This is a genomic window from Methylobacterium sp. J-076, assembly GCF_022829405.1.
GTDB lineage: Bacteria > Pseudomonadota > Alphaproteobacteria > Rhizobiales > Beijerinckiaceae > Methylobacterium.
Genome location: NZ_JAKSXW010000146.1, coordinates 1 through 55,789, shown reverse-complemented (window position 1 = coordinate 55,789; position 55,789 = coordinate 1). Strand labels below are relative to the sequence as shown.

The 55,789-nt window shown below is 71.5% G+C and carries 55 protein-coding genes (1 of these 55 cut by a window edge); 31 read left to right on the top strand and 24 right to left on the bottom strand.

The features are described 5' to 3' along the window. From MKK53_RS21270 to MKK53_RS21245, 6 genes are all read right to left on the bottom strand, one after another. On the bottom strand, positions 1-720 hold the start of the coding sequence (locus MKK53_RS21270) for an ABC transporter permease subunit (RefSeq protein ID WP_243930763.1). Its footprint begins 1,335 nt before the window's first position; only the first 720 of its 2,055 coding nucleotides appear in the window; its start codon is at positions 718-720; the stop codon falls past the left edge of the window. Positions 721-725: 5 nt separating this feature from the next. Then, positions 726-1,598 carry a branched-chain amino acid ABC transporter permease gene (locus MKK53_RS21265; protein ID WP_243930762.1) on the bottom strand — a complete coding sequence of 291 codons (873 nt, stop codon included), beginning with the start codon at positions 1,596-1,598 and terminating at the stop codon, positions 726-728. Between the two features lie 234 nt (positions 1,599-1,832). After that, the gene (locus tag MKK53_RS21260; protein ID WP_243930761.1) at positions 1,833-3,065 is read right to left on the bottom strand and encodes an ABC transporter substrate-binding protein; all 1,233 of its coding nucleotides are present in this window, start codon (positions 3,063-3,065) and stop codon (positions 1,833-1,835) included. 467 nt (positions 3,066-3,532) lie between these two features. Then, entirely contained in the window at positions 3,533-3,811 is a 279-nt protein-coding gene (locus tag MKK53_RS21255) for a DUF2312 domain-containing protein (protein ID WP_243930855.1), read from the bottom strand. Between the two features lie 104 nt (positions 3,812-3,915). Continuing rightward, positions 3,916-4,221, bottom strand: coding sequence for a DUF1244 domain-containing protein (locus MKK53_RS21250; protein WP_243930760.1), 306 nt, complete (start codon positions 4,219-4,221; stop codon positions 3,916-3,918). A gap of 24 nt (positions 4,222-4,245) precedes the next feature. Further along, entirely contained in the window at positions 4,246-5,013 is a 768-nt protein-coding gene (locus tag MKK53_RS21245; RefSeq protein ID WP_243930759.1) for an N-formylglutamate amidohydrolase, read from the bottom strand. 248 nt (positions 5,014-5,261) lie between these two features. Here MKK53_RS21245 and MKK53_RS21240 point away from each other — a divergent pair, with 248 nt between their 5' ends. Together MKK53_RS21240 and MKK53_RS21235 are read left to right on the top strand one after the other, a co-directional pair. Next, complete coding sequence (locus MKK53_RS21240) at positions 5,262-6,575, top strand: glycerate kinase (protein ID WP_243930758.1); 1,314 nt, start codon at positions 5,262-5,264, stop codon at positions 6,573-6,575. A 157-nt stretch (positions 6,576-6,732) separates the two neighbouring features. Continuing rightward, complete coding sequence (locus MKK53_RS21235) at positions 6,733-7,170, top strand: DUF1036 domain-containing protein (RefSeq protein ID WP_243930757.1); 438 nt, start codon at positions 6,733-6,735, stop codon at positions 7,168-7,170. 221 nt (positions 7,171-7,391) lie between these two features. Here the strand turns inward: MKK53_RS21235 and MKK53_RS21230 are convergent, their stop codons facing one another. Continuing rightward, positions 7,392-8,024 carry a DUF1989 domain-containing protein gene (locus MKK53_RS21230; protein WP_243930756.1) on the bottom strand — a complete coding sequence of 211 codons (633 nt, stop codon included), beginning with the start codon at positions 8,022-8,024 and terminating at the stop codon, positions 7,392-7,394. Positions 8,025-8,112: 88 nt separating this feature from the next. After that, positions 8,113-8,868: a guanitoxin biosynthesis heme-dependent pre-guanitoxin N-hydroxylase GntA gene (gene gntA, locus MKK53_RS21225; protein WP_243930755.1), complete on the bottom strand. Its 756-nt coding sequence runs from the start codon at positions 8,866-8,868 to the stop codon at positions 8,113-8,115. 237 nt (positions 8,869-9,105) lie between these two features. Here gntA and pyk point away from each other — a divergent pair, with 237 nt between their 5' ends. Further along, the gene (gene pyk, locus MKK53_RS21220) at positions 9,106-10,542 is read left to right on the top strand and encodes a pyruvate kinase (RefSeq protein ID WP_243930754.1); all 1,437 of its coding nucleotides are present in this window, start codon (positions 9,106-9,108) and stop codon (positions 10,540-10,542) included. Between the two features lie 18 nt (positions 10,543-10,560). Here the strand turns inward: pyk and MKK53_RS21215 are convergent, their stop codons facing one another. The 5 genes from MKK53_RS21215 to ubiG all read right to left on the bottom strand — a co-directional run bounded on the left by MKK53_RS21215 (position 10,561) and on the right by ubiG (position 14,164). Continuing rightward, the gene (locus MKK53_RS21215; protein WP_243930753.1) at positions 10,561-11,571 is read right to left on the bottom strand and encodes an alpha/beta fold hydrolase; all 1,011 of its coding nucleotides are present in this window, start codon (positions 11,569-11,571) and stop codon (positions 10,561-10,563) included. A gap of 40 nt (positions 11,572-11,611) precedes the next feature. Beyond that, the gene (locus MKK53_RS21210; RefSeq protein WP_243930752.1) at positions 11,612-12,235 is read right to left on the bottom strand and encodes a tetratricopeptide repeat protein; all 624 of its coding nucleotides are present in this window, start codon (positions 12,233-12,235) and stop codon (positions 11,612-11,614) included. 190 nt (positions 12,236-12,425) lie between these two features. Continuing rightward, a complete protein-coding gene (ykgO, locus tag MKK53_RS21205) occupies positions 12,426-12,551 on the bottom strand; it encodes a type B 50S ribosomal protein L36 (protein WP_238207227.1) in 126 nt (41 codons plus the stop codon). A 250-nt stretch (positions 12,552-12,801) separates the two neighbouring features. Continuing rightward, positions 12,802-13,365 (bottom strand): YbhB/YbcL family Raf kinase inhibitor-like protein, encoded by a 564-nt coding sequence (locus tag MKK53_RS21200; RefSeq protein ID WP_243930751.1) that lies wholly within the window; start codon positions 13,363-13,365, stop codon positions 12,802-12,804. 46 nt (positions 13,366-13,411) lie between these two features. Further along, complete coding sequence (ubiG, locus tag MKK53_RS21195) at positions 13,412-14,164, bottom strand: bifunctional 2-polyprenyl-6-hydroxyphenol methylase/3-demethylubiquinol 3-O-methyltransferase UbiG (protein WP_243930750.1); 753 nt, start codon at positions 14,162-14,164, stop codon at positions 13,412-13,414. A 256-nt stretch (positions 14,165-14,420) separates the two neighbouring features. Between ubiG and MKK53_RS21190 the strand changes: the two genes are divergently transcribed. From MKK53_RS21190 to MKK53_RS21165, 6 genes are all read left to right on the top strand, one after another. Continuing rightward, positions 14,421-15,656: an aspartate kinase gene (locus tag MKK53_RS21190; protein ID WP_243930749.1), complete on the top strand. Its 1,236-nt coding sequence runs from the start codon at positions 14,421-14,423 to the stop codon at positions 15,654-15,656. Between the two features lie 142 nt (positions 15,657-15,798). Next, positions 15,799-18,060 carry a phosphoenolpyruvate--protein phosphotransferase gene (gene ptsP, locus MKK53_RS21185; RefSeq protein ID WP_243930748.1) on the top strand — a complete coding sequence of 754 codons (2,262 nt, stop codon included), beginning with the start codon at positions 15,799-15,801 and terminating at the stop codon, positions 18,058-18,060. 451 nt (positions 18,061-18,511) lie between these two features. Next, a complete protein-coding gene (gene prfA, locus MKK53_RS21180) occupies positions 18,512-19,597 on the top strand; it encodes a peptide chain release factor 1 (RefSeq protein WP_243930747.1) in 1,086 nt (361 codons plus the stop codon). Then, complete coding sequence (gene prmC / locus MKK53_RS21175) at positions 19,594-20,469, top strand: peptide chain release factor N(5)-glutamine methyltransferase (protein WP_409564389.1); 876 nt, start codon at positions 19,594-19,596, stop codon at positions 20,467-20,469. The genes prfA and prmC overlap by 4 nt, the downstream gene beginning before the upstream one ends. Positions 20,470-20,961: 492 nt before the next feature. Then, positions 20,962-22,083 carry a DUF4167 domain-containing protein gene (locus MKK53_RS21170; protein ID WP_243930746.1) on the top strand — a complete coding sequence of 374 codons (1,122 nt, stop codon included), beginning with the start codon at positions 20,962-20,964 and terminating at the stop codon, positions 22,081-22,083. Positions 22,084-22,197: 114 nt separating this feature from the next. Then, a complete protein-coding gene (locus MKK53_RS21165; protein WP_243930745.1) occupies positions 22,198-23,085 on the top strand; it encodes a cell envelope integrity EipB family protein in 888 nt (295 codons plus the stop codon). 226 nt (positions 23,086-23,311) lie between these two features. Here MKK53_RS21165 and MKK53_RS21160 read toward each other — a convergent pair whose 3' ends face one another. Beyond that, positions 23,312-23,614: a DUF3572 domain-containing protein gene (locus tag MKK53_RS21160; RefSeq protein ID WP_243930744.1), complete on the bottom strand. Its 303-nt coding sequence runs from the start codon at positions 23,612-23,614 to the stop codon at positions 23,312-23,314. 73 nt (positions 23,615-23,687) lie between these two features. On the opposite strand from MKK53_RS21160, the gene MKK53_RS21155 reads away from it, so the two are divergent. From MKK53_RS21155 to MKK53_RS21140, 4 genes are all read left to right on the top strand, one after another. Next, entirely contained in the window at positions 23,688-24,059 is a 372-nt protein-coding gene (locus tag MKK53_RS21155; RefSeq protein WP_243930743.1) for a response regulator, read from the top strand. A gap of 83 nt (positions 24,060-24,142) precedes the next feature. Then, positions 24,143-25,516, top strand: coding sequence for a PleD family two-component system response regulator (locus tag MKK53_RS21150; RefSeq protein WP_243930742.1), 1,374 nt, complete (start codon positions 24,143-24,145; stop codon positions 25,514-25,516). Between the two features lie 127 nt (positions 25,517-25,643). Then, the gene (locus tag MKK53_RS21145) at positions 25,644-26,606 is read left to right on the top strand and encodes an acetyl-CoA carboxylase carboxyltransferase subunit alpha (protein WP_243930741.1); all 963 of its coding nucleotides are present in this window, start codon (positions 25,644-25,646) and stop codon (positions 26,604-26,606) included. Then, entirely contained in the window at positions 26,603-27,349 is a 747-nt protein-coding gene (locus MKK53_RS21140; RefSeq protein ID WP_243930740.1) for a DUF1796 family putative cysteine peptidase, read from the top strand. The genes MKK53_RS21145 and MKK53_RS21140 overlap by 4 nt, the downstream gene beginning before the upstream one ends. Before the next feature lie 17 nt (positions 27,350-27,366). On the opposite strand, the gene MKK53_RS21135 is transcribed toward MKK53_RS21140, so the two are convergent. Further along, a complete protein-coding gene (locus MKK53_RS21135) occupies positions 27,367-27,531 on the bottom strand; it encodes a hypothetical protein (protein ID WP_409564388.1) in 165 nt (54 codons plus the stop codon). Between the two features lie 163 nt (positions 27,532-27,694). Between MKK53_RS21135 and MKK53_RS21130 the strand changes: the two genes are divergently transcribed. Beyond that, complete coding sequence (locus MKK53_RS21130) at positions 27,695-29,212, top strand: murein L,D-transpeptidase family protein (protein ID WP_243930739.1); 1,518 nt, start codon at positions 27,695-27,697, stop codon at positions 29,210-29,212. A 49-nt stretch (positions 29,213-29,261) separates the two neighbouring features. On the opposite strand, the gene MKK53_RS21125 is transcribed toward MKK53_RS21130, so the two are convergent. After that, on the bottom strand, positions 29,262-29,435 hold the full coding sequence (locus MKK53_RS21125; RefSeq protein ID WP_243930738.1) for a YqaE/Pmp3 family membrane protein: 174 nt from the start codon (positions 29,433-29,435) through the stop codon (positions 29,262-29,264). A 153-nt stretch (positions 29,436-29,588) separates the two neighbouring features. Here MKK53_RS21125 and MKK53_RS21120 point away from each other — a divergent pair, with 153 nt between their 5' ends. Together MKK53_RS21120 and MKK53_RS21115 are read left to right on the top strand one after the other, a co-directional pair. Continuing rightward, positions 29,589-29,879, top strand: coding sequence for a type II toxin-antitoxin system ParD family antitoxin (locus tag MKK53_RS21120; protein WP_243930737.1), 291 nt, complete (start codon positions 29,589-29,591; stop codon positions 29,877-29,879). After that, positions 29,869-30,240 carry a type II toxin-antitoxin system RelE/ParE family toxin gene (locus MKK53_RS21115; protein ID WP_243930736.1) on the top strand — a complete coding sequence of 124 codons (372 nt, stop codon included), beginning with the start codon at positions 29,869-29,871 and terminating at the stop codon, positions 30,238-30,240. The genes MKK53_RS21120 and MKK53_RS21115 overlap by 11 nt, the downstream gene beginning before the upstream one ends. Positions 30,241-30,294: 54 nt before the next feature. Here MKK53_RS21115 and MKK53_RS21110 read toward each other — a convergent pair whose 3' ends face one another. From MKK53_RS21110 to MKK53_RS21075, 8 genes are all read right to left on the bottom strand, one after another. Further along, positions 30,295-31,872, bottom strand: a complete 1,578-nt coding sequence (locus tag MKK53_RS21110; RefSeq protein WP_243930735.1) for a cytochrome c — start codon at positions 31,870-31,872, stop codon at positions 30,295-30,297. A gap of 89 nt (positions 31,873-31,961) precedes the next feature. Further along, positions 31,962-32,270: a hypothetical protein gene (locus tag MKK53_RS21105; RefSeq protein ID WP_243930734.1), complete on the bottom strand. Its 309-nt coding sequence runs from the start codon at positions 32,268-32,270 to the stop codon at positions 31,962-31,964. Continuing rightward, positions 32,270-32,761 (bottom strand): TspO/MBR family protein, encoded by a 492-nt coding sequence (locus tag MKK53_RS21100; protein WP_243930733.1) that lies wholly within the window; start codon positions 32,759-32,761, stop codon positions 32,270-32,272. The genes MKK53_RS21105 and MKK53_RS21100 overlap by 1 nt, the downstream gene beginning before the upstream one ends. Then, positions 32,758-33,981 (bottom strand): geranylgeranyl diphosphate reductase, encoded by a 1,224-nt coding sequence (locus MKK53_RS21095; protein ID WP_243930732.1) that lies wholly within the window; start codon positions 33,979-33,981, stop codon positions 32,758-32,760. Before MKK53_RS21095 ends, MKK53_RS21100 begins: the two co-directional genes overlap by 4 nt. A gap of 4 nt (positions 33,982-33,985) precedes the next feature. Continuing rightward, positions 33,986-35,299, bottom strand: coding sequence for a BCD family MFS transporter (locus MKK53_RS21090; RefSeq protein WP_243930731.1), 1,314 nt, complete (start codon positions 35,297-35,299; stop codon positions 33,986-33,988). Continuing rightward, entirely contained in the window at positions 35,299-36,183 is an 885-nt protein-coding gene (chlG, locus tag MKK53_RS21085; protein ID WP_243930730.1) for a chlorophyll synthase ChlG, read from the bottom strand. Before chlG ends, MKK53_RS21090 begins: the two co-directional genes overlap by 1 nt. 512 nt (positions 36,184-36,695) lie before the next feature. Continuing rightward, positions 36,696-38,135: a transcriptional regulator PpsR gene (gene ppsR / locus MKK53_RS21080; protein WP_243930729.1), complete on the bottom strand. Its 1,440-nt coding sequence runs from the start codon at positions 38,133-38,135 to the stop codon at positions 36,696-36,698. Positions 38,136-38,170: 35 nt separating this feature from the next. Further along, the gene (locus MKK53_RS21075) at positions 38,171-38,980 is read right to left on the bottom strand and encodes a B12-binding domain-containing protein (RefSeq protein WP_243930728.1); all 810 of its coding nucleotides are present in this window, start codon (positions 38,978-38,980) and stop codon (positions 38,171-38,173) included. 318 nt (positions 38,981-39,298) lie between these two features. Here MKK53_RS21075 and bchF point away from each other — a divergent pair, with 318 nt between their 5' ends. From bchF to MKK53_RS21000, 15 genes are all read left to right on the top strand, one after another. Beyond that, positions 39,299-39,817, top strand: coding sequence for a 2-vinyl bacteriochlorophyllide hydratase (bchF, locus tag MKK53_RS21070; RefSeq protein ID WP_243930727.1), 519 nt, complete (start codon positions 39,299-39,301; stop codon positions 39,815-39,817). Then, positions 39,814-41,088 (top strand): ferredoxin:protochlorophyllide reductase (ATP-dependent) subunit N, encoded by a 1,275-nt coding sequence (locus tag MKK53_RS21065; RefSeq protein ID WP_243930726.1) that lies wholly within the window; start codon positions 39,814-39,816, stop codon positions 41,086-41,088. Before bchF ends, MKK53_RS21065 begins: the two co-directional genes overlap by 4 nt. 2 nt (positions 41,089-41,090) lie before the next feature. Continuing rightward, on the top strand, positions 41,091-42,662 hold the full coding sequence (gene bchB / locus MKK53_RS21060) for a ferredoxin:protochlorophyllide reductase (ATP-dependent) subunit B (protein ID WP_243930725.1): 1,572 nt from the start codon (positions 41,091-41,093) through the stop codon (positions 42,660-42,662). Further along, positions 42,637-46,443: a magnesium chelatase subunit H gene (locus MKK53_RS21055; protein WP_243930724.1), complete on the top strand. Its 3,807-nt coding sequence runs from the start codon at positions 42,637-42,639 to the stop codon at positions 46,441-46,443. The genes bchB and MKK53_RS21055 overlap by 26 nt, the downstream gene beginning before the upstream one ends. Then, positions 46,440-47,333 carry a ferredoxin:protochlorophyllide reductase (ATP-dependent) iron-sulfur ATP-binding protein gene (gene bchL, locus MKK53_RS21050; RefSeq protein WP_243930723.1) on the top strand — a complete coding sequence of 298 codons (894 nt, stop codon included), beginning with the start codon at positions 46,440-46,442 and terminating at the stop codon, positions 47,331-47,333. The genes MKK53_RS21055 and bchL overlap by 4 nt, the downstream gene beginning before the upstream one ends. Before the next feature lie 16 nt (positions 47,334-47,349). Continuing rightward, the gene (gene bchM, locus MKK53_RS21045; RefSeq protein WP_243930722.1) at positions 47,350-48,231 is read left to right on the top strand and encodes a magnesium protoporphyrin IX methyltransferase; all 882 of its coding nucleotides are present in this window, start codon (positions 47,350-47,352) and stop codon (positions 48,229-48,231) included. Next, positions 48,228-49,631 (top strand): BCD family MFS transporter, encoded by a 1,404-nt coding sequence (locus tag MKK53_RS21040; protein ID WP_243930721.1) that lies wholly within the window; start codon positions 48,228-48,230, stop codon positions 49,629-49,631. Before bchM ends, MKK53_RS21040 begins: the two co-directional genes overlap by 4 nt. Positions 49,632-49,649: 18 nt before the next feature. Further along, positions 49,650-50,429 carry a photosynthetic reaction center subunit H gene (gene puhA, locus MKK53_RS21035; protein WP_243930720.1) on the top strand — a complete coding sequence of 260 codons (780 nt, stop codon included), beginning with the start codon at positions 49,650-49,652 and terminating at the stop codon, positions 50,427-50,429. Further along, a complete protein-coding gene (gene puhB, locus MKK53_RS21030; RefSeq protein ID WP_243930719.1) occupies positions 50,426-51,076 on the top strand; it encodes a photosynthetic complex putative assembly protein PuhB in 651 nt (216 codons plus the stop codon). Before puhA ends, puhB begins: the two co-directional genes overlap by 4 nt. Before the next feature lie 12 nt (positions 51,077-51,088). After that, the gene (gene puhC / locus MKK53_RS21025; protein WP_243930718.1) at positions 51,089-51,568 is read left to right on the top strand and encodes a photosynthetic complex assembly protein PuhC; all 480 of its coding nucleotides are present in this window, start codon (positions 51,089-51,091) and stop codon (positions 51,566-51,568) included. Further along, a complete protein-coding gene (locus MKK53_RS21020; protein WP_243930717.1) occupies positions 51,568-51,864 on the top strand; it encodes a hypothetical protein in 297 nt (98 codons plus the stop codon). The genes puhC and MKK53_RS21020 overlap by 1 nt, the downstream gene beginning before the upstream one ends. Next, positions 51,861-52,949, top strand: a complete 1,089-nt coding sequence (acsF, locus tag MKK53_RS21015) for a magnesium-protoporphyrin IX monomethyl ester (oxidative) cyclase (RefSeq protein ID WP_243930716.1) — start codon at positions 51,861-51,863, stop codon at positions 52,947-52,949. Before MKK53_RS21020 ends, acsF begins: the two co-directional genes overlap by 4 nt. A 1-nt stretch (position 52,950) precedes the next feature. Further along, a complete protein-coding gene (gene puhE / locus MKK53_RS21010; RefSeq protein WP_243930715.1) occupies positions 52,951-53,739 on the top strand; it encodes a putative photosynthetic complex assembly protein PuhE in 789 nt (262 codons plus the stop codon). A 135-nt stretch (positions 53,740-53,874) separates the two neighbouring features. Then, on the top strand, positions 53,875-55,092 hold the full coding sequence (gene hemA / locus MKK53_RS21005) for a 5-aminolevulinate synthase (RefSeq protein WP_243930714.1): 1,218 nt from the start codon (positions 53,875-53,877) through the stop codon (positions 55,090-55,092). Between the two features lie 304 nt (positions 55,093-55,396). Then, a partial coding sequence (locus MKK53_RS21000; protein ID WP_243930713.1) for an ATP-binding protein occupies positions 55,397-55,789 on the top strand: 393 nt, incomplete at its 3' end.

The window sequence follows — 55,789 nt, the reverse complement described above, 5'->3', positions numbered from 1 at the left end:
CGAGACCACGAAGGCATAGACCTTGTAGCGGTAGACCGAGACGCCCATGCAATCGCAGGCGATGGGCGAGTCGCGCAGGGCCTCGAAGGCGCGGCCGAAGGGCGAGCGCACCACCCGGTTCACCAGGACGATGGTGGCGAGCAGGCAGGCGCAGACGAGGTAGTAGAACTCGAGCTTGCGCCCGGCCGCCCCCCAGGGGGCCTGCATCCCGAGGAGGGAAAAGTCGAGCACCCGCACCGGGGGCAGGGTGATGCCCAGCGGGCCGTTGGTGATCGGTGTCAGCTCGTTGATGAAGATCTGGATGATGGTGCCGAAGGCCAGCGTCACCATGGCGAGGTAGGGCCCGCTCACCCGCAGCGCCGGCACGGCCAGGATCGCGCCGAAGGCCGCGGTGAGCCCGATCCCGGCCACGAGGCCGAGCCAGATGCCGATCTTGAAGTGGAAGAACAGCGCCGCCGCCGCGTAGGCGCCGATGCCGAACAGCCCGGCATGGCCCAGCGAGACCTGCCCGGTATAGCCGACCACGATGTCGAGCCCGAGGATCAGTATGGCGTAGATCGCGATCACGATCATCAGGTGCACGTAGTACGTGCTCGTGATGACGTGCGGGAACGCGGCGAGGAACGCGACGAGGAGCAGCCCGCCGACCCACCCCAGACCGCGGCTCACGGAGGCGGGGGCGGACGGGGTGGTGGCCGGCGCGAGGGCGGTGTTCGCCATGTCGGTCAGACCTTCTTGATGACGGCCTTGCCGAACAGGCCGACCGGGCGGATCGAGAGCACGACGAGGAGGAGGATCAGGCCCGGCACGTCTTTGTAGCCGGTGGAGATGTAGAAGCCGGTCAGCGTCTCCGCGACGCCGAGGATCAGGCCGCCGACGATGACGCCGAGGCCGGATTCCAGGCCGCCGATGATCGCCACCGCGAAGGCCTTGAGGGCCAGCACCGAGCCCATCGTCGCCCCGGTGAGCGTCACCGGCGCCACCAGCACGCCCGCGAAGGCCGCCGTCATGGCGCTGATCGAGTAGGAAAGGGTGATGACGCGCTTGGTGTTGATGCCCATCAGCCCGGCGGCGTCGATGTCGTTCGAGGTGGCGATGACCGCCTTCCCCCAGATCGACTTGCGGTTGAACACCTCGACGGCGAGCATCATCAGCAGCGCGCCGGCCACGATCAGCACCTCCATCGGCAGGATGCGGACGCCACCGAGTTCGATCGCCGCCTCCGGCAGGGGCGAGGGGAACTTCAGGTCGTCCCGCCCCCAGATGTTCTCGGCCACGTTCTTGAAGATGATGCCGAGGGCGATGGTGGCCATGATCCACCCGTACTCGGACTTGATCTTGATCGCCGGCCGCACGGCCAGCCGCTCGACCACGGCGCCGAGGCCGAAGCCGAAGACCAGGACGAGGGGGATCATCAGCCAGTAGCCGGTGAACGGCACCACGGTGAGGCCGAACAGGGCGCCGAGCGCCAGCGCCTCGCCCTGGCCGAAATTCAGGGTCTTCGAGGTGGCGAAGGTGAGCTGGTAGCCGAAGGCGATGGCGGCATAGATCATGCCGACGGCGACGCCCGAGGCCACGAGTTGCAGGAAGATGGTCATGGCCGGCCTGGGGTCCAGTCTTTCGCGGAGGTCGGTCGTGGGAGCAGTTCGGGGTCACGCCCCGGTTCGGCGTCCCCACCGTCATCGCGAGCGCAGCGAAGCAATCCAGAGTAACGGGCCGCTTCCAGAGGGAGCGTGTCCCTGGGTCGCTTCGCTGCGCCCGCGATGACGGAGCGGGTTCACTGCGGGCTTCGGCGCCCCGGGCTCGCACCCGGGGCGCCGCATGCCCGACGGTCAGTTCGAGGACTTTTCCTTCATGCGGACGGTGCCGGCGTTCTTGGCATCGTCGGGGTTGGCGTAGACGATCTTGCCGTCCTGCACCTTGCCGAACACGACCATGTTCCGCGACACCGCGTTGTGATCCTTGCCGGTGAACGGGTGGTCGTAGGTCGTCACCACGCCCTCGACCTTGGTGTTCAGGTTCTCCAGGGCTTCGCGGATCTTCGGCCCGTCGGTGGAGCCGGCCTGCTTGATCGCCGCGGCGATCAGGTAGATCGAGTCGTAGCCCTGGGCGCCCGCCACCGGGGTCGGGATCTTCGTCACGCCGTAGGTCTTGTAGTAATCGTCGAGGAAGGCGGCGCGCTTCTGCACGGTCTTATCCTCGATGAAGGTCTGCGGCATGATCACGCCGTTGCCGTTGGTGCCGGCGATATCGATGAAGCTCTGCATCGAGGCCGGCCACGAGGCGACCATCGGCACCTTCCAGCCGAGCTTGGCCATGCCGTTGGTGATCTGCGCCAGCTCCGGGCCGATGCCGTAGGCGAGGATCACCTCGGCGCCGGCTTCCTTGGCCTTGAGAAGCTGGGCCGTCATGTCGACGTCCTTGATGTTGAACTTCTCGACGGCCACCGCCTTCATCTTCTTGGCGGCGAGCTGCTTCTCGATATCCTCGCGGCCGAGCTGGCCGTAATTGGTCGAGTCCGCCAGCACCGCGATCTTCTTGTGGCCCTGGCGCAGGGCCTCGTCCACCATCATGCCGGCCTGGAGCGTATCGTAGGCCGAGTTCCGGAAGACGTAGTTGTTGTCGTAATCGGGCGCCTTGAACTGCTCGGTGATCACCGTGCCGGTGGCGACGTTGTTGAACACCGGAATCTCGGCTTCCTGGTAGAAGCGCTGGGCGGCGAGCGCCACGCCGGTATTGATGAAGCCGACGGTGGCGACGACCTTTTCCTTGTTGATGAGCTCCTGCGCGACCTGCGCGCCGACCTCGTTCTTGGCCTCGTCGTCGCGCTCGACAAGCTGGATCTGCTTGCCCAGCACGCCGCCGGCCTTGTTGATCTCCGCGGCGGCGAGCTTTGCGCCGTCGCGCATGGAGACGCCCATGGAGGACGAGCCGCCCGTGTAGGGTCCGGTCAGGCCGATCTTGATCGCGTCGGCGGCGAAGGCGGGGGTGATGCGGAACGGTGCGACGCCGAGGGCGGTCGCACAGAGCAGCGCGCCGACGAAGGCGCGTTTGGTCACGATCATCGTTTCCTCTCCCATGCCGGGACGGCGCCCGCGCTATCCCGACGTTACGGCTCGATCATTCTGGAGTCGCACAACCGGCCGGGGCGGGGCCTTGCGGGCCTCTCACCCCAGTTCGCTGCCCGCGCGGTATGCCCTTCGCCGTGGCAACTGTCGTGCGGTAACGCACCTTTGAAGGCAACGTCGCCGTAACGTCAAGGTCTCATTAAAGGCAGCGCACACTCTGTTCGCGAAAACGCGAGAAGTACCCAGCAGCGCGAAACTTGAGCTCTACGAAGAATTGGGAACAGGACGATATCCGCCGTGGATGAAATCGACGCGGCGGACGTGGGGTTCAGCAATCGTTCGGTCTATCGCGACGCGGTCGGCGACACCGCACAAACGGAGCCTTCGTCGCGCGGCGGGGCGATCCGCGGGGTACGGCCCGGGATCGCCCCGCAGGGCTGGGATGCCTGCGGTGGCCGGGGGCCTTAAGCCATCCCGAGGGCCTGGAGATACAACTCCAGGATCGCCTCCTGCTCCTGGCGCTCGCTGTGGTCCTGTTTGCGGATGCGCAGGATCGTGCGGACGGCCTTGGCGTCGAACCCACGGCCCTTCAGCTCGGCGAACACCTCCTTGATGTCGCCCATGATGCCGGCCTTCTCCTCCTCGAGGCGTTCGAGCCGCTCGATGAACTGCTTCAGCTCGTCGGCGGCGACGCCCTCCGCGGAGGAAACGTCGCCGGCGGTCGGCGTGCCCGTCCGGGGCATCGAATGCGCGTTCATGGGGATCTCCGGTTGCGCGCCGCATCGGGCGCCCTGGCCGTGTTGGTTAAGCGGTCAAGCTTACCGGAAACTTATCCGCCGAGTCCCGCTCAATGGCCGCCCGGGCCGTGGCCGAAGGCCGCCTGCTGCGTCGGGGTCGCCTCGGTCTGGTGGCGTTCCTTCCACGTCTCGTAGGGCATGCCGTAGACCGCCTCGCGGCTCTCGTCCTTCGACAGGCTGAGGCCCTTGGCCTCGGCCGCGTCCTTGAGCCAGTTGGAGAGGCAGTTCCGGCAGAAGCCGGCGAGGTTCATCAGGTCGATGTTCTGGACGTCGGTGCGGGTGCGCAGGTGCTCCACCAGCCGCCGGAACACCGCCGCCTCCAGTTCGGTTTGCGTCGCCGTGTCGATCTCGGCCATGGCTGTCGTCCTTCGTGTCGGGGGTCAGGCGGCGAGGAGGGGGGCGAGGATCCGGGCGAACCGGGCCGCCCAGTCGCGCTGGCCCTCCTCGGCGGCGATGAGGTCCTGCCGGATCTCCACCAGGGCGTTGGGCAGGCCGCGGACGCTGGCGTGCCGGTCGATCGTATCGCCGGGCAGGCCGCCGCCATAGGGGTCGTTGTCGCCGACGACGAGCCCGGCCGGGTCGGCCCCCAGCGCGGCGATGAGGGGGCGGGCGAGGCGATCGTCGTGGTCGTAGAGGATGCCCACGTGCCAGGGCCGGGGCACCCCGCGCCAGTAGGGCGTGAAGCTGTGGATCGTCACGAGGGCGGGCACCCGCCCGGCGCCCTCCGCGGCCGCCAGGGCCGCCGCGATCCCGGCATCGAAGGGCTCGTAGAACCGGGCGATCCGCGCCGCCTTGCCGGCCTCGTCGATCCGGGCGTTGCCCGGCACCACGGCGCCGTCCGACAGGCGCATCACCAGGGTCGGGTCCGCCCGGCCGCGGTTCGGGTCGATGATCAGGCGGGAGAAGTTGGTGAGGACGGCCGGAGCGTTGAGGGCCCGGGCGAGGGCCCGCGTCACCCCGGCCGCGCCGATGTCGTAGGCGATGTGCCGGGAGAACTCCTCCGGCGCCACGCCCAGGGCGATGTCCGGGGGCACGAAGTTCGAGGCGTGGTCGCAGGCGAGGACGAGCCCGCAGGCGGGATCGCCGGGGATGATCTCGCAGGGGTGCGGACCGGGATCGGGGGACGCGTCGGGCTCCGGGCGGATCACTCGAAAAAACTCGCTGGCCGGAATCGGGAAGGGGCGGATAGGGACGGTCACGCGCTTGCCGTCGCGCGGCGGCTCGGGCACAGCACCTATCAAGGATCGTGCGCTCACGGCAAGGAACGGGCCCGCCGCCCCGGCAGGGGCGGGGATCGCACGGCCGGTTCGGGCGCCTCCCGCCGGGAGGGCCCAGGCAAACAAGAACTGCGCGCCGCCCCGCCGGGAGACGGCGCCGAGGGAGCCCGTCGAACGCCATGTCCCAGACCGCCAGCCCCAGCCCCGACGTCGCGGCGCAGCGCGCCCATCTCGACGCCTTCCTCACCGCCGCGATCCGCGCCGCCCACCCGGACCTGTGCCTGCCGGCCCACCTGCCGCCGCCGAGCCCCGGCCGCCTGATCATCCTCGCCGCGGGGAAGGCCGCGGGCAGCATGAGCGCGGTGGCGAGCCGGTTCTACCGGCAGGAGCACGGGCTCGGCGACGACCGGATCGTCGGGCTGGCGGTGGCCCGCCACGGCTACGGGCAGGACGCGCCGGGCATCCGCATGGTGGAGGCCGGGCATCCGGTGCCGGACCAGGCGGGCATCGACGCCACGGAGGAGGTGCTGCGCCTCGCCGCGGCGGCGGGGCCGGAGGACGAGGTGCTGGTGCTCCTCTCCGGCGGCGGCTCGGCCAACTGGATCGCCCCGGCGGGGGACCTGACGCTCCCTGAGAAGCAGGGCATCACCCGGGCCATCCTGCGCTCCGGCGCGCCGATCGGCGAGTTCAACACGGTGCGCAAGCACATCTCGCGGATCAAGGGCGGGCGCCTCGCCCAGGCCGCCCGCAACGCCCGCTCGGTGCTGACGCTCGCCATCTCGGACGTGCCCTTCGACGATCCGGCGGTGATCGCCTCCGGCCCCACCGTCCCCGACCCCTCGACCCTGGCCGACGCCCGGGAGATCTGCCAGCGGCGGAACATCCCCCTGCCGGAGGCGGCCGTGCGGCTCCTGAACGATCCGGCCAACGAATCGCCCAAGCCCGGCGACCCGATCTTCGCCAACGCCTCCTACCGCATCATCGCCCGGCCCCAGGACGCCCTCGACGCGGCGGCGGCGGCGGCGCAGGCGGCGGGCTACGAGACGTTGATGCTGGGCTCCGACCTTGAGGGCGAGGCCCGGGTGGTCGCCGCCGAGCATGCGGTGGAGGCCAAGCGCTACCGGGATGCCGGCCGGCGCGTCGCCCTGATCTCCGGGGGCGAGCTGACGGTGACGATCCGCGGCGAGGGCCATGGCGGCCCGAACCAGGAATACGCCCTGGCCCTCGCCCTCGCCCTCGACGGCACGCCCGGCATCAGCGGCATCAGCGCCGACACGGACGGCACCGATGGCGGGCGCGGCCTCGCCACCGATCCGGCGGGGGGCCTGATCGACCCGACGACGCTGGCCCGCGCCCGCGCCGCCGGCCTCGATCCGGCCGCGATGCTCGACCAGAACGATTCCACCGCGTTCTTCGCCGCCCTCGGCGATCTGGTAAATCCCGGCCCCACCTGCACGAATGTCAACGACTGCCGCATCATCCTCGTCGGCTGACGCCCGGCGGGACCGGCCGCCATCCGCGCAGGCCGGTCCTCCCATCCCCACCCTCATCCCGAGGTGCCGCGAAGCGGCCTCGCAGGAGGGCTCAGGGGATCGTCACGCGTTCCGGACCCCTCCTTCGAGGCCGTCGCCCGCGCGACGGAGCCTCAGGATGAGGGGGTGGCTGGGGCGAGCCGTGCCGCTGGCGGCCCTCGTCCTCCTCGCGGGGCCGGCCCGGGCCGACCTCCGGCTGTGCAATCAGACGGAGAGCAAGGTCGGGGTGTCACTGGGCTACCGCGACACCCAGGGCTGGGTCACCGAGGGCTGGTGGGAGCTGAAGCCGAAGGGCTGCGAGACGCTCCTCTCCGGCTCGCTGGTGGCGCGGTTCTATTACGTCTTCGCCGTCGACTACACCCGGGGCGGCGAATGGGGCGGGCGGGCGCTGATGTGCACCCGCGACGCGGAGTTCACCATCCGCGGGATCGAGGACTGCCTCGCCCGCGGATTCGACCGCAACGGCTTCTTCGAGATCGACACCGGCGAGCAGAAGAACTGGACGATCCAGCTCACCGAGCCCGAGCGCTCACCGGCCACCGCCGCCAAGCCCTGACCCGGTAACGGCGAGGGCCTCCGAACCGCCGCCGTCCTTGCGAGCGCAGCGAAGCAATCCAGCGGGCCGCCACCTCCGGAAAACGCCCGCCGCCCTGGGTCGCGTCGCTGCGCTCGCGATGACGGGGAGGGCTCCAGAACCACCGCCGTCTTTGCGAGCGCAGCGAAGCAATCCAGGGAGCCGCCACCTCCGGAAAAGCCCCGCTGCCCTCGGCCGCCGCGCTAGCCGCGCGAGGGCGGGGTGGCACGGTCGACCCGGTAGTGGATCGGCTTGAAGCTGCCGTTGTTGGACTGCAGCGCCGAGCAGGCGGTGAGGCCGATGACGAGATCCGCCTCCGCCTCGAAGACGATGCGGTCGCCGGCCTTGCTCAGGGGGGGCGCCACGGTGATCGCCCCGGTCGTCCCGTCGATGGGCACGTTCATGAAACAGTTGAACGCCACCGGGATCCGGTCCGGCGCGATCCCGTAGGGTTCCAGCGCCGCCGCAAGGTTGCCGAAACAGCCCCGGTGGGGCTGCGTATCGCCGTAGATGATCCGGAACGTGTCCGCCGAGCACGGCGTCAGCAGGAAGTCGTGCCGCCCGACCGTGTCCTCCACGATGCGCAAGAGCACGTTGGAGCGGTTCGAGTAGAGCGGATCGCCCGTCGTCAGGTAGATCCGGCTCGCGTAGTCGAGCGTCCGCCCCGAGGAGATCACCTCGTCGAGGTCGTGCCGGTTGTAGGCGACGAGATCGGCCACCTGCTCCCCGCGCGGGTCGATCACCGTCAGCCGGTCGCCCCGGTCGAGGGTGAAGGCCACCCCTGAGCGCGGCGCGATCTCGCAGGCGCCGTCGGCGGCCTCGGCCAGCCCTTCCATGGAACACATCCTCTTCCGCTCCTCCGGCCCGGGACGGCGGCCCGGCCTGCGGGAACGCCGACCGGGCCGATCCATTCGCGGCGTGGGTTCAGGCCGCGCCGTCGAAGAGCGGGAGATCGAACGGGTGGACCGGCTCGCGGGTGGGGGCGTCGCCGTCGGGGCCGGCCTCGGCCCGCGGGACGAAGGGGCAGCGCCAGTCGGGATCGACCTGCCGCCCGCTGTACTGCCGTGCCTCCGACGCCTCACCGTGCCGCGCCAGCATCGGGTTGGCGCTGCCGGCGAAGGCCTCGTCCCGCTGGAGGATCGAGGCACGCAACTTCTCGTAGCGTCCCTCCGCCCGAAGCCGGGCGAACTGCGCGTGGAGGTTGAACACCATGACCGGGTGCGGGAACCGCCGGGCCGGGCGGCTCGCCCCGGGGTGCAGGCCGACCACGAAGAACGCCTCGCCGCCGAAGCTCAGCGAGAAATGCGGGTTGTCCGGATCGGTCGCCACCGACCCGTCATAGGGCTGGCCCAGCCACGAATCCTTGTCCGACAGGGATTGCGCCCTGGCCCACAGGCTCTCCTCGAACCGCTCCTCGGTGATCGATCCGGGCCCTTCGAACACCACCGCAAAGCTCTGGAACAGGTCGGGCGACTCCCTGTACCCGACGATGAACGCCAGAAGAGCGGGGTAAATCCGCATGTCGTCCCAGCCCGACGTGATGTCTCGGGCCACCACGATCTTCAAGCGCCCCCGTGAAAGGGCCGATTTCGCGCCGACGCAGGGAAACGGAGGATCTTGGATGAACTCTCGAAAGGCACGGGCACACGGGTGCTCGCGGTCGTCGCGCGGTAGTTCCATTTTATCTCTGCTTTTCCACAACTAGGAAATGCCTAAGCCTTAGGCAGCACGCGCCTGGCAATTGGCCAACCTCACGGGGCCTTGAGCGTTCCTGGCTGCGACAGCGTGTTTTCTCGGGATGCGCCGGCCGGGCCGGTCCCCGCCCGCTTGACGGCGCGGCGCCCCGGGTGCTCAGACCCCCGGGACGGACCGCCCGCTACCGAGGGTAGCGCACACAAGGTCCCGGAGGGCCGCCGCTTGAAACGTTCCCGCCGCACAAAGATCGTCGCGACGCTCGGCCCCGCTTCGGATACGCCGGAGATGATCGAACGGCTGTTCAAGGCCGGCGTGGACGTCTTCCGCCTCAACATGAGCCACCTGTCCCGGGAGAAGCTGCCCGAGAAGGTCGAGATCATCCGCGCCATCGAGCGCGAGGCGAAGCGGCCCATCGGCATCCTCGTGGACCTCCAGGGGCCCAAGCTCCGCCTGGGCGTGTTCGCGGACGGGGCGGCGATGCTGGTGCAGGGGGCGGAGTTCGTCCTCGACGGCGACCCGACCCCCGGCGACGTCACCCGCTGCCATCTCCCCCACCCGGAGATCCTGGAGGCCCTGGAGCCCGGCCACGCGATCCTGCTGGACGACGGCAAGCTGCGCCTGGCGGTGACCGAGACCACGGGCACCCGCGCGGTGACCCGCGTCGAGGTCGGCGGGCGGATCTCGAACAAGAAGGGCGTGTCGCTGCCGCACACGGTCCTGCCCGTGCCGGCGATGACGGAGAAGGACCGCTCCGACCTGGAGGCCGGCCTCAACGCGGGGGCGGACTGGATCGCCGTGTCCTTCGTCCAGCGGCCGGAGGACGTGGCCGAGGTGAAGAAGGTCTGCGCCGGCCGCGCCCTGGTGATGGCCAAGATCGAGAAGCCGCAGGCCCTGACCCGGCTCGATGAGATCATCGAGGTGTCCGACGGCCTGATGGTCGCCCGCGGCGACCTCGGGGTCGAGATGCCCCTGGAGCAGGTGCCCGGCGTCCAGAAGCGCCTCACCCGCGGGGCGCGCCGGGCCGGCAAGCCGGTGGTCGTGGCGACGCAGATGCTCGAATCGATGATCACCGCCCCGGTGCCGACCCGCGCCGAGGTCTCGGACGTGGCGACCGCCGTCTACGAGGGCGCCGACGCGGTGATGCTCTCGGCCGAGAGCGCGGCCGGGTCCTACCCGATCGAGGCCGTGACGACGATGAGCCGGATCGCCGAGCAGGTGGAGCGCGACGCGCTGTACTGGTCGATCATCGGGGCCCAGAACGCCACCCCCGACCACACCGCCGCCGACGCCATCGCCGCGGCGGCCCACCAGATGGTCAACGCCCTCGACCTCGAGGCGATCATGGCCTGGACCAATTCGGGCTCGACGGTGCTGCGCCTCACCCGCGAGCGCCCGAACGCCTCGGTGATCGCCCTCACGCCCCGCCGGGAGACGGCCCGGCGGCTGGCCATCGCCTGGGGCGTCCACCCCATCGTGACGAAGGATGCGAGCGACGTGGACGACATGTCCTTCCGCGCCGCCAAGTTCGCCGTGCGCGAGAAGTTCGCCGCGGTGGGGGACCGGATCATCGTCGTCGCCGGCCTGCCCTTCGGGACGCCCGGCGCCACGAACCTCGTGCGCCTCACCTTCATCACCCGGGAGCACGCCGAGAAGGCGTGACCGGTCAGGGGGGGTCGATCAGGGCGCCGAGACCGGCGACGTTTTCCGTCGCAGGGTGGCTTCGAGATCTGAGACGGCCCCCGCGAGGGCGTCCGGCGCCGTGTAGTGGAGCATGTGCCCCACCCCCGGCAGCAGCACGAGGTGGGCGTCCGGGATCGCCCGCGAGAGCGGCACGGCCTGGGCGTCCGCCCGCACGATCGGGTCGGCGGCGCCGGCGACGACGGTCGTCGGGAGGCGGAGGGATCCGTAGCGCGGGCTCATCGCGGCCAGGGCGGAGGGGAGGCCGACGAGGTCCTGCACGTTGGCGAGCAGCGTCCCCGGCCTCAGGACCAGGGCGGAGCGCGAGGTTTCGAGGTAGCCCGGCACGGGCTCCTCGGGCTTGAACACCCGCCGCCCGACCTCGCCGAGATAGGCGAGGGCGACGGGGGGCCCCACCGTGCGGCTGAGCACCCACAGGACCGGCGGCTTGAGGGCGAGGCGCCAGTACCAGGGCAGGGTCATCGGCCCCGGCATCGGCATCGCCACCGGGGCGGCGAGGACGAGGCCGGAGACCCGATCCGGGTAATCGAGGGCCAGGGCCAGGGCGAGGGCCCCGGCCCAGGAATGGCCGAGGACGATGGCCGGGCCGATCCTGAGGGCGGCGAGGGCCTGCGCGATCAGCCGGGCCTGCGCGGCGGGGTCGGCATCGCCGCCGCCGCCGGGACGATCGCTCCAGCCGAAGCCCGGTCGGTCGAAGGCCACCACGCGGAAGCCCCGCGCGGCCAGCAGATGCCCGACGCCCCCCATCGGGTCCGCGGAGTTGGCCGAGGCCCCGTGCAACAGCACCACCGGCGGCCCGTCCGCCGGCCCCGCCTGCATCGTCGCGAGCCGGCCCCCGGGCACGTCCACGAACGGCCCGGCGGGGGGATAGAGCGCGCCGACCCGCAGGGAGATGATCAGGCTCGCCATCGCCCCGAGGAGCAGGACGAGCCCCACCGCCGCGAAGGGAAAGGCGAGGATGACGAGGAGGAGGGCGGCGGCGCGCCCCATCACCGGAGGACCGCCGGAGCCGGCACGACGCGCGGATGTCTCACAGGTCGCGGCCATCCACGTCGGGGGCGAGGCGGTCCACCGCCTCGCGGATCTTGTCCATCGTCGGGTAGAGGGCGAGGGCCCGGCGGAAGGCCGCGAGCGCCTGCCGCTTCTCGTCCATCGATTCGTAGATCTTGCCCAGCGCCGACCACGCCTCGAAGTGGCGGGGTTCCAGCACCAGGGCCCGCTGCAGGTCGGACACCGCCTCGCCCTTGTCGGAGAGCAGCCAGAACACCGTCGCCCGGCGGTTCCAGCCTTCGGCCCAGTTCGGGTCGAGGGCGGTGGCCCGGTCCATCAGTTCGGCGGCGAGGGCGAAGTCGCGGCCGGTCATCGCCTGCCGCGCCCGGTCGGTGAGGAGGTCGACGGTGGCGCTCCCCGACCGGTCGAGCCGCTGTTCGATGAGCCGGGCGATGCCCCGGGCCTCGGCCGGGTCGTCGCTGGCCTTCAGGCGCTCGAACAGGGCGTCGAGGGTGGGCGCCATGGGGGCGGGCTTTTGAGGCCCCTTCGCCGGGGCGGGGCGCCCCATCCCCGCATTGCCCTCGGAGGGCGCGGCGGACGCCCCCGCCGCAAGGGGCAGGGCGGACAGGAGGAGCAGGAGGGCGGTCGGGCAAGCGCGCGGCATGACCGCAAGCTGCGGCGGACCGGCCTCCGCGTCAACGCGCCGTCGTGCCGCGTCGCCCCACGCAGGAAAGCCGCGCCCGGGGGGACGCGGCTTTTCGATCCGATGCGCGGACGGCCGGCTCACGAGACGACCGCTTCACCTCCCCCGTCACCGCAGGCCCGAGGGCGATGCGATGAGGATGGTGCGAGGCTCAGCCCTGGCGGGCCTTGAAGCGCTTCTGGGTCTTGTTGATGATGTAGACACGGCCCTTCCGGCGCACGAGCTGGTTGTCGCGGTGGCGGCCGAGCAGGGACTTGAGGGAGTTGCGGATCTTCATCTGTCTCTCGGCCCGCGAGGGGCCGTCCAGGAACGGGGTCTGTCGAAAACGTCCGGCCGGTCTCGGGACACGCAGGGCGTGCCCGGCGACGACGGCTCAGGCATCGCGGGATCGGCGCCGCCATATCAGGATTCGTCCCCCGGAGGCAAGCCTTGGGCTCCGCCCCCGCGGTCGAGGAGGGGCGGGCCGGGGTGGCGGTGCGCCCCCGAAGACACTCGGGATGGCCGCGCCCGCTCGGAGGCGCGAGGACTCACGCCCTCGCGTAGGTCCCCGTCAGGCTGCCCTTGGCGAGCACGTGGCCCTGCATGGCCTCGACCAGCGCCTCGCGGCCGGACCCGGCATCGAGGTCGAGCCGCCGGGAGAGGGCGTAGACCTGGAAGAGGTACTGATGGTCGCCGTGGCCGGTGGGCGGGTCCGGCGGCAGCCACCCGGCCTTCATGAAGCTGTTCTTGCCGAGGGTCGGGCCGGCGGCGGCCTCGCCCGCGGCGGCGCCCTCGGCGAGGCGGCCTGCGGGGTCGATGTTCCAGGCCAGGAGGTGGACGAGGGGCCGGGGCGTCGGGCTGCCGGCGTCTTCCACGATGACGGCGAGGGCGGCCGTGCCCGGCGGCAGGCCGTCCCAGGCGAGGGGCGGGGAGGTGCCCTCGCCGTCGGCGGTGAAGCGCGGCGGAATGGCGGCCCGGTCGGCGAAGGCGTCGCTCGACACCCGCACCTCCGGGGGCGCGTCGGGGAAGGCGGCGTGGAAGGTGGTCCCGTCGAGACCGGCCTTCACGCCCGACAGGGCCTCGCCCAACACACGGGGCATCTTCTCAAGCATCGGGCACTCCTTCTGACGCCGGTCAACGGCGCAGGGGGGCGCCTGTTCACGCCGGCCGCGCGGCGCTCAGCATGTAGTTGACCGCCGTGTCGCGCCCGATGCGCCAGCCGTCGTCGAGGGGGTTGTAGACGACGCCGGCCGTGTCGGAGACGCGGAGCCCCCCGGCCCGGATCGCGGCGGACAACTCGTCGGGCTTCACGAACTTCCCCCAATCGTGGGTGCCCTTCGGCAGCCAGCCGAGGACGTATTCCGCGCCGACGATGGCGAGGGCGAAGGAGCGCATCGTTCGGTTGAGGGTGGCCGCGAACAGCAGCCCCCCGGGCTTCACCGCGGCGCAGGCGCTGCGCACGAAGGCCGGCATGTCGGAGACGTGCTCCACCACCTCCATGATCAGCACGGCGTCGAACGTGGCCCCGGAGGCGACCACCTCCTCGATGGTCTGCGCCCGGTAATCCACCGGCACGCCCGCGGCCTCCGCATGGGCGCGGGCGACGGCGAGGTTGCGCTCGGCCGGGTCGAGCCCCGTCACCGTGGCGCCGAGCCGGGCCAGGGGCTCCGACAGGACGCCACCGCCGCAGCCGACGTCGCAGACGGTCAGGCCGTCGAGGGCGAAGGGCGCCTGCGGGTCGCGGCCGTGGTGGCGGCAGAGGGCGTCGCGGATATAGCCGAGGCGCACCGGGTTGAACCGGTGCAGCACCCGCATCGGCCCGGCCTCGTCCCACCACGTGGCGGCCAGGGCATCGAACCGCGCGACCTCCTCCCGGTCGACGAACCCGCCCGCATTCTCCCGCGCCAACATGAGGCCGCCCCTTTTCGATCCGCCGCGACCTCCACCCCATCTGGGGGGCGAGCGCAAGCGGCGCGGCTGTCGCGCCGGGGGGACGCCATGGGCTCGGGCACGGCCCCGAGGGCGGCGGCGGACACCCTCGCGGCTTGGCCGGACGTTGACAGTGCGGACCGGCGCGAGTACCCGCGACACCCGTCCGGGGCCGGGCCCCGGCCGGTCTTCGGCGGGACGCCCGCTCCGGCTGCACGGGCTTGGAAACGTTCGAAGAATGCCCCGTCTGGTGATGAAATTCGGCGGCACGTCCGTCGCGAACCTCGACCGCATCCGCAACGTCGCGCGCCACGTGGCCCGTGAGGTCGCGGCCGGCTACGAGGTCGCCGTCATCGTCTCGGCGATGTCGGGCAAGACCAACGAAATGGTCGAGTGGGTGAAGGACGCCAACGCCCTCTACGACACGGCCGAGTACGACGCCGTGGTCGCCTCGGGCGAACTCGTGACGGCGGGCCTGCTGGCCATCGCCCTCCAGAAGGAGGGGCTGAAGGCGCGCTCCTGGCAGGGCTGGCAGATCCCGGTCCTCACCTCCGAGGCTCACGGCTCGGCGCGCATCGCCGACATCCCCTCCGCCAACCTCGATGCCGGGTTCGCCCGGGGCGAGGTGGCGGTGATCGCCGGCTTCCAGGGCATCCACGCCGAGAGCGGCCGGGTGACGACCCTCGGCCGCGGCGGCTCGGACACCTCGGCGGTGGCCGTGGCGGCGGCGATCGGCGCCGAGCGCTGCGACATCTACACGGACGTGGACGGCGTCTACACCACCGATCCGCGGATCGTGCCGAAGGCCCGGCGCATGGAGCGCGTGACCTTCGAGGAAATGCTGGAGATGGCCTCGCTGGGCGCCAAGGTGCTGCAGGTGCGCTCCGTCGAGCTCGCGATGGTGCACCGGGTGCCGACCACCGTCCGTTCCTCCTTCGACCCGCCGGACGCCGCGCGCCCGGGCACCCTCATCTGCGACGAGGACGACATCGTGGAACAGCAGATCATCACCGGGATCGCGTTTTCCCGGGACGAGGCGCAGATCACCCTGCGCCGGGTCAAGGACAGCCCCGGCGTCGCCGCCGCGATCTTCGGCCCCCTGGCCGACGCGAACATCAACGTCGACATGATCATCCAGACGGTCTCGGGCGACCAGTCGACCACCGACATGACGTTCACGGTCCCCTCGGCGGAGTACCAGCGCGCCCGGGCCATCCTCGACGAGGCGAGCGGGCAGATCGGCTACGCCCAGATCGAGGGCGCCACGGACGTGGTGAAGGTCTCGGCCATCGGCGTCGGGATGCGCAGCCATGCCGGCGTCGCCGCCAAGGCGTTCCGGGCGCTCGCCGAGAAGGGCATCAACATCCGCGCGATCACCACCTCCGAGATCAAATTCTCGGTATTGATCGACGCCGCCTACACCGAGCTGGCCGTGCGCACGCTCCATTCCCTCTACGGGCTGGACCAGGCCTGAGGCCCGGCCGGGCGCCGCCTGTCGAAAGGCGTGCCCAGATGAACTAAACGCCCCGGGACGGATTGCCGTCCCGGGGCGTTTGGCGCCAAGGTTGCAGGGGGCCGACGCCACGGCCGCCCACCGACGCTGGAACGACGATACGATGCCCGCTGCGCTCGGAGGCCCGCGCCTTCTGCTGCGCCGCCTCCGCGAAGCCATGGCGGAGCCGGTGAGCCCGCAGGCGCGTCTCGACCGGATCGTCGTCCTGATCGCGGCGAACGTGGTGGCCGAGGTCTGCTCGGTCTACGTCCTGCGGGACGACAACATCCTCGAACTCTTCGCCACCGAGGGCCTGAACCGCGAGGCGGTGCATCTCACCCGGTTGCGCGCCGACGAGGGCCTCGTCGGCCTGATCGCCTCGACGGCCGAGCCCCTGGCCCTGTCCGACGCGCAGAAGCACCCGGCCTTCTCCTACCGGCCGGAGACCGGGGAGGAGGTCTACCACGCCTTCCTCGGCGTGCCCCTGCTGCGGGCCGGGCACACGCTCGGCGTGCTGACCGTCCAGAACAAGACCTACCGGGTCTATTCCGAGGAGGAGATCGAGGCGCTCCAGACCACCGCGATGGTGCTCTCGGAGATGATCGCCTCGGGCGAGCTCGACGGGCTCGGCTCGCAGGCGAGCGCCGCCTCGAGGCGCCCGGTGATGGCGCGGGGCGTCGCCCTGTCGGACGGGATCGGGCTCGGCCACGTGGTGCTGCACGAGCCGCGCCTCGTGGTGAAGACCCTGATCGCCGAGAACGTCGACCGCGAGGTGCAGCGGCTCGACTCCGCCATCGGCAGCGTGCGCTCGGCCATCGACGCCCTGGTGGAGCGGGGGGACCGCATCGGCACCGCCGAGTCCCGCGAGGTGCTCGAGACCGTGCGGATGTTCGCCCACGACCAGGGGTGGCTGCGGCGGATGCGCGAGGCCGTCGCCTCGGGCCTCACCGCCGAGGCCGCGGTGGAGCGGGTGCAGTCGGACAACCGGGCGCGGATGCTGCGCCAGTCCGACCCGTACCTGCGCGAGCGCCTGCACGACCTCGACGACCTCGCCAACCGCCTGCTGCGCGCCCTGATCGGCCCGGGGGCGGCGGGGCATGCGGCCCTGCCCGAGAACGCCATCCTGGTGGCGCGGACCATGGGCCCGGCGGCGCTCCTCGACTACGATTCGGGCACGTTGCGCGGGATCGTGCTGGAAGAGGGCGGGCCCACGAGCCACGTCGCCATCGTGGCGCGGGCGCTGGGCATCCCCGCCGTGGGCGAGGTGGAGAACGCCACGGCGCTGTGCGAATCCGGCGACGCGATCATCGTGGACGGCGTGGCGGGGGAGATCCACGTCCGCCCCGGCCCGGAGATCGAGTCGTCCTACGCCGAGATGGTGCGCCTGCGCGCCCGGCGGCAGGAGCAGTACCGCGCCCTGCGCGACGTGGCGGCCGTCACCCGCGACGGGATGAAGGTCGGGCTCCACCTCAATGCCGGGCTGCTGATCGACTTCAGCCATCTGGAGGAGACCGGGGCGGAGGGCGTCGGCCTGTTCCGCACCGAGCTGCAGTTCATGGTGGCGCAGCGGATGCCCTCGGCCGCCGAGCAGCAGGCGCTGTACCGGCAGGCCTTCGCCGCCTCGGGCGGGCGGCCCGTGACCGTGCGCACCCTGGACATCGGCGGCGACAAGATCCTCCCCTACATGGCCAAGCTGGAGGAGGAGAACCCGGCGCTCGGCTGGCGGGCGATCCGCATCGGCCTGGACCGGCCCGCCCTGCTGCGGATGCAGCTGCGCGCGCTCCTCAAGGCGGCCGAGGGGCGGCCCCTGAAGATCATGTTCCCGATGGTGGCCACCGTCCACGAATTCACCCAGGCGCGGGAGATCGTGGAGCGGGAGAAGGCCCACCTCGCCCGGCACGGCTATCCGCTGCCCCACCCCTGCGAGCTCGGGGCGATGGTCGAGGTGCCCTCGCTCCTGTTCCAGATCGACGAGATCGCCCGGGAGGCGGATTTCCTCTCGGTGGGCTCCAACGACCTGATGCAGTTCCTGTTCGCGGTGGACCGGGAGAACCGGCGCGTGGCCGACCGGTTCGATCCGCTCTCGGTGGCGGCCCTGCGGGCCTTCCGCCTCATCGCGGAGAGGGCGAACGCGGCCGACTGCCCGGTGACGGTCTGCGGCGAGATCGGCGGACGCCCCCTCGACGCCATGGCGCTGATCGGGCTCGGCTTCCGCAACCTCTCCATGTCCCCCGCCGCCATCGGCCCCGTGAAGGCGATGGTGCTGGGCCTCGACGCGGGTGAGGTCGCCCGGCTGATCGAGGCCGAGATGGCCTCCATGCACGACGGCCAGACCCTGCGCCCGCTGCTCACCGCCTACGCCCACGACAACGGCGTGCCGATCTAGCGCAAGTGTCTGAGGGTGAGTCGGTCCCACCCCTCGACCTCATCCTGAGGTGCGGCGAAGCCGCTTCCAAGGAGGGCTCCAGGGATCGCGCGGCCGGCTGCGGCCCTCCTTCGAGGCCGACGCTGCGCGCCGGCACCTCAGGATGAGGGGGGGAGGGTGGGACCGGCGGTCTGCATCCCCGAACGTCCCCGCCCGCCACCCCCGTCGTTGCGGGGCGGGGCCGAAGCGCTCCAGAGCGCGGCTCATCCGGACGAGGCGGCGCCGTCTGGAATGCTTCGCGTTGCGCGCAATGGCGGCGTTGGCGGCAGGGCGCGCCCGCCTCCGGCCACGTTCCCGATGGCGGGGCAGGCCCATGTTGCGCCCCCTGCCACCTTGCGAAACCTTCCGCCGGGGTTGTACCCCCTCGCGGAACCAGGGCGACACACCGACGTCCCCACAGAACAACCGGGCGATGATACCTTTTCCCCCCGACCGACTCGACGCCATCCTCGTCCGGCACGACCTCGTCACCGCGCAGCTCGCCTCCGGCGAGGGCGAGTCCGAGACCGTCGTGCAGCTCTCGCGCGAATTGTCCGACCTCGACCCCGTGGTGGCGGCGATCCGCGCCTACCGGGCGGCCCTCGACAACCTGACGGGCATCGAGGCGATGATCGACGAGGCAGGGACCGACCCGGAGATGCGGGCGCTCGCCGCCGAGGAGAAGCCGGAGGCCGAGGAGGGGCTGGAGGCCGCCCACCGCGCCCTGCAGCTGATGCTCCTTCCGAAGGATGCGGCCGACGAGAAGAGTGCCATCCTCGAAATCCGCGCCGGCACCGGCGGGGACGAGGCGGCCCTGTTCGCGGGCGACCTGTTCCGCATGTACGCCAAGTACGCGGAGACGAAGGGCTGGCGCGTCGAGGTGGTCTCGGAGAGCGAGGGCACGGTGGGGGGCTTCCGCGAGGTCATCGCCGAAGTGAAGGGCCGGGGCGTCTTCGCCCGGATGAAGTTCGAGAGCGGCGCCCACCGGGTGCAGCGGGTGCCGGACACCGAGACGCAGGGGCGCATCCACACCTCGGCGGCCACCGTCGCCGTACTGCCGGAGGCGGAGGAGGTCGATATCGTCGTCAACGACGCCGACCTGAAGATCGACACGATGCGCGCCCAGGGCGCGGGCGGCCAGCACGTCAACAAGACGGAGTCGGCGATCCGCATCACCCACATGCCGACGGGGATCGTGGTCTTCGTCCAGGAGGAGCGCTCGCAGCACAAGAACCGGGCGCGGGCGATGTCGCTGCTGCGGGCGAAGCTCTACGACGCCGAGCGCACCGCCAAGGATTCCGTCCGGGCCGCCGACCGCAAGGCGCAGGTCGGCTCCGGGGACCGCTCGGAGCGCATCCGCACCTACAATTTCCCGCAGGGGCGGGTGACCGACCACCGGATCAACCTGACCCTCTACAAGCTCGAAGAGGTGATGGCCGGCACCGCCCTCGACGAGGTGGTGGACGCGCTGATCGCCGAGCATCAGGCGGAGCTGCTCGCCGCCGAGGGGATGGCGTGAGCGGGGAGGGCGGCCTCGACGCCTCCGCGAGCCGCCGCGCCGCCCTGCGCCACGCCGCCGCCCGCCTCGCCGCCTCGGGCATCGCGGATGGCGCGCGGGACGCCCGCTTCCTCCTCATGGGGCTCCTTGGCCTCACCCCCCGCGACCTCGCCCTCGACGGGGACCGCCCCCTCGGCGAGGCGGCGCCGCGCCTCGCCGCGGCGCTGGCCCGGCGGGCGGCCGGCGAGCCGGTGGCGCGGATCCTCGGGGCCTGGGAGTTCTGGGGCCTGCCCTTCGCCCTCGTCCCCGACACCCTGGTGCCGCGCCCCGACACCGAGACGGTGGTGGAGGCGGCCCTGGCCGCCTTGCCCGACCGGCGCGCGCCCCTGCGGATCCTCGATCTCGGCACCGGCTCGGGCTGCATCCTCGTCGCCCTGCTGACGGAGCTGCCGGGCGCCACCGGCCTGGGGCTGGACCGCGCGGAGGCGGCGCTCCGGGCCGCCCGCGCCAACGCCGCGGTCAACGGCGTCGGCGACCGGGCCCATTTCGTCCGCGGGGACTGGTGCGAGGCCCTGCGCGGGCCCTTCGACCTCGTGGTCTCAAACCCGCCCTACATCGCCGCAGGGACGATCCCCGGCCTCGCCCGGGAGGTGGCCGCGCACGATCCCCGCGCCGCCCTCGACGGGGGCGCGGACGGGCTCGACGCCTACCGGCGGATCCTGGGCGGCCTCGCCGCGGGCCGGGTGCCGAGGTCGGGCGCGCCCGTCGTGCTGGAGATCGGCTACGATCAGGCGCAGGCGGTGCGGGATATCGGCATCGCCGACGGCCTGATCTTCGAGACACTATCGCGTGATCTGGCCGGGCACGACCGCGCCCTGACATTCAGGTATTGACGTCCCGCACAGGGCCGCCGGGAGCCCCGTTCCCCATGCACTCCCGGCGCTCCGCCGTGCTTCCGGATGGGACGACGGGCCGGGAAGCTCGAAAAAAGCTTGTTGGTGCGCATTGGAGACGATAGAGTCCGCTTGAAGATCGCGAACGTTTCGTTAAGACGAGCCGCGATAGGGTCGGTGGAGACCACGGCCGCCACGTAGTTTGCCGACCCCCTCAAGATCCGGAACAGGGTGTACGCGAGGCTCGCGCGCCGGTCCGGTACCGCTCGAACCTGACAACCTGCTTGTGTGCCGCGCCGCTCCCTCGGCCTGCGACGCGAGGGGCGGATCAGGCGGCCGGTGAGGTTCGTGCGAGGTTTTGCACGGCTGCTCTCGGGCAGAACGCGTCGGGACGGCGCATCGAAGCCGCGTGCGAACCCGAACGTCCCTGTAATTTGTCTGGCGTGAACTGAGGGTCACTGAAGACCGATGAGACCGAACCAGAATCGACGGATGCGCGGGCGCAACCGCCCCAAGGGTCCCAATCCGCTGACGCGCTCGTACGAATCGAACGGCCCCGACGTCAAGATCCGCGGTACCGCTCAGCACATCGCCGACAAGTACGCCCAGCTCGCCCGAGACGCGCTGGCGGCCGGCGATCCCGTGGCGGCCGAGAACTACTTCCAGCACGGCGAGCATTACTTCCGGATCATCTCCGGCGCCGCCCAGGAGCAGAGCCGTCCGATCGCGGGCGGCTATGCCTCGCGCGCCTTCGACGAGGACGGCGAAGAGGGTGACGAGGAGGTCCAGGGCCAGGGCGGCCAGTCCAATGGCCAGGGCTATAACGGCCAGGGCTACGGGCAGGACGAGTACGGCGATCCGGGCCAGCAATCCCAGCCCTACGAGGCGCGCCAGGATTCCTACCAGGACGGCGGGCGCCAGAACCGCGACCGCTTCCAGAACCGCGACCAGCGCCGCTTCGACGGCCAGCCGCGCCAGGACAACGCCGGCCGGCAGGATTACGGCCGCGACCGCCAGCGGCAGGACAACGGCCGCCAGGACGGAAACCGGCAGGACTACAACCGCCAGGAATATCCGCGGCAGGAATACCGCGGGCAGGAGAATGGCCGCCAGGATCAGCCGCGACAGGACCAACCGCGTCAGGACCAGCCGCGCCAGGACCAGCCGCGACAGGACTACCAGCGGGCCGAGGGCTCCCGGGGCGAGCGGCAGGACTACCGCGAAAACCGCCAGGAGCGTCAGGACCGCCCCGAGCGCCAGGACCGGTCCGAGCGCCAGGAGCAGCGCCGCGACTTCCGCGCCGAGGCGCCCCGCAGCGAGTTCCAGCGCCCCGCCGAGACCGCCACCCCCCGCCGGGAGCGTCGGCGCGAGGAGCCGGCCGCCGTGGCGGAGGAGACGGCTGCGGCCCTGCCCGCGTTCCTGATGGCTCCGGCCCGCCCGGCCGCGGCCGCCGCCACACCCGAGCCCGAGCAGCCCCCGGCCGCCGTCGAGACCGCGGCGGAAGAGGCCCCCGCGCCCAAGCCCCGTCGCCGTCGCCGGCCGCGCTTCGAAGGCGCAGCCACCGAGGCCGGCGAGGGCGGCACGCCGCCCGCCGGCGAGACCCCGACCGAGTGAGACGACCCCGCCGCCCCGGCCTTCGCCCCCTGGTGAAGCCGTCCGGGGCGGCGCGGGGATTGTCCTGAACCGCCGGGCTGTCTATCCCGCGTCGGCCGCAAACCCTGGACCCCGATGGCCCATCTGCCTCGACGCCTCCTCGCCGGACTGCTGGTGCTCTCGGGCCCCGCGCTCGCGGCGCCGGCCCCGCCCGATGCGGCCGCGGCCCCCGCATCGCCCCCCGTCATCCTCGCCAACCACCGGGCGGTCTACGACCTGTCGCTGGGCGGCAGCACGGGCAGCCGCCCCGTCGAGGCGGCCCGCGGGCGCATCGTCATCGATTTCCGGGGCGATGCCTGCCGGGGCTACACGATGCAGACCCGGCAGGTCACGGAGCTGACCTCCGGCGAGACCGGAAGCCGCGTCTCGGACCTGCGCAGCACCACCTTCGAGAGCGGGCAGGGGCGAGACTTCCGCTTCAAGACCACCACCGTCTCGGACGGCAGCACCTCCGCCCCCGTCGATGGCACGGCGACGGAGGGGGACGACGGGCTGAGCGTGAAGCTCAAGGGCAAGGGCAAGCCCTTCACCAGCGAGGGGCCGGTCCTCTTCCCCAGCGCCCACATGCGCCGGCTGGTCGAAGCGGGGCGGGCCGGGCAGGCCACCCTGTCGGTGAAGGTCTACGACGGCTCCGACGACGGCCGGAAGGTCTACGACACCTTCGCGGTGATCGGGCCCGCCTCCACGGGCGCGGCCACCGGTCCGGAGGGGGAGGGCGACAAGCCGCTCCAGTCCGGCCCCATCGCCGCCATGCGCCACTGGCCCGTGAAGCTGACCTACTACACCGAGGGCGTCGGCGAGCGCACGCCGATCTACACGCTGAGCTTCGACCTCTACGAGAACGGCGTCAGCGGCCGGATCAAGCTCGACTACGGCGACTTTGCCCTGAACGGCACCATGACCGCCCTCGACCTGGAGGCCGACAAGCCGGCCAAGGAGTCCGACAAGGGCTGTACGCCCTGACGGGCGGCTTCGGTCACCACCGCCGTCCTTGCCCTCCACACCCGTCACCGCCCCCCGCCGCCGTCATTAGCGAGCGCAGCAAAGCAACCCAGGATAGCGGGCCGTGTCCGGACGTGGCGGATCCCTGGATCGCGTCGCAGCGCTCGCAATGACGGGTGTGGGTGGGACTGACGGCGGTGGAATCGGTGGCGGCAGTCCCCGGCGTCCCCCGGCCCGAAAGAAAGCCCTACATCCACTCGTCGTCAGGGGCGGGGGAGAGGCGGTGCCAGGCGGTGACGATGCGCTCCGGCTTCACGGCGAGGGCGTTCGCGCAGGCGATCAGCACCGGCTCGTGCCCGGCCACGTAGTCCAGCACGCCCGCCAGGAAGGCCGGGTCGCCGGCACCCGCCCGGACGGCTTCGACATCGAGCCCCGTCGTGGCGAGGAAGGGGAAAAGACGGTCCTCGTCCCCCACGATCCACAGCAGAACATCGACGGCGAGGCTTTCCGCCGGGTCATCCGCTTGATGCGGTTTGCCTTTCGTCAACATGTAACCCTTAAAACCGACGCAATGGGGCTGATGGGTCCTTCATCATAATCGGCTCTGACCGAGGCAAGGAACCATGTCGAAGACGGTGCTGATCGTCGAGGACAACGAACTGAACATGAAGCTGTTCAACGACCTCCTCGAGGCGAACGGCTACGCGACCCTGAAGACCGCCAACGGCATCGAGGCGATCGAGCTCGCCCGCGCCCATCATCCGGACCTGATCCTGATGGACATCCAGCTGCCGGAGGTGTCCGGCCTGGAAGTCACCAAGTGGCTGAAGGAGGACGACGATCTGAAGTCGATTCCGATCATCGCCATCACGGCCTTCGCCATGAAGGGCGACGAAGAGCGGATCCGGGAGGGCGGCTGCGAGGCTTATCTCTCCAAGCCCATCTCGGTCGCGAAGTTTTTGGCAACTGTTCGCGCTTATCTTGAGCCGAAATGACGCGTCGGGGGAGCAATCCTCCGTCGCGGGGCCGTTAGCCCCGCCCGGAGGGCGAGACGAGCGGCCGCCCGAAGCGAGGTAGCATGTCGGCCCGCGTCCTGATCGTCGATGACCTGTTTCCGAACGTCAAGCTGCTCGAAACCAAGCTCGGGCTCGAATATTTCGACACGCTCGCGGCGATGAACGGGCCGGATGCCATCGCGATCTGCGAGAAGGGCCTCTGCGACCTCGTGCTGCTCGACGTGATGATGCCGGGCATGGACGGCTTCGAGGTGTGCCGCCGCCTGAAGAGCAACCCCGTCACCGCCCACATCCCGGTGGTGATGGTTACCGCCCTCGACCAGCCCTCCGACCGCCTGAAGGGCCTCGATGCGGGCGCCGACGACTTCCTCACCAAGCCGGTGGACGACACCGCCCTGTTCACCCGCGTGCGCAGCCTCGTGCGCCTCAAGGCGGTGACCGACGAGCTGCGCCAGCGCGCGCTCGCCTCCCGCGCCTACGGGATGGGCGACCCCCTCGTCACCGCCACCGCCGAGACCGGCCTCGACGCGGGCATCCTCCTCGTGGAGGACCGCCCCGGCGCCGCCGACCGGATGGCGCTCGCCCTGCGGCAGCACCACCGCGTCACGGTGGAGGCGGACCCGCACGCGGCGATCCAGGTGGCGGCGGAGGGGGAGTTCGACCTCGCCCTGGTGAGCCTCGACCTGGAGGGCCATGACGGCCTGCGCCTGTGCAGCCAGCTCCGGTCCCTCGACCGGACGCGGGGCATGCCCCTCATCATGGTGGCCGAGGCCCACGAGCGCGCCCGCATCACCCGCGGGCTGGATTTCGGCGTCCACGACTACCTGATGCGCCCCGTCGATCGGAACGAGCTGCTGGCCCGCGTCCGCACGCAGGTCCGGCGCAGGCGCTTCTCGGACGTGCTGCGCGGGGCGATGCAGGCCTCCCTGCAGATGGCGGTGACCGACGTCCTGACCGGACTGCACAACCGCCGCTACCTCGACAACCATCTCGGCGTGCTGTTCGCCGACGACACCCTGCGCCACCGGCCCCTGGCGGCGCTGATCCTCGACATCGACCGCTTCAAGGCGATCAACGACACCTACGGCCACGAGGCGGGCGACGAGGTGCTGCGCGCCTTCGCCGAGCGCGTGCGCCAGCACACGCGGCCCATCGACATCGTCTCCCGCTACGGCGGCGAGGAGATCGTGGTGATCCTGCCCGATGCCGGCCTCGCCGAGGCCCACACCATCGCCGAGCGCATCCGCGAGCGGGTCGAGGCCGCGCCCTTCGCCGTGCAGCGGGAGACGCGCACCCTGAACGTCACGGTCTCCATCGGCGTGGCGATCCGCTGCCCGGGCGATGCCTCCCCGGGGGACATGCTGCGCCGGGCGGACGAGGGCCTCTACGAGGCGAAGGCCGCGGGCCGCAACCGGGTGGTCGCCCAGGCCGCCTGACGGGTCCCGCCTGTGGGCGGACGCCGGAAAGGTTGACAGCGTCGGGCTTTGCGCCAACACCCTGCGCCCGCCGCAGCCGGGGTCCGAACCGGGCGTGCGACCGTCCACGACTCGAATACGGAACCCCATGGCGGCGACGCGCTCCTATCTCGATTTCGAGAAGCCGGTGGCCGAGCTCGAAGCGAAGCTCGAAGAACTGCGCGCCGTGGGCAGCCAGGACGGCGCGGTGGCGATCAGCGAGGAAGTCGGCCGGCTGGAGGCGAAGGCCCGGCAGGCCCTGGCCGAGATCTACGCGGCCCTGACGCCCTGGCAGAAGACGCAGGTCGCCCGGCACCCGCAGCGCCCGCACTTCATCGATTACTGCGCCGGCCTGATCAGCGAGTTCACCCCGCTGGCGGGGGACCGCACCTTCGGCGAGGACGAGGCCATCGTCGGCGGCTTCGGCCGGTTCCGCGGGCGGCCGGTCTGCGTGCTCGGGCAGGAGAAGGGCGCGACGACGGAGGCGCGCCTGCGCCACAATTTCGGGATGGCCCGGCCCGAGGGCTACCGCAAGGCGGTGCGCCTGATGGAGACCGCCGACCGGTTCGGCCTGCCGGTGATCGCCTTCGTGGACACGGCCGGCGCCTATCCCGGCATCGAGGCGGAGGAGCGCGGGCAGGCCGAGGCCATCGCCCGCTCGACGGAGGCCTGCCTCGGCCTGTCGGTGCCGAACGTGGCCGTGGTGATCGGGGAGGGGGGCTCCGGCGGGGCCATCGCCCTCGCCACCGCCAACCGGGTGCTGATGCTGGAACACGCGATCTACGGGGTGATCTCGCCGGAGGGCGCGGCCTCGATCCTGTGGCGCGACGGGGGCCGCGCCCACGAGGCCGCCACCGCCATGAAGATCACCGCCCAGGACCTCCTGCGGCTCGGCGTCATCGACGGGATCATCCCCGAGGCCATCGGCGGGGCGCACCGGGACCGGGACGGCGCCATCCAGGCCACGGGCCAAGCCATCGCCGACTCCCTCGCCCTGTTCGAGGGGGCCGAGCCCGCCGCCATCCGCGACCGGCGGGCGGAGAAGTTCCTCGAGATCGGCAGGCGCCTGTGAGCGCAGCGGCCCGGCGGCTGCGCGGGACGCTCCAGCGCCTCGGCCGCCGCCTCGGCCGCCCGCTGGGCCGCCGCGACACGCGCGAGCCGGGGGCGTTCAACACCGTCTCCCTCGGCTGCAACTGCCAGATGGCCCATGTCCTGAAGACCCTCGACCTGCGTGCGTGGTCCGGGCCGTTCGACTGGCTGTTCTCCATGCCGGGGATGGTCCGCGATTGCCTCGCCGACGATTTCGCCACGCTCACCGACCGGGCCCAGCTCGAGAGCATCCCCGAGGCGGAGCGGCGCGGGCCGGACATCTGGAAGGGCCGCCACCGGCTCTACCGGGAGCGCCACGGCCTCGAATGCGTCTTCAACCACCACGATCCGGCCCGCGACCCGGCGGATTACGCCTTCCTGACCGAGGGCGTGCGCCGGCTGCGGACGGCCCTCGACACCCCTGGCACCCGCAACCGCCTGTGGATGATGACACACCTCTACACCCCCCGCCCGGTGGTGGAGGAGATCGACGCGCTGCTCGGCCGGCGGGCGAGCACCAATCATCTCACCTTCCTCCAGCTCGAGACCGGCGGGGAACGGGTGGAGGTGACCGAACGCTCCGATCCAAGCCCGAGCCTGCGCTGGCTGACGGTCGGCACCCCCACCGCGCCGATCGGCCTGCGCCTTGCCGACCCGGCGGACGACGCCGCGCTGGTGGCCCTGATCCGCGCGGAGGCCGACTGGCAGCCGGCCCGGCTCCACTGACCCAAGGCCGCGGCGCCTCACCCCGCGCGACCGTTCAACCGCTCGCTCAGGAAGTCGACCACCGCCCGGACCCGCGCGGGCATGGCGGGACCGCCGACGAGGACCGCGTGGATCGCCCCCCGATCCTGCGGATCGAACGGTTCGAGGCGCGGCACGAGCCGCCCCGCCGCCGCCCTCGCCACGGGAAAACGGTGGATCGCCGGGCCGGGTGCGCGGGCGGTGTTGCCACCGCGCCCTTGCGGTAACGAAGCCGCAAGCTTAACGACGGTAGAGGGTTGGGGAGTGGCGCCCGAGATCGGCCGATGCCAACGGCCTCCGGGCGAGAGTTCGAGGACGAGGTTCCCCATGACGGCGCGTCCCGCGACTGCGAGGATGCTGGCGGCCGCTGCCTTGACCGCCCTGTTGCTCGGCGCCTGCCAGGATGGCAGCGGGATCAACGGTCCCACGGCCCGTAGCATCGCTCCCATCGCCTCGCAGACCCTTGCTCTGATGCAGACCAAGGGGATGCAGCAATCCGACCCGATCCTAATCCGCGCCTACAAGAAGGAAGCGGAGATGGAGGTGTGGAAGAAGGGCGGCGACGGCCGCTACGCCCTGCTCAAGACCTACCCGATCTGCCGCTGGTCGGGCCAGCTCGGCCCGAAGACCCGCGAGGGGGATCGCCAGACGCCGGAGGGCTTCTACACGATCACGCCGGGCCTGATGAACCCGAACTCGTCGTACTACCTCTCCTTCGACACCGGCTTCCCCAACGCCGTCGACCGGGCGAACGGCCGCTCCGGCCGCTTCCTGATGGTGCATGGCACCTGCTCGTCGGCGGGCTGCTTCGCCATGACCGACGCCTCGATCGCCGAGATCTACGCCATCGCCCGCGAGGCGTTCTCGGGCGGCCAGCGCAGCTTCCAGTTCCAGTCCTACCCGTTCCGGATGACGGCCCGGAACATGGCCAAGTTCCGGAACGACCCGAACGCGCCGTTCTGGCGCAACCTGAAGGAAGGGTCCGATTATTTCGAGGCCCTGCGGGACGAGCCGAAGGTCGGCGCCTGCGGCACCCGCTACGTCTTCGGCGGGGGGGATGTGGCGGCGGGTTCGTGCAAGCCGAAGCTCGACCCACAGGTGGTCGAGAAGCGCGAGCAGGACGAGCGCGAGATCGCGGAACTCGTGGCGAAGGGCACGCCGTCGGTGCGGATGGCCTATCAGGACGGCGGCCAGAACCCGGTCTTCCGCCCCCAGAACGACCCGACCACGTTCGCGAGCCTCGGCGGCACCGAGACGGTGCTGCCCTACGATGCCAAGGAGTTCGGGCGCCACAACCTCGGCGACGTGAGCCGGCCGGAGACCCTCGCCTTCGCGCCGGAAGAGGTCGAGATCGACGCCAAGGGCCGTCCGGTGATGCTCGCCGCCGCCCAGTCGCCCACCACCACGTCCTCCACCACGCCGAAGGCCGGGACCAAGGTTGGCGAGAAGGCGAAGGGCCCGGTGCGGCCCTCGCCGACCACCCTCATGGCGACCCGGCAGGAGGAGCCGGCGGCGGAGGCCAAGCCCGCGGGGGCGGAGAAGCCCTCCCGCCTCACGGTCGCCGACGCGGACGGCGAATCCGACGGCTACCAGAAGTTGCTCGGCACGCTGTTCACCAAGGAGAAGGCGGCCCCCGTCACCCCGGCGACGGATGCCGCGACGGCCGCGCCGGTGAAACTGGCGGCCCATATCGAGGCGTCGGCCCCGGTTCCGGCGGTGAAGACCGCCCACGGGGCGAAGCCCGCCGCCCACTCTGGCAAGGAGCAGGCCCACGACGCCGGCAAGCCCGCGCCCGCCAAGCCCGCCGCCAAGCAGACGGTGGCCAAGGTCGACGTGAAGCCCTGAGGCGCTCCGGGGCGGGGACCTCCAGACGGTCCCCGCCGTGCCGTGCCGCTCAGAGCAGCGGGCGGTCCCGGTTCATCAGCCACAGGGCGTGGACCGTCCCGGGCAACCAGCCCAGCACCCACAGCACGATGTTCAGCAGGAACTGCAGGCCGAACCCGGTCGTCATGAGCACAGCGATCGGCGGGAAGAAGATCGCGAGCAGGATACGGATGAGGCTGGACACGGGAACTCCGGCGCGGGTGGGGGTCGTTTCGGCGCGCTAACGAAGCGGGGCCGTTTGCGTTCCACCGGGCATGCGGCGTGTGTCGTCCCCCGATGCCGTATCGTGCTGCGTTGCTGAGCCTCCCTGCGGCCGCCTAGAATGGGGACCTGCCGCGTGCTCGATGAGGTGACGCCCATGGCGACCATGAACGTGAGCCTGTCGCCGGAGATGCTGGCCTTCGTGACCCACCTGACGCAGTCGGGGCGCTACGCCTCGGCGAGCGACGTGGTGCGCGATGGCCTTCGCCTCCTCGAACAGGAAAAAGCCGCCGAAGCCGAGAAACTCGATGCCCTCCGCCGGGAGATCGAGGTCGGCCTGTCCGACCTGGGCTCCGATCGCCTCACACGCCGTACCGCAGCCGATATCGCCAGGGACGTGATCCGGAACGCCGGCCGTGCGCCATAGGCTGACGCTTCGGGCCGAGCGGGATATCGAGGATATTCTTCGGGAGACGCTTCGAACGTTCGGGAACCGACAAGTCCAGGCCTACGCGGAAATCATCGATCGGGCCGTCGCCATGATCGTCGATGACCCGGAGCGCCCTTCCACGAGGAGCCGGACAGAGTTGGCGCCTGGGATCCGCTCCTTCCACATGGCGCATGCGAGCCCCCGGAGACGAGGGGCGTCGCATATCCTCTATTTCTCCGTCATCGCCGAGCGCCGGGAAGTGGTCGTGCTGAGGGTCCTGCACGAAAAGATGGAGCCTCGCCTGCGCGTGGGCGCGGACATGGTTCCGGCCGACCCGCCCCAGGATCCTTGCCCGTGAGGACCCGATCCATCTCCCGCGCCGTCACCGGCGCGGGAGATCCGTGTTTCCTCGTCACTTCGGCGGCGTGGTGGCGCTCGGGATGGCGGCGGGGACGTTGGCCGCCTGCTTCTCGGGGTTCTTCACTTGGCTGTAGGCCACGTTGGCGAAGGAGCCGATCACCGTCGGCCAGCTCGGGCTCGCATATTGCGGGTCGTCGCGGCCGACCTTGCAGAAGGCGGTCGTGAGGGCGTTGACGATGTCGTCGTCCGTGGCCTGGGTCGGCTCCGCCTTGATCTGCGGCACGACGCGGACGAGCGTCGGCACGAAATCCTGCTGCTTCAGGCCCGTCAGGCTGTTCTGGATGCCCACCTTGTCGAAGGCCGCCTTCAGCTTGTCCTGCTCGATCTCGGCGCAGGGGGCCGTGCCGGCGAGCATGGTCTTGGTCGCCGCCCGGGCCTCGGACGCCTTGGAACCGGTGACGACCGGCGCCTTGTTGCCCCAGGAATTGCGGATGTAATCCGTGACGTTCTTCACCTCGACATCGGTCATCTGCTGGCCGATGGCCACCATCGGTGCGTAGCCGCTCTGGGCGGCCAGGCCGCCGTAGATCACCCGCAGCACCGTCTCGGGCCCGTCCGACATCACCGAGGTGTTGCCGGCCAGGGCCGGCACCGCGCCGGAGATGCCCTTGCCGTCGGGCTGGTGGCAGGAGGAGCAGTAGGTCAGGTAGGTCGAGGCCCCCGGCGCGTCCTTCGTGTCGAAGGCGGCGAGGTCCTTGGCCTTGTAGGTCTCCTTGGCGGGCACCGTGCGCAGGTAGGCGACCATCGCCTTCAGGTCCTCCTCCTTCACCTTGGAGAGGGATTCCATGATGGTCTGGCGCATCGGGCCGGCGGCGACGCCGGGGAGATCCCCGGGGGCGGTGCCGGTCTTCAGGTAGGTCACCACCTGGTCGTCGGACCAGGCGCCGATGCCCTGATGGCCGTTGGGGGTGATGTTCGGGGCGTACCAGCCGTCGATGACGCCGCCGCCGAAGCGGCCGGCGAAGCTCGAATTGCCCACGAGCTTGTTCTCGTTGTGGCACATGGCGCAGTGGCCGAGGCCCTCGACGAGGTAGGCGCCGCGGTTGACCTCGGCGCTGGCGTTCGGATCGGGCTTGAACCGCGTTTCCGTGAAGAACGCCGTCCGCCACGTCACCAGGGCGGTGCGGACGTTGAACGGGAACGGGATCTGGTTCTCCTGGCGCTTCTCGTTCACCGCCGGGATCGACTGGAGGTAGGCCCAGATCGCCTTGGTGTCCTCGTCCGTGACCTTCGTGAACCAGCCGAACGGGAAGGCCGGGTAGAGATAGCCGACATGCTTGCTATAGCCGGCCCGGAAGGACTTATCGAAGTCCTCGTAGCTGTAGTCGCCGAGGCCCGTTTCCTTGTCGGGGGTCAGGTTCGGGGTCATGATCACGCCGAAGGGCATGTTCAGGGCGTAGTTGCCGGCGAGGTACTTGCCACCGGGCGCCGTATGGCAGGCGGCGCAATCGCCCATGGTGACGAGGTACTTCCCGCGCTCCACGGGGTCTTGGCTGTCCTGCGCCCAGACGGGCGTTCCAAGGATGGTTCCGGCGAGCAGGCCGGACGCAAGGACGAGGCTGCGCTGCATGGCCGGCATCTCCCGGGAGCCAATTTTCAGAAAAGTTCGAAACTATTGCCGCGCGTGAACGCTGGCGATCCTACGATGTTCCTGCCGCGCTAGCTCCGGCCCTGCGGCCAAGCGTCCACCGGCGGGGTCTGACCCGGCCGGAGCGCCTTCCGGCGGAGGGCGAGGTCGGCGCCGTGGGCGACGAGCCCGGCGAGCATCCAGCCGGCGACGACGGGCCAGGGCGCCCCCGTGAGGGCGGCCCGCAGGGCGAGCATCAACGCGGCCCCCGCGGCGAGGGTGGCGGCGAAGGGGGCGAACCGGCCGAAGCCCCGGCACAGCACGAACAGCAGCACCGCCTCGGCCGCGACGCCGACGAGGATCAGATCGACGATGCGGCCCGAGGCGAACAGGCCGTCCATCAGGCGAGGCCCCGGCGGGGGTTCAGCTGCACGATGCGCAGGTTCAGGCAGGCGGCGACGCTCACCCAGGCGAGGTAGGGCAGGTTCATCAGGGCCACGGCGGGGCTCACCCGGCCCACGGCCAGAATCAGCGCCGCGACGGAGAGCCAGAGCAGGGCGATCTCGCCCAGCGCCCAGTCGGGCCGGCGGAGTTGGAAGAACACCACGCTCCAGGCGATGTTGAGGACGGCGTTCACCGCGAAGGCCAGGGCGAGCATCGGCCGGGCGGCCGGCTCCCCGCTCCAGGCGAGGACGCCGGAACTGGCGGTGAGGGCGAAGATCACGGCCCAGATCGGCCCGAAGGCCCAGTCCGGCGGCTTCCAGGCCGGGACGCGCAGGCTCCGGTACCACCCGTCCGTCCGGGTCGCGAGGCCGCCGGCCGCGGCGACGACCACCGCGCAGACGGCGGCCACGAGCGTCGTCTGCCAGTCCGCCTGCGTCAGGAGGTTCACGGCGAGACCCAGCGGAACAGGTGCGCGAGGTCCTTGAAGAAGATCCGCATGTGCGCGGCCGGCTTCGCCCGGACCAGCTCCTTGTTCATGTAGGAGTCCCAGGTGAGCTGCTGCACGTCCTTGTCGCGGCAGATCGAGACGAAGCGCTCCCGCAGGCCGTCGCTGCGGTACCAGACCCACTGCATCATCCCGAGGATCCAGAACACGCGCCCGTGCAGGCGCATGAAGCTGCGGCGGGCGAGGCCCAGGGCCTTGGCGTCGCCGGTGGCGAGGAAGGCCCGCGCCGCCTCGGCCGCGAGCCGGCCGCCGAGCATGGCGTAGTAGATCCCCTCGCCCGAGGCCGGGGCCACGACCCCCGCCGCGTCGCCCGCGAGCAGAACGTCCCGGCCGTTGTCCCAGCGCTTGAGGGGCTTGAGGGGGAGGGGGGCCCCCTCCCGGCGGACGGTCTGCGCATCGGCCAGCCCCGTCGCCTCGCGCAAGGCGCGGACCGAGGAGCGGAGCGAGAACCCCTTGCGGGCGCTGCCCGTGCCGATGCTCGCGGTGTCCCCGTGCGGGAAGATCCAGGAGTAGAAGTCCGGCGAGTGCTTGCCCTGGTAGAAGACGTCGCATCGGGTCGGGCCGATGGCGGCCTCGCCCCTCTCGCCCGCCTGGGGGACGCGGACGATCTCGTGGTAGGCGAAGACCTGCCGCATCTTGTCGTGGCCCGGCACCTCCGCCCGGCCGACGGGGGAGGTGGCGCCGTCGGCCCCGATCACGAGCCGGGCCTGCACCGCGTGGCGGACGAGGGCGTCGCCCTTGCCGGTGGTGAAGTGCACCAGGGCCGGGCCGTCGGCGGGGCGGCTGACCTTCTCGAACGCGGCCTCGCGCAGGTCGGCCCCCGCGGAGGCGGCGCGCTCCCGCAGCCACGGGTCGAAGTCCTTCCGGTCGACCATGCCGACGAAGCCTTCGCCGACCGGCATGTCGACCTCCTTCCCACTGGGCGCGATCATCCGCGCGGCGCGGATGCGGGCGACGAGGAGGTGGTCGGGGATCGCGAAGTCGCGGATCAGCCGGGGGGGGATCGCCCCGCCGCAGGGCTTGATCCGCCCGGGCTTGTCGAGGAGCAGCACGGAATGGCCGGCTCCGGCGAGGTCGGCCGCGGCCGTCGCCCCCGCCGGCCCGCCGCCGACCACCACGACGTCGTAGATCTTGCGATCGGTATCCGATTCGGGCCCGGTCATCGTATCACCTCGCCTCAAAAGCCGGATTGAGCGGAAAACCGGACGGCGCCGCCTCGACGCGGAGGGCGACCGCCACCGCCGCGAGGAACAGCACGCCCTCGGCGACGAACACCGCGGCATAGGCGTGGACCGGCTGGTCCACCACGAGGCGCATGGCATCGACCGCCAGCGCCCCGAGCACCCCGCCGCCGCCGAAGGCGACGCCCTGCGCCGCCCCCCAGACGCCCATGCGGGTGCCGCGCTCCCGCTCGCCCCCGTGTCCCGCCAGCGCCATCATCGAGCCGATGGCGGCGACCGCGTAGATGCCGTTGGCGAAGCCCAGGGCGAAGACCGCCCCGCGGAGGGGGAAGTCCGGCCCGGACGGCCCGCCCGCGGCGATGGCGAACAGGGCGAGCGCCGAGGCTCCGCAGCCGACGGCGCTCCAGAGGCGCAGGGAGGCCAACGCCGTCCCCTTGGCGAGCAGCGTCACCGCCGCGACGAGGAGCATCCCGGCCAGGACGCCCCCGTGCTGGAGCCCGGCGAGCTTGGTCGTCGCGCCCGGCCCCATGGCGAAGACGAGGCCGGCATAGGGTTCGAGGATCAGCTCCTGCGCGCTGTAGGCGAGCATGGAGACGAACACGAAGACCGTGAAGCGCCGGGCCACGGGGTCGGCCAGCACCTTCCTGAGGACCTGCGCGAAGGGCGGCTTGGCCTCCGCCGCCTCCTGGCGCGGGGCCGGCAGCCGGGCCTCGATGCCCGTGACGGCGAGGGCGGCGACGCAGAACGCCACCAGCGACACGCTCCCCGACACCGCCACGAGGCGCAAGACGGTGAAGGGCTCGAGGAAATGGCCGGCCAGCGGCGCGGTGACGGCGAAGCCGAGGATCATCATCACCCAGACCAGGGTCGCCGCCGCCCCGCGCCGGGACGGGGCTACCCCACCGGCCAGCAGAACGAGGAGCGACGTCCCCGCCGCGCCGACCCCGAGGCCGACGAGGAGGAAGGAGAGGGCGGCGAGCGCCAGCCCGGCGGCGAGGTGCGTCTGCGCCAGCGCCGTGCCGCAGGCGGCGCCGAAGCCCCCGAGGCAGAGGGCCGCCATGCCGCCGAGGATCCACGGGGTGCGCCGGCCCGTCCGGTCGGAGCCGTAGCCCCAGCGCGGGCGCAGCACCTGCACCGCATAATGGATCGCCACCAGCAGCCCCGGCACCAGGGCCGGCAGGGCCAGCTCCACCACCATCACCCGGTTCAGGGTCGAGGTCATCAGCACCACGACGCCCCCCAGCGCCGTCTGCACGAGGCCGAGCCGGAGGATGGAGGGCCAGGAGAGATGCGCGCCCATCACGCGCCACCCACGAGCGGGCGGAGGGCGAAGGCGGTGGCGAGCATGCCGAGCACGTAGAGGGTGGTGCCGGTGCCGTTGTACCACGCCGCCCGGCCGCGCGGGTCGTCGAGGAAGCGGACCATCAGCGCCGCCTGCCCGGCGAGCAGCGCCACGATGATCGCGGCGTGCCACGGCCGCCCCCAGGCGAAGAGCAGGCCGATCACCACCACCTGCGGCAGCGCCATGACGAGGCAGGCGAAGCGCGCGGCCCGCGCCGGGCCGAGCTGCACCGGCAGGGAGCGCACGCCGGTCGCGATATCCCCCTCCACGGACTTGAAATCGTTGAGGGTCATGATCCCGTGGGCGCCGATGGAATAGAGCAGGGCGGTGATCAGCACCCGCCAATCCGGCATGGCGGCGGCCATCACCGCCGCGCCGGTGAACCAGGGCAGGCCCTCGTAGCAGATCGCCACGGCCGAGTTGCCCCACCAGCCGTTGCCCTTCAGGCGCAGCGGCGGCGCGGAATAGAGCCACGCCAGCACCAGCCCGAACAGGGCCGCGCCGAGGATCCACGGGCCGAGCGCCGCGGCGACCGCCAGGGACAGGGCGGTCCAGCCCATAGCGAGGTAGAGGCCCCAGCGGCCGGGGATGCGCCCCGAGGGAATCGGGCGGTTCGGCTCGTTGATGGCATCCACGTGCCGGTCGAACCAATCGTTGGCCGCCTGGCTCGTGGCGCAGACCAGGGGACCCGCGAGGACGACCCCCGCCGCGATCACCGGCCATTGCCCGTGGGCAGGCACGCCGGACGAGACGACGCCGCAGCCGAAAGCCCACATCGGGGCGAACCACGTGAGTGGCTTCAGGAGCTCGACGACGGCACTCGGGGCGGGCGTTGCGGCCATGTGCGGAGGCTATGCCAGCCGGCCGGAGTGTCAAGCCAGAATGACACTCACCCCCTCACGTCGCGACAAATTTACCCGCGGGCGGGCGGCGTGGAACCAATGACGGCTTCTTAATTCATAAACTTCGGCGGAGGGCGGCGGGACATCGGCACGCGAGGCGCTTCCCTAGATTGCTTCGCTCCGCTCGCAAGGACGCGGGGCTGAACGTCATCGCGAGCGCAGCGAAGCGACCCAGGGCGGCGGGACGTCGACGAGCGGAGCACTTCCCTGGGTTGCTTCGCTCCGCTCGCAAGGACATGGGGGCTGAACGTCATCGCGAGCGCAGCGAAGCGACCCAGGGCGGCGGGACGTCGGCGAGCGGAGCGCTTCCCTGGATTGCTTCGCTCCGCTCGCAAGGACGGGGGCCGCTGAACGTCATCGCGAGCGCAGCGAAGCGACCCAGGGCGGCGGGACGTCGCCGGACGGGGCACGCTGCGTGAGAACGGCGTCACCCCGAGCGCAGCGGAAACGCCTCAGCCCTCGTCGCCGGGATTGAGGTCGCCGACGCCGTAGCGGCGCATCTTGGCGTAGAGCCCCTGCCGGGAGAGGCCCAGCATCTCCGCGGCCGAGGCGCGGTTGTCCCGGGTGATCCGCAGGGCCGCCTCGATGCAGAGCTTTTCGATGAGATCGGTGGTCTCGCGCACGAGGGTCTTCATCGACACCCGCCCCACCAGCTCGGCCATCTGCTCCACCGAGCGCGGCTCGGCACGGGTGCCGACGTTCAGGGCCGAGCGGGGCGGCAGGGCCCGAATCGAGAAGCCGAGGCAGGCGGGCGAGCCCGGCGCCGCCACGGCCGCGATCTCCACATCCTCCAGGCCGCCGTAGGTGCCGCGCACCACCGTCGCGAAGCGGCGGACGGATCCGTGATCCTGCAGGGTCGCGAACAGGGTCCGCGCCTCGGTCTCGTCGCGGGCGAGCCATTCCTCGATCGGCCGGCCGCGGGCCTGCCCCTCGGCGGCGAGTTGCGCCAGTTCGAGGAAGGCGGCGTTGGCCCAGAGCACCCGGTGCGCGGCATCCGTGACCACGAAGCCCTCGGGCATCGCCTCGATGAGCGCCCGGGTCGGGGACACGCCGGACGGATCCGTGGCCGCCCCCGCGCCCGAATCGCGGCCCGGGATCAGCCGCATGATCGCGCTCGTCCCCCCCTCGCCGCGGAACAGGGAGGCCGAGATCGTGACATCGCCGCGGGTCTGGAGCAGGGCGGCGCGGATATCCGAGGCGTGGCCGGTGGCCCGCAGGGACCCGTGCTGCCCCTCGATGGCGCGCATGCTCGCCGGATCGAACAGCTCCACCGCGTCCACGCCGATTAGCCGCCGCACCGGCCGGCCGAGGAGGCGCGCCGCGGCGGGGTTGGCCTCGATCACCCGGCGCGTGGCGGCATCGACCACCAGCACGGCCTCGCCGCAGATCTGGAACAGGAGGCGGTAGCGGGTCTCGGCGGCGCGCAGGCGGTCGTAGTCGCGCTCCAGGGTCTGCTGGGTGTCCGCGAGCCGGCGCTGCAGCGCAGCGACGGTGCGCATGTCCCGCCCGAGCACGAGGATCGGCCCGTCGGCGGCGGGGCGCAGCGCGGTGTACCGGATGGGCAGATCGATGCCCGTGGGCGAGGGATGGTTGACCTGCCGCCAGCGGGTGATCTCCCCCGGGCCGGCATCGCGCAGCAGCTCGTCCACCTTCGTCCGGCTCTCGACGGTGACGGTGTCCACGAGGCGCCGGCCGAGCCAGCCGCCGATCTTCTCCTCGGAGAAGTCGGCCCCGCCCGTGGCGCCCCGGATCACGCCGTCCTCATCGACGATCAGCGACAGATCGGAGGCAGCCGTCACCGCCAGACCTGCCGCGCTCCCCCCGAGGAGAGCGGCGACCTTGGGCAGGGCCTCGTTGAGGACGGGCTCGGCAGGGCGGGGGCGGAGTGTCACGGATTTCTGTCGCAGTGCGTCGAAGTGTCTACCTTTCAGCAAGCCACCGCCGGTCTGTCCAGCGTTGCTTCCGCGATTCCCGGCGCAGACCACGCATCGGGTGCGTAAGCATCGGCCCCTACTTCGGCCGGACCGGTCCCGGTCCGCGCAAAGTAAGGGCCGCCGACCATGACGAAAAGGGAAGGGTTGCGGGAGACCCGCCGGAGGGCCGGGACCAGCGTCTTCAGCGCGGGCGCGCAGACGTCACAGGAGAGTGACACACCGAGAACGTCATACCAGCCGGATCGCAGCATCTCTGCGGCATTTTCGGGGGAGTGGCCGAGATTCGTCACGTCCCACCCCGATTCGCGGAAGAAGCTCCCGAGGATCGACAGGCCGTAGACATGCGTCTCGCCGGGGCAGGGCATCAACAGGACGCTGCGTCCGCTTGGGCTCGCGGCCCGCTCCATGCCCGCGCAGAGGCGGCGCGTCAGCGTCTGCAGGCGGCCGAGCCCGTCGGTCACCGCCAGGAAATCGCAGGTGTCGTCCTCCCACTTCGTCCCGAGCCGCCGGGCGGCCGGTGCGAGCAGGTCGAGGAGCAGACGGTCGAGGGGAAGGTCGCCGGCCTGGAGGGCGTCCACCGCCGCGTCGAGGTCGAACGGCCCCGGGGCGAGGAGGATCGCGGCCAGGGCCTCGAAGTCGCGCAGGGGTGCGACCGGCGCCGAGCGCCCCGGCCTCCGGTGCGCCATCATGAGTCGGGGAAGGATCTCGGCCTCCACGAGCCAGGCGAGCACGTCGCGGTCGTCCTCCCCATCGCCGGGCAAGCTGGAGACACAGTCCTCACAGAGGTGCCCCTGATCGTCCATCGGCATCCCTCCCGGCATCACGGACTTCTGGTCGAGCCCTGAGCCCTACGGTCGCGTGGTCATTGTCGTGGAACCGTACACACCTGGCCGCCGACCGGCGGAACGGGATCGGCCGGGCTGCGGAAGCTCGGCGACCGGTCCGGAATTCGAGAGCAGCCTACGCCTGAAAACGCCTTTGGCAATGACCGCGGCAGGACACACCTCCTTAAAGTGTCATCCAGACAAAGCGTCAAGCGGGATTGACACTTTTCGGGGGCCAGATAGGTTCGAGGCACCGGAACCGAACGGGGTTCCGGGTTGGCAGGGAAGGGCGCACCCATGGGTCAGCACGACCTCGGTCGCAGGGACCGGCCTGCCGCTCCGCTCTACACGGCCGACGAGCGGAGGAGGCGCGACGCCTCGCCGTGGACCCTGGTCCAGGGCGTGCTCGCCCCCGTCCAGTTCGCGATCTTCCTGGTGAGTCTCGGGCTCGTCCTGCGCACCCTCGCCACCGGCCAGGGCGCGGACGCCGCCCTCGCCTCCGTCGTCGTCAAGACCCTGGCCCTCTACGCGATCATGGTGACGGGCTCGGTCTGGGAGAAGGACGTGTTCGGGCGCTACCTCTTCGCCCCCGCCTTCTACTGGGAGGACATGGTCAGCATGCTCGTGCTGGCCCTGCACACCGCCTACCTCGCCGCCCTGTGGACGGGCTCCCTCGGGGAGCGGGGGCTGCTGCTCCTGGCCCTCGCCGCCTACGCCACCTACGTCGTCAACGCCGGGCAGTTCGTGCTGAAGCTGCGCGCCGCCCGCCTCCAGGGCGCGGGCGCTCCGCTGCCGTCGGCGGGGGTGACGGCATGAACGCGCCCCTCTCCAACACGGCCGCCTGCGGCGGCATCGACCTCCACCGGGAGGACGGCCAGCGGGCGGTGTTCTGCGGCCTCACCGGCATCGTCTGGCTGCACCGGAAGATCCGCGACGCCTTCTTCCTCGTGGTCGGCTCGCGGACCTGCGCCCACCTGATCCAGTCCGCCGCCGGGGTGATGATCTTCGCCGAGCCGCGATTCGCCACCGCCATCATCGACGAGCGCGACCTGGCCGGCCTCGCGGACTGCAACGACGAGTTGGACCGGGTGGCGGCGCGACTCATCGAGCGCCGGCCGGACATCAAGCTCCTGTTCCTCGTGGGCTCCTGCCCCTCGGAGGTGATCAAGCTCGACCTGAGCCGGGCGGCCCAGCGCCTCTCGGCCAAGCTCGGCCCGGTCAAGGTGCTGAACTATTCGGGCTCGGGCATCGAGACCACCTTCACGGAAGGGGAGGATGCCTGCCTCGCCGCCCTGGTGCCGGACCTCCCCGCCGAGGCCGCGGACGCCGCCCCCTCGCTCCTCGTCGTCGGCGCCCTGGCCGACGTGGTGGAGGACCAGTTCCTGCGGCTCTTCTCGGCGATGGGCATCGCGGATGTCCGCTTCCTGCCGGCCCGGCACGCGAACGCGATGCCGGCGGTGGGGCGCAACACCCGCTACCTCCTCGCCCAGCCCTTCCTCGCCGCCACCGCCCGCGCCCTCGACGAGCGCGGGGCGAAGCGGCTCTCCGCCCCGTTCCCCCTGGGGGCCGAGGGCACCACCGGCTGGCTCCAGGCGGCGGCCGAGGCGTTCGGCGTCTCGGACGCGACCTTCGAGGCCGCCACCGCCGCCGGCCGCGCCCGGGCCGAGACGGCGCTCGCCCCCTACCGCGAGAAACTCGGCGGCAAGCGGGTGTTCTTCTTCCCCGATTCGCAGCTGGAAGTGCCCCTGTCCCGGTTCCTGGCGCGGGAACTCGGCTCGGTCCTCGTGGAGGTCGGCACCCCCTACCTGCACCGGGCGCACCTTTCCGCCGAGATCGAGCTTCTGCCCGAAGGCACCCGCGTGACGGAGGGCCAGAGCCTCGACGAACAGCTCGACCGCTGCCGGGCCGCCCGGCCCGACCTGACGGTCTGCGGCCTCGGCCTCGCCAACCCGCTGGAGGCGGAAGGGCTCGCGACCAAGTGGTCGATCGAGCTGCTGTTCACCCCGGTCCAGGGCTACGAGCAGGCCGGGGACCTCGCCGAACTCTTCGCCCGGCCGCTCGCGCGCCGCGCCTTGCTGGAGGTGTAGCGATGCAGCTCACCCTCTGGACCTACGAAGGCCCGCCCCACATCGGCGCCATGCGCGTGGCCACCGCCATGACCGGGCTGCACTACGTGCTGCACGCCCCGCAGGGCGACACCTACGCTGACCTGCTGTTCACGATGATCGAGCGGCGCGACCGCCGCCCGCCCGTCACCTACACCACCTTCCGGGCGCAGGACCTCGGCCGCGACACCGCCGAGCTGTTCAAGAACGCCGTGGCGCAGGCCTACGCGCGGTTCGCGCCGCAGGCGATGATCGTCGGCGCCTCCTGCACCGCCGAGCTGATCCAGGACGATCCGGGCGGCCTCGCCAAGGCCCTCGACCTGCCGATCCCGGTGATTCCCCTCGAACTGCCGGCCTACCAGAAGAAGGAGAACTGGGGCGCCTCGGAGACCTTCTATCGGCTGGTCCGGGCGCTCGCCGGTGCGCCGCAGCCCCGCGAGCCGGGCCGGCGCCCCCTGTGCAACATCCTGGGGCCGACGGCGCTGGGCTTCCGCCACCGGGACGACCTCATCGAGATCCGGCGCCTCCTCGCCGACCTCGGGATCGACGTGAACGTCGTGGCGCCGCTGGGCGCCAGCCCCGCCGACCTCGCCCGCCTGCGTGCGGCCGACTTCAACGTGGTGCTCTATCCCGAGATCGCCCGCGCGGCGGCCGAGCACCTGAAGCGCGCCCTGGGCCAGCCCTTCACAAAGGAGATCCCCATCGGGGTCGGCGGCACCCGGGCCTTCGTGGCGGAGGTCGCGGCGCTGGCCGGCGTCGATCCGGCGCCGGTCCTCGACGGGCCCGGCTCCCGGCTGCCGTGGTACTCGCGCTCGGTCGATTCGACCTACCTCACCGGCAAGCGCGTCTTCGTGTTCGGGGACGCCACCCACGCGCTCGGCCTCGCCCGGGTCGCGGCGAAGGAGCTCGGCTTCAAGCTCGTCGGCCTCGGCACCTACACCCGCGAATTCGCCCGCGAGGTCCGCGCCGAGGCGGAGGCCCACGGGATCGAGGCGACGATCACCGACGACTACCTCGACGTCGAGGCGGCGATCCGCGCCGCCGGGCCGGAACTGGTGCTCGGCACGCAGATGGAACGCCACGTCGCCAAGCGGCTCGGGCTCCCCTGCGCCGTGATCTCGGCGCCGGTCCACGTCCAGGACTTCCCCGCCCGCCATTCCCCGCAGATGGGCTTCGAGGGGGCGAACGTGCTGTTCGACACCCTGGTCCACCCGCTGATGATGGGCCTCGAAGAACACCTCCTCGGCATGTTCCGGGAGGATCCCGAGTTCCACGATGGCGTCGGGCCCTCGCATCTCGGCGGCCAGCCGGCGGTGCGGCCCGAGGCCGTGGACCGGGCGCCGGCCTCCCCCCCTCCGACACCGGCGCCCGTTTCCGTCATCGAAGCCGGCGCCGACGCCATCTGGGCCCCCGAGGCCGAGAAGGAACTGAAGAAGATCCCGTTCTTCGTGCGCGGCAAGGCGCGCAGCAACACGGAGAAGTTCGCGCGAGAGCGGCGCCTTCCGCTCATCACCCTCGAGACCTTGTACGATGCTAAAGCGCATTTCGGCCGCTAGCGCATCCCCCGCTGGATCGGGTGCCGGTTCGGTGTCGGCGGATGGGCCACGCTTCGGAGCGGGAGCCGTGTTCCGACCCAAGGGGTCGGGCGCCGCCCCCCGTCCCGACATCCGCGTCGTCATCGTCACGCTCGACAATCACTTGGCGAGCGCGGTGGAGCGGGCGCGCCTGCGTCTCCGGACCGAGATGCCCGGCTTGCACCTCGCCTTCCACGCCGCCGCCGAGTGGGAGACGGACCCCGCCGCCCTCGAATCGTGCAAGGCCGACATCGGCCGCGCCGACATCGTGCTGAGCGCGATGCTGTTCCTGGACGAGCACGTCCGGGCGATCCTGCCTGCGCTCCTCGCGCGGCGCGAGGCCTGCGACGCGATGGTCGGCTGCCTCTCGGCCGGCGAGGTGGTGAAGACCACCAAGATCGGCCGCTTCGACATGAGCGGCACGAAGCGCAGCGCCCTGGACTTCCTCAAGAAGCTGCGCGGCAAGCCCGGCGCCGAGGGCAACGCCGCCCGCCAGATGGCCCTGGTGCGCAAGCTCCCGAAGATCCTGCGCTTCATCCCCGGCTCGGCGCAGGACGTGCGCGCCTACTTCCTCACCCTGCAATACTGGCTCGCCGGGTCCGACGAGAACGTCTCCGCCCTGGTGCGCTTCCTCGTCCAGCGCTACGCGGCGGGCGCCCGGGCCGCGTGGCGGGACCTCCCCGCCGCCCCGGCGCCGCTGCACTATCCCGAGACCGGCCTGTACCATCCGCGCATGGCGGGCCGCGTCGGCGAGGACGCTTCGCGGTTGCCCCGGAACAAGGCGGCGACGGGCCGGGTCGGCCTGCTGCTGATGCGCAGCTACGTGCTCGCCGGCAACACCGCCCATTACGACGGCGTCATCGCCGCCCTGGAGGCCCGGGGCCTCGACGTGGTGCCCGCCTTCGCCGCCGGCCTCGACAACCGCCCGGCGGTCGAGACCTTCTTCATGCGGGACGGCCGCCCGGCCATCGACGCACTGGTCTCGCTCACCGGCTTCTCCCTCGTCGGCGGCCCGGCCTACAACGATTCGAAGGCGGCGGCGGCGGTGCTGTCCCGGCTCGACGTGCCCTACCTCGCCGCCCACGCCCTGGAATTCCAGACCCTCGAGCAATGGGAGGCCGGCGCCCGCGGCCTCTCGCCGGTGGAGGCGACGATGATGGTCGCCATCCCCGAACTCGACGGCGCCACCGCCCCGAGCGTGTTCGGCGGCCGGTCCATCGCCTCCGGCGCCGACAACGCCCGCGACATGCGCCCCCACCCCGAGCGGGTGGCGCGCCTGGCCGAGCGGGTCGCCAAGCTCATCGCCCTCCGGCGCACCGCGAAGGCCGAGCGCCGGATCGCGGCGGTGCTGTTCAACTTCCCGCCCAATTCCGGCGCCACCGGCACCGCCGCCTTCCTCTCGGTCTACGCCTCGCTGCTCAACACCCTGAAGGGGCTGAAGGCGGACGGCTACACCGTCGAGGTCCCCGAGAGCGTCGATGCCCTGCGCGAGGCGATCCTCACCGGCAACGCGGGCCGCTACGGCACGCAGGCCAACGTCCACGCCCGCATCCCCGCCGACGAGCATGTCCGGCGCGAGGCGTACCTCGCCGAGATCGAGGCGCAGTGGGGTCCGGCACCGGGCCGCCACCAGAGCGACGGCGCCGGCCTGTTCGTGCTCGGCGCGCAGTTCGGCAACGTGTTCGTCGGCATCCAGCCCGCCTTCGGCTACGAGGGCGACCCGATGCGGCTGCTGTTCGAGAGCGGCTTCGCCCCGACCCACGCCTTCAGCGCCTTCTACCGCTACCTGCGCGAGGATTTCCGCGCCGACGCCGTGCTGCATTTCGGCACCCACGGGGCGCTCGAATTCATGCCCGGCAAGCAGACCGGCCTGTCGGACGCCTGCTGGCCGGAGCGGCTGATCGGCGCCCTGCCGAACGTCTACCTCTACGCCGCCAACAACCCCTCCGAGGGGACGCTGGCCAAGCGCCGCTCGGCGGCGACGCTGGTGAGCTACCTGACCCCGAGCCTCGCGGCGGCGGGGCTCTACCGGGGCCTCCTCGACCTGAAGAGCTCCATCGAGCGGTTCCGCGGCCTCGACGCGGAGGCGGGGCTCGAGCGCGCCGACCTCGCGGCGCTGATCCAGTCCCAGGGCGCGGCGGTGGACCTCGTCCCCGCCGAACCCGCCTGGGACGGCGATTTCGTCACCCGGGTCGCCAGCCTCTGGGCGGCGGTGAGCGAACTCGAACAGACGCTGATCCCGTACGGCCTCCATGTCGTGGGCGAGGGCGTGCCGGCCGAGGAGCGCATCGACCTGCTGGCCGCCGTGGCGGAAGCCTCGCACGGGCTGAAGCCCGCGCGGGCCGCCATCGCCGCCCTGGTGGCGGGGGAGGGGGCGGACGCCGCCCTGCGCCTCGCCGGCCTGCCGGCGACGGAGGAGGCCCGCGCCGCCTTCGCCAGCCTCGCCGAGACGAACGCGCTGCTTTCCACGGACCACGAGGTCGCCGGCCTGCTGAAGGCCCTCGACGGGCGGTTCGTGGAGCCGGTGGCCGGCGGCGACCTGCTGCGCAGCCCGGCGATCCTGCCCACCGGCCGCAACATCCACGGCTTCGACCCCTGCCGCCTGCCCTCCGCCTTCGCGGTGGCCGACGGCGCCCGGCAGGTGGCCCGGATCCTCGCCCGCCACGCCGAGGAGGGGAAACCCCTGCCGGAGAGCGTCGCCATCGTCCTGTGGGGCACCGACAACCTGAAGAGCGAGGGCGGCCCCATCGCCCAGGCGCTGGCCCTCCTCGGCGCCGCCCCGCGCTTCGACGGCTACGGCCGCCTCGCCGGGGCCGAGCTGATCCCCCTGGAGACCCTGGGCCGCCCGCGCATCGACGCGGTCGTCACCCTCTCCGGCATCTTCCGCGACCTGCTGCCGCTGCAGACCAAGCTGATCGCCCAGGCCTGCTTCCTCGCCGCCACCGCCGACGAGCCGGTGGAGCAGAACTTCGTCCGCAAGCACGCCCTCGCCATCCAGGCCGAGCAGGGTTGCGACATCGAGACGGCGGCGCTCCGGGTCTTCTCGAACGCCGAGGGGGCCTACGGCGCCAACGTCAACCACCTCGTGGAATCCGGCTCCTGGGACGACGAGGACGAGCTGTGCGAGGCGTTCTCCCGCCGCAAGAGCTTCGCCTACGACCGCACCGGCAAGCCGGCGCCGCAGCGGGCCTTGATGAAGGCGGTGCTCGCCTCCGTGGATCTCGCCTACCAGAACCTCGATTCCGTCGAGGTCGGGGTCACGAGCGTCGATCACTACTTCGACGGGCTCGGCGGCATGGGCCGGGCGGTGGCCCGGGCCAAGGGCGAGGCGGTGCCGATCTACATCAGCGACCAGACCCGCGGCGAAGGCCGGGTCCGCACCCTGCCGGAGCAGGTCGCGCTGGAGACCCGCACCCGGATGCTCAACCCGAAGTGGTACGAGCCCCTGCTCGGCCACGGCTACGAGGGCGTCCGCCAGATCGAGGCGCACCTCACCAACACGGTGGGCTGGTCGGCCACCGCGAACGCGGTGCAGCCCTGGATCTACGAGCGCATCACCGAGACCTTCGTCCTCGACCCGGCGATGCGCGAGCGCATCGCCTCCCTCAACCCCACCGCCTCCGCCAAGGTCGCCCAACGGCTGATCGAGGCTCACAAACGCGGCTTCTGGACCCCTGACGCAGCGACCCGCGACGCCCTCGACCGGGCGGAGGAGGAGCTGGAGGACCGTCTCGAAGGCGTCACAGCAGGAGTGGCCGCATGAACATCGCCATCCGAAACCCCGTCGTGGCGCGGAAGGAAGAGGGCAGCCTGCAGGTCGCCCTCGACCCCGATCTGAAGATCGACACCGCCAAGGTCTTCGCCGTCTACGGCAAGGGCGGCATCGGCAAGTCGACCACCTCGTCGAACCTGTCGGTGGCGTTCTCGAAGCTCGGCAAGCGGGTGCTGCAGATCGGCTGCGACCCCAAGCACGACTCGACCTTCACCCTCACCAAGCGCCTCGCCCCCACGGTGATCGACGCCCTCGAATCCGTGAACTTCCACTCGGAGGAGCTGCGCGTCGAGGACTTCGTGGTCGAGGGCTACAACGGCGTCATGTGCGTCGAGGCGGGCGGCCCGCCGGCGGGCACCGGCTGCGGCGGCTATGTGGTCGGGCAGACGGTGAAGCTCCTCAAGGAGCACCACCTGCTGGAGGACACCGACGTGGTGGTGTTCGACGTGCTGGGCGACGTGGTCTGCGGCGGCTTCGCCTCGCCCCTCCAGCACGCCGACCGGGCGCTGATCGTCACGGCCAACGACTTTGATTCGATCTTCGCGATGAACCGGATCGTGGCGGCCATCCACGCCAAGTCGAAGAACTATCCCGTCCGGCTCGGGGGCGTCATCGCCAACCGCTCGGCCAAGACCGACGAGATCGACCGGTTCAACGACGCGGTCGGCCTGAAGCGCCTCGCCCACTTCCCCGACCTCGACGTGGTGCGCCGCTCGCGGCTCAAGAAGTCGACGCTGTTCGAGATGGAGTCCTCCCCCGAGCTCGACGCCGTGACCGCCGAGTACATGCGGCTGGCCGAGACCCTCTGGGCCGGCGGCGAGCCCTGCGAGGCGGCCCCGATGAAGGACCGCGACCTGTTCGAGTTCCTGGGCTTCGACTGATCGAGGGGTTCGACTGATGGCCAGCGCCAGCTACGACGCCCGCCGGGGCGAACTCACCACCTACTTCGACCGCACCGCGGTCGAGGCGTGGTCGCGCCTGACCTCGGACGCGCCGGTCAGCAAGGTCCGGGCGACGGTCCGCGCCGGGCGCGACGCCATGCGCGCCACGCTGCTCGCCTGGCTGCCGGCGGACATGACCGGCCTGCGGCTCCTCGATGCCGGCTGCGGCACGGGTTCGCTGTCCGTGGAGGCCGCCCGGCGAGGGGCCGAGGTGGTCGCCATCGACGTGTCGCCGACGCTGGTCGGGCTCGCCCAGGAACGCCTCCCGGCGATCCCCGGCGCCGGCCGCATCGACTTCCGCGTCGGGGACATGCTCGACCCCGGCCTCGGCCGGTTCGACCATGTGGTGGCGATGGATTCGCTGATCCATTACCGCCCCGCCGACATCGCCCGCGCCCTGGCCCGCCTCGGGGAGCGGACCGACGGCTCCGTCCTGTTCACCGTGGCGCCCCGCACCGCGCTGCTGACCGTGATGCACGCGGCCGGCAAGCTGTTCCCCCGGGGCGACCGCTCGCCGGCCATCGTACCGGTGACGGAGCGAGGGCTCCGGCGGCGCATCGCGTCGGAAACCGCCCTCGACGGCTTCGCCTGGGCGAAGAGCCACCGGATCAACAGCGGGTTCTACCTGTCGAACGCCGTGGCGCTGAGCCGAACTCTCCCTCCCCCCCCTGCGGGGGAGGGTACCCTGCGCGGCAGGGGGGGAGAGGGGAGCGCGGTGTCCGGAAGGGACGTGGCGCTGGGTTCTGCACCGTCGCTCCCCTCTCCCGACCCCCTTCGGGGGCCACCCTCCCCCGCAGAGGGGGGAGGGAACGCGGCACCGGGAAGGTCCGCCCCATGAGTTCCGGCCGCGTCCTCACCCGCGCCCTCATGCGCCTCACCCCGTCGATCCTGCCCTTCGCGGATGCGGCGACCGCCGAGCTGCCGATGGGGCGGTTGCTGCGGCTCGCCCTGTTCCAGGTCACGGTGGGCATGGCCGCCGTGCTGCTGATCGGCACCCTCAACCGGGTGATGATCGTCGAACTCGGCGTGCCCGCCTGGATCGTCGCCGTGATGCTGTCGCTGCCCCTCATCTTCGCGCCGCTGCGGGCGCTGGTGGGGTTCCGCTCGGACACACACCGCTCGGTGCTGGGCTGGCGGCGGGTTCCCTACATCTGGTTCGGCACCCTGCTGCAGTTCGGCGGGCTCGCCATCATGCCCTTCGCGCTGCTGATCCTGTCGGGCGACACCACCGGGCCGCTCTGGGTCGGCGACGTGGCGGCGGCGTTGGCCTTCCTGCTCGTGGGCGCCGGGCTCCACACCACGCAGACCGTGGGGCTGGCGCTCGCCACCGACCTCGCCCCGGCGCACGCCCGGCCGAAGGTGGTGGCGCTACTCTGCGCCGCGCTCCTCGTCGGGATGATGGCCAGCGCCGTGATCTTCGGGCTGGCGCTGGCGACCTTCTCGCAGGTGCGGCTGATCCAGGTGATCCAGGGCGCGGCCCTCGTCACCATCGTGCTGAACGGGCTGGCCCTGTGGAAGCAGGAGCCGCGCGACCCCCATCGCAGCCGCGAGGCCCCCCGCCAGACCTTCTCGGATTCCTGGCGCGTCTATGCCGGGCACGGCCAGGCGCGGCGGCGCCTCGTGGCGATCGGCCTCGGCACGGCGGGGTTCTCGATGCAGGACATCCTGCTCGAACCCTATGGCGGGCAGATCCTGCACCTGCCGGTGGGCGCCACGACGGCGCTGACCGCGATGCTGGCGGCGGGCGGGGCGCTCGGCCTGCTGATGGCCGCCCGCTGGCTGAACCGGGGCGGCGACCCGTTCCGGGTTTCGGCGGCGGGGGCGGGGATCGGCATCCTGGCCTTCTCGGCGGTGGTGTTCGCCGCGCCGCTCGCCTCGCAGAACCTGTTCGCGGTCGGCGTCAGCCTGATCGGCCTCGGGGGCGGGCTGTTCGCCCACGGCACGCTCACCGCCTCCATGGACAAGGCTGGCCCGGAGGATACCGGCCTCGCCCTCGGCGCCTGGGGAGCGGTGCAGGCCACCGCCGCCGGGCTGTCCATCGCCGCCAGCGGCATCGTCCGCGACGTCGGCGCGGCCATCGCCCAGACCGGCGTGCTGGGCGAGGGGATGAACGAGCCGGCGATCGGCTACCTCATCGTCTACCACATCGAGATCGCGCTGCTGTTTGCCGCCCTCGTCGCCCTCGGGCCGCTGGTGCGCAGCGCGGACCGTCACCGTCTCATCGAGCGAACCGCCTGAACCCAGGGGGAGGATCACATGCCCACAGGTGCCTTGACCGGATACGTCGACGTCGCACAGGTCGTACTCTACGCGTTCTTCCTGTTCTTCGCGGGTCTCGTCTTCTACCTGCGCCGGGAGGACCGGCGCGAGGGTTATCCCCTCGAGGACGAGGCGGTGGGCCTGCGCCACTCGCCCAACCCGTTCCTCATCCCCTCCGCCAAGAGCTTCCACCTGCCGGGCGGTGAGACCACCTTCGCCCCCCAGGCGATGCAGGGCCGGCGGGACATCGAGACCGGCATCCCGGCCCGGAAGGTCGAGCCCTGGCCCGGCGCGCCCTACGAGCGCACGGACGGGTCGCTGGCGGCCGGCGTCGGCCCCGGCTCCTACGTCATCCGCCACGACGTCACCGACAAGACCTGGGAGGGCATCGACCGGATGGTGCCCCTGCGGGTCGCCACGAACTTCGTGGTCCACGAGACCGGCCCGAACCCCATCGGCATGACCGTGTTCGGCACCGACAACGCGGTGGCGGGCGTCGTCGCCGACCTCTGGGTCGACCGGGGCGAGTCCCTGGTGCGCTACTACGAGGTCGAGCTGCCCGATGGCGGGCGGCGGCTGATGCCGTCCGTCTTCTGCCGGGCCGGCGGCTTCACCCGGACGGTGAAGTCCGAGGCGCTGCTGGCATCGCAGTTCGCGGGCATCCCCGTGACGAAGAACCCCGATGCGGTGACGTTCCTGGAGGAGGAGCGGATCATGTCCTACTTCGGCGCGGGCACGCTCTACGCCACGCCCGAGCGGGCGGAGCCGATCCTATGAGCGGCGACTTCCTCCCCGAGGGCACCCTGCGCGGGCTGCCCGGGCCCCTGCCGCGGGGCGAGCGCCTGCTGTGGCAGGGCGCGCCGACGACCGCGGGGGCGTTCGTGCGGGTGTTCCACGCCCGCCTCGTCGCCCTGTGGTTCTGCGCCTGGGCGAGCATCTTCGCCGCGGGCGCCGCGTCGCCGGCCCGGGCGGCGATGGTCGGCGGGGCGGTGCTGCTGACCGGCGCCGCCGCCCTCGCCCTCCTGTGGGGGCTGGCGTGGCTGACCCACCGCACCACCGTCTACACCATCACCGACCGGCGGATCGTCCTCCACGCGGGCATCGCCCTGCCGGTGACGCGCAACCTGCCCTTCGCCGAAGTGGACAGTGCGTCGCTGCGGACCTTCTCCGATGCCAGCGGCGACATCCCGCTGCGGTTGCGGACGGGGCAGAGGATCGCCTACCTTCAGCTCTGGCCCCACGTCCGGCCCTGGCACCTGTCGCGGACCGAGCCCATGCTCCGGTCCGTGCCCGAGGCCGAGTCGGTGGTCCGGCTCCTGGCACAGGCCCTCGTGGCCCATGCCGAGGATGCGGCCCCGGCGATGCCGGTGGTGGTGGTGGCGCGGCCGGCGCAGACGGCACCCCGCCTCGTGGCGGCGGAATAGGGAGAGGATGCGATGGGCGGAGCGATCCGTAGGCAGGAGGTCGGGCCGGTGCCGGCCCTGCTCCTGATCGGCGCGGGGGCGCTCATCGGCTTCACGATGCTCGCCGTGGCCATCGGCCGGGGCGAGGGCGTCGGCCTGACGCAGCTGCCCGCCGCCAAGGCGCTGGCGCGCCTCGATTTCCAGGCCGAGGACCAGGCCGACGGCTCCATCGCCCTGCGCGATGCGGGCGACCGGCACATCGTCGCCTGGATCCGCCCCGGCGAGGACGGCTTCCTGCGCGGCACGCTGCGCGGCCTCGCCCAGGCCCGCCAGCGGGACGGGCTCGGCCGCGAGCCGCCCTTCAGCCTCACCCGCTACGACGACGGGCGCCTCGACCTGTCCGACGAGGCCACCGGGCGGCACGTGCCCCTCGAAGCCTTCGGCTCCACCAACGCCCAGGCCTTCGCCCGGCTGCTTCCGGAGCAGGGCGGGCCGGCGGCGGAGGCCCGCTGATGGGCTGGCCCGGCTCCCGCACCGTCACGGTGCCCTGCACGGTCGAGATCGAGCACACGCCCGAGAGCCTGCACGCGCACGTCACCCTGGATGCCGGCTTCGAGATCGAGCCCGGCGACGAGGTGCAGGTCCACGATGCCCCGACCCAGGTGGCCTACGGCGAGCGCCTCACCGTGGCCCGCACCGCCACCGTCATACGCGCCGGCGCGCTCGAGCGCGCCTGGACCAAGCTGATCGCCCATCTCGAGCTGACCGAACTGTTCGAGGTCAGCTTCTCGGAAAGGAGGACGCTGTGAACGCTCCCGTCCCGCCCCCTTCGGGCCAGCCGATCCCGAAGACCCCGCTCAACGAATCGACCAAGGTCGCCCAGGAGACGACGTTCCTGAGCCCGCGCTTCTACACGACCGATTTCGCCGAGCTGGACCGCACGAACGTCGAGCCGGTCCGCCGCGACTGGGACGTGCTGATCGCCGAGCTGAAAGCCGACCCCAACAAGCGCCACTTCACCCGCAACGAGGAGTTCGACTGCGACCTGTCGGCCATGGAGCCGGAGCTGCGCAAGGAGTTCCTGGACTTCCTCGTCTCGTCCATCACCGCCGAGTTCTCGGGCTGCGTCCTCTACGCGGAGATGCGGAAACGCGCCAAGAACAAGGACATCAAGGAGCTGTTCGGCCTGATGAGCCGCGACGAGGCCCGCCACGCCGGCTTCATCAACGACACGCTGAAGGATTTCGGGATCGGCGTGGACCTCGGCTTCCTGACGAAGTCGAAGAAGTACACGTTCTTCAGGCCGAAGTTCATCTTCTACGCGACCTACCTGTCGGAGAAGATCGGCTACGCCCGCTACATCACGATCTACCGGGAGCTGGAGAAGCACCCCGAGCGGCGCATCCACCCGATCTTCAAATGGTTCGAGAAGTGGTGCAACGACGAGTTCCGCCACGGGGAGGCCTTCGCCCTGCTGATGCGGGCGAACCCGAAGCTGACGAGTGGGGTGAACCGCTACTGGATCCGCTTCTTCCTGCTCGCGGTGTTCGCGACGATGTATGTCCGCGACCATCACCGCCCCGCCTTCCACGCGGCGCTCGGGGTGGATCCCACCGACTACGACTACAAGGTCTTCCGCATCACCTCGGAGATCTCGAAGCAGACGTTCCCGCTCGAACTCGACATCGACCACCCGAAGTTCCGGGCCGGGCTCGACACGCTGCTCGCGCATTCCCGCGGCATCGCGGCGGCCAAGGCGAAGGGCGGCCTCATGGGCAAGCTCGCGCACGGGCGCCACGTGGCCGGCGCGGCGCTGACCTTCGTGCGGCTCTACCTGCTTCCGGTGAAGGCGAACGCGCTGCCCGCCGACATCCGTCTCGAGCCGGTCTGGTAGCATGGCGACATACGCCGCCCCCGTCGTCTACGCGGTGCTGGTCTGGTGGTTCTCCACCGGGCTGATCCTGCTCCTCGACCACGCCCCGCGCCGCACCCATCCGTGGAGCATGGCGGGGGCGACGCTCCTGCTCGCGGGGGCCCTGGTGGCGGTGCGGGCGAGCGCCGGGGACACGGGCGGCGGCGGCGCCTACACCGCCTTCACCGCCGCGCTGGTGGTCTGGGGCTGGCAGGAGATGAGCTACTACATGGGCTTCGTCTCCGGCCCGCGCCCCGCCGCCTGCCCACCCTCCTACCGGGGGCTCGACCGGTTCCTTGCGGCGCTCGCCACCAGCCTGTGGCACGAATTCGCGATCATCGTCGGCGGGCTCGCCATCCTGGCCCTCGTCTGGGGCCAGCCGAACAAGTTCGCCCTCTGGACCTACGCCACCCTGGTGGTGATGAACCTCTCGGCGCGGCTGAACCTGTTCCTCGGCGTGCGCAACCTCCATGCGGAGTTCCTGCCGGACCACCTGGGCTACCTCGCCTGCTACCTGACGCGGGCGCCGATGAACCGGCTGTTCCCCCTCTCCGTCACGGTGGGGACCGGAGCGGCGGTGCTCCTCGGGCGGGCGGCGATGGCCGACGCGGTGCTGGCGCACGAGCTGATCGGCTTCACCGCCCTCGCCACGCTGATGGCGCTGGCGACGCTGGAACATTGGTTCATGATGCTGCCGCTCCCCTCCGCCGCCCTGTGGCGGTGGAGCCTCCCGGGGCGGGGGCTCGACGGGGCGCGGGGCGCGCCGGACTGATCCACCACGCACGGCGCCCGCATGTCGCGGGCGCCGCACACCCCTCGATTTGGAATTTGTCGTATGCGAATTCTGGAACGGGACGGACTTAACGGAACAAGCGGGTCCAACCCGCGGCAACCGGGGAGTAGGGGAATGGACTACGAGGCCTTCTTCGGCACCGAGATCGCCGGCCTCCACCGGGAAGGACGCTACCGCGTCTTCACCGATCTGGAACGCCATGCCGGCCGCTTCCCGCATGCCACCCACCACCACGGCGGCGGCACCCGGCCGGTCACCGTGTGGTGCTCGAACGACTATCTCGGCATGGGCCAGCACCCCACGGTGCTGAACGCGATGCACGAGGCCCTGGACCGCTGCGGCGCCGGGGCGGGCGGCACCCGCAACATCTCCGGCACGAACCACTACCACGTGCTGCTGGAGCGGGAGCTGGCCGACCTGCACCGCAAGGAGGCGGCGCTGCTGTTCACCTCCGGCTACGTCTCGAACTGGGCGGCGCTCGGCACGCTGGCCTCGCGCCTGCCGAACTGCGCGGTGTTCTCAGATTCCGAGAACCACGCCTCGATGATCGAGGGCATCCGGTTCAGCCGGGCCGAGCGGCACATCTTCCGCCACAACGACCCCGAGGACCTCGACCGCAAGCTGTCGCTGATCGACCCGTCCCGGCCGAAGCTCGTCGCGTTCGAGTCGGTCTACTCGATGGACGGGGACATCGCCCCCATCGGCGAGATCTGCGACGTGGCCGAGAAGCACGGCGCGCTGACCTACCTGGACGAGGTCCACGCGGTGGGCCTCTACGGGGCGCGCGGCGGCGGCATCTCCGAGCGCGATGGGGTGGCCCACCGCCTCGACGTGATCGAGGGTACGCTGGGCAAGGCCTTCGCCGTCCATGGCGGCTACATCACCGCCTCCGAGAAGCTGTGCGACTTCGTGCGCAGCTTCGCCTCCGGCTTCATCTTCACCACCTCCCTGCCGCCCTCCGTGGCGGCGGGGGCGGCGGCCTCGATCCGCCACCTGAAGGACAGCGGCGCCGAGCGCGCCCGCCATCAGGAGCGCGTGGCCAAGGTCCGCGAGGCCCTGGAGGCCGCCGACATCCCGACCATGCCCAACGACAGCCACATCGTGCCGGTGATGGTCTGCGACCCGGTGCTCTGCAAGGCGATCTCGGACACCCTCCTGGACGAGTTCGGCATCTACGTGCAGCCGATCAACTACCCGACCGTGGCCCGGGGCACCGAGCGCCTGCGCATCACGCCCTCGCCCCTTCATTCGGACGAGGATATCGGCCATCTGGTCGATGCCCTCACCACGATCTGGGGCCGCATCGGCCTTCGTCAGAAGGCGGCGGAGTAGGGAACCCGTCGCCCGACCCTCCCCCCTCATCCTGAGGGGCCCGCGCGAACGGGCCTCGCAGGAGCCTGACCGAAAAGCCGATCACTCCCATCAATCCCCCTCATCCTGAGGGGCCCGCGCGAGCGGGCCTCGAAGGAGGGCTCCAGAAGGCCCTGCGATCCCTGGAGGCCTCCTTCGAGGCCTTCGCTCCGCTTCGGCACCTCAGGATGAGGTCGAGTGTGGAAGAATCGCTGACTTCTCGGTCAGGCTCTCAGGATGAGGGCGGTGAAGCGAGCGAGGTCGCCCTTCAACCTTGAGCGTATCCGTGCCCCCCTTTCCCTTCTCGGCCATCGTCGGCCAGGACGAGATGCGCCAGGCGCTGCTGATCGCGGCGGTGGACCCTGCGGTCGGCGGCGTGCTTGTCTTCGGCGACCGGGGGACGGGCAAGTCCACCGCGATCCGCGGCCTCGCCGCCCTTCTGCCGCCGATGACGGCGGTGGCCGGCTGTCCCTACAATTGCGACCCGGCGAGCCCGGCGGACCTCTGCCCGCACTGCGCGGCGGGCGGCCCGCGAAAATCCCAGAAAAAGCCCGTGCCGGTGGTGGACCTGCCCCTCGGCGCCACCGAGGACCGGGTGGTCGGCACCCTCGACCTCGAACGGGCACTCGGCGCCGGCGTGAAGGCGTTCGAGCCGGGGCTGCTCGCCCGCGCCAACCGG

Excerpts from the sequence above, each read along its gene's own strand:
- MKK53_RS21265 (WP_243930762.1), bottom strand. The coding sequence starts at position 1,598 with ATGACCATCTTCCTGCAACTCGTGGCCTCGGGCGTCGCCGTCGGCATG.
- MKK53_RS21260 (WP_243930761.1), bottom strand. The coding sequence starts at position 3,065 with ATGATCGTGACCAAACGCGCCTTCGTCGGCGCGCTGCTCTGTGCGACC.
- MKK53_RS21255 (WP_243930855.1), bottom strand. The coding sequence starts at position 3,811 with ATGCCCCGGACGGGCACGCCGACCGCCGGCGACGTTTCCTCCGCGGAG.
- MKK53_RS21250 (WP_243930760.1), bottom strand. The coding sequence starts at position 4,221 with ATGGCCGAGATCGACACGGCGACGCAAACCGAACTGGAGGCGGCGGTG.
- MKK53_RS21240 (WP_243930758.1), top strand. The coding sequence starts at position 5,262 with ATGTCCCAGACCGCCAGCCCCAGCCCCGACGTCGCGGCGCAGCGCGCC.
- MKK53_RS21235 (WP_243930757.1), top strand. The coding sequence starts at position 6,733 with ATGAGGGGGTGGCTGGGGCGAGCCGTGCCGCTGGCGGCCCTCGTCCTC.
- MKK53_RS21230 (WP_243930756.1), bottom strand. The coding sequence starts at position 8,024 with ATGGAAGGGCTGGCCGAGGCCGCCGACGGCGCCTGCGAGATCGCGCCG.
- gntA (WP_243930755.1), bottom strand. The coding sequence starts at position 8,868 with ATGGAACTACCGCGCGACGACCGCGAGCACCCGTGTGCCCGTGCCTTT.
- MKK53_RS21215 (WP_243930753.1), bottom strand. The coding sequence starts at position 11,571 with ATGGGGCGCGCCGCCGCCCTCCTCCTCGTCATCCTCGCCTTTCCCTTC.
- MKK53_RS21210 (WP_243930752.1), bottom strand. The coding sequence starts at position 12,235 with ATGCCGCGCGCTTGCCCGACCGCCCTCCTGCTCCTCCTGTCCGCCCTG.
- ykgO (WP_238207227.1), bottom strand. The coding sequence starts at position 12,551 with ATGAAGATCCGCAACTCCCTCAAGTCCCTGCTCGGCCGCCACCGCGAC.
- MKK53_RS21200 (WP_243930751.1), bottom strand. The coding sequence starts at position 13,365 with ATGCTTGAGAAGATGCCCCGTGTGTTGGGCGAGGCCCTGTCGGGCGTG.
- ubiG (WP_243930750.1), bottom strand. The coding sequence starts at position 14,164 with ATGTTGGCGCGGGAGAATGCGGGCGGGTTCGTCGACCGGGAGGAGGTC.
- MKK53_RS21190 (WP_243930749.1), top strand. The coding sequence starts at position 14,421 with ATGCCCCGTCTGGTGATGAAATTCGGCGGCACGTCCGTCGCGAACCTC.
- ptsP (WP_243930748.1), top strand. The coding sequence starts at position 15,799 with ATGCCCGCTGCGCTCGGAGGCCCGCGCCTTCTGCTGCGCCGCCTCCGC.
- prfA (WP_243930747.1), top strand. The coding sequence starts at position 18,512 with ATGATACCTTTTCCCCCCGACCGACTCGACGCCATCCTCGTCCGGCAC.
- MKK53_RS21170 (WP_243930746.1), top strand. The coding sequence starts at position 20,962 with ATGCGCGGGCGCAACCGCCCCAAGGGTCCCAATCCGCTGACGCGCTCG.
- MKK53_RS21165 (WP_243930745.1), top strand. The coding sequence starts at position 22,198 with ATGGCCCATCTGCCTCGACGCCTCCTCGCCGGACTGCTGGTGCTCTCG.
- MKK53_RS21160 (WP_243930744.1), bottom strand. The coding sequence starts at position 23,614 with ATGTTGACGAAAGGCAAACCGCATCAAGCGGATGACCCGGCGGAAAGC.
- MKK53_RS21155 (WP_243930743.1), top strand. The coding sequence starts at position 23,688 with ATGTCGAAGACGGTGCTGATCGTCGAGGACAACGAACTGAACATGAAG.
- MKK53_RS21150 (WP_243930742.1), top strand. The coding sequence starts at position 24,143 with ATGTCGGCCCGCGTCCTGATCGTCGATGACCTGTTTCCGAACGTCAAG.
- MKK53_RS21145 (WP_243930741.1), top strand. The coding sequence starts at position 25,644 with ATGGCGGCGACGCGCTCCTATCTCGATTTCGAGAAGCCGGTGGCCGAG.
- MKK53_RS21130 (WP_243930739.1), top strand. The coding sequence starts at position 27,695 with ATGACGGCGCGTCCCGCGACTGCGAGGATGCTGGCGGCCGCTGCCTTG.
- MKK53_RS21110 (WP_243930735.1), bottom strand. The coding sequence starts at position 31,872 with ATGCAGCGCAGCCTCGTCCTTGCGTCCGGCCTGCTCGCCGGAACCATC.
- MKK53_RS21105 (WP_243930734.1), bottom strand. The coding sequence starts at position 32,270 with ATGGACGGCCTGTTCGCCTCGGGCCGCATCGTCGATCTGATCCTCGTC.
- MKK53_RS21095 (WP_243930732.1), bottom strand. The coding sequence starts at position 33,981 with ATGACCGGGCCCGAATCGGATACCGATCGCAAGATCTACGACGTCGTG.
- MKK53_RS21090 (WP_243930731.1), bottom strand. The coding sequence starts at position 35,299 with ATGGGCGCGCATCTCTCCTGGCCCTCCATCCTCCGGCTCGGCCTCGTG.
- chlG (WP_243930730.1), bottom strand. The coding sequence starts at position 36,183 with ATGGCCGCAACGCCCGCCCCGAGTGCCGTCGTCGAGCTCCTGAAGCCA.
- MKK53_RS21075 (WP_243930728.1), bottom strand. The coding sequence starts at position 38,980 with ATGGACGATCAGGGGCACCTCTGTGAGGACTGTGTCTCCAGCTTGCCC.
- bchF (WP_243930727.1), top strand. The coding sequence starts at position 39,299 with ATGGGTCAGCACGACCTCGGTCGCAGGGACCGGCCTGCCGCTCCGCTC.
- MKK53_RS21065 (WP_243930726.1), top strand. The coding sequence starts at position 39,814 with ATGAACGCGCCCCTCTCCAACACGGCCGCCTGCGGCGGCATCGACCTC.
- bchB (WP_243930725.1), top strand. The coding sequence starts at position 41,091 with ATGCAGCTCACCCTCTGGACCTACGAAGGCCCGCCCCACATCGGCGCC.
- MKK53_RS21055 (WP_243930724.1), top strand. The coding sequence starts at position 42,637 with ATGCTAAAGCGCATTTCGGCCGCTAGCGCATCCCCCGCTGGATCGGGT.
- bchL (WP_243930723.1), top strand. The coding sequence starts at position 46,440 with ATGAACATCGCCATCCGAAACCCCGTCGTGGCGCGGAAGGAAGAGGGC.
- bchM (WP_243930722.1), top strand. The coding sequence starts at position 47,350 with ATGGCCAGCGCCAGCTACGACGCCCGCCGGGGCGAACTCACCACCTAC.
- MKK53_RS21040 (WP_243930721.1), top strand. The coding sequence starts at position 48,228 with ATGAGTTCCGGCCGCGTCCTCACCCGCGCCCTCATGCGCCTCACCCCG.
- puhA (WP_243930720.1), top strand. The coding sequence starts at position 49,650 with ATGCCCACAGGTGCCTTGACCGGATACGTCGACGTCGCACAGGTCGTA.
- puhB (WP_243930719.1), top strand. The coding sequence starts at position 50,426 with ATGAGCGGCGACTTCCTCCCCGAGGGCACCCTGCGCGGGCTGCCCGGG.
- puhC (WP_243930718.1), top strand. The coding sequence starts at position 51,089 with ATGGGCGGAGCGATCCGTAGGCAGGAGGTCGGGCCGGTGCCGGCCCTG.
- MKK53_RS21020 (WP_243930717.1), top strand. The coding sequence starts at position 51,568 with ATGGGCTGGCCCGGCTCCCGCACCGTCACGGTGCCCTGCACGGTCGAG.
- puhE (WP_243930715.1), top strand. The coding sequence starts at position 52,951 with ATGGCGACATACGCCGCCCCCGTCGTCTACGCGGTGCTGGTCTGGTGG.
- hemA (WP_243930714.1), top strand. The coding sequence starts at position 53,875 with ATGGACTACGAGGCCTTCTTCGGCACCGAGATCGCCGGCCTCCACCGG.